Source organism: Nostoc sp. 'Peltigera membranacea cyanobiont' 232 (assembly GCF_002245985.1).
In the GTDB taxonomy this organism is placed as follows: domain Bacteria; phylum Cyanobacteriota; class Cyanobacteriia; order Cyanobacteriales; family Nostocaceae; genus Nostoc.
In genome coordinates, this window is record NZ_NOLK01000007.1 from 1 (window position 1) to 57,671 (window position 57,671).

Annotated in this window: 32 protein-coding genes, 29 tRNA genes and 2 pseudogenes (1 of these 63 running past the window's edge); 46 read left to right on the top strand and 17 right to left on the bottom strand. The window is 42.9% G+C overall.

Annotation, left to right across the window (positions count from 1 at the left end):
• The 9 genes from CDG79_RS03780 to CDG79_RS03820 form a co-directional block, all read right to left on the bottom strand.
• Window positions 1–1,312, bottom strand: a 1,312-nt coding sequence (locus CDG79_RS03780; protein WP_143855411.1) for a type I polyketide synthase, incomplete at its 3' end; no start/stop codon positions are given.
• Window positions 1,313–1,314: 2 nt separating this feature from the next.
• On the bottom strand, window positions 1,315–11,250 hold the full coding sequence (locus CDG79_RS03785) for a non-ribosomal peptide synthetase (protein WP_094340879.1): 9,936 nt from the start codon (window positions 11,248–11,250) through the stop codon (window positions 1,315–1,317).
• A gap of 2 nt (window positions 11,251–11,252) precedes the next feature.
• The gene (locus tag CDG79_RS03790; protein WP_094340881.1) at window positions 11,253–19,064 is read right to left on the bottom strand and encodes a non-ribosomal peptide synthetase; all 7,812 of its coding nucleotides are present in this window, start codon (window positions 19,062–19,064) and stop codon (window positions 11,253–11,255) included.
• 79 nt (window positions 19,065–19,143) lie between these two features.
• Window positions 19,144–19,395: an acyl carrier protein gene (locus tag CDG79_RS03795; protein ID WP_094340882.1), complete on the bottom strand. Its 252-nt coding sequence runs from the start codon at window positions 19,393–19,395 to the stop codon at window positions 19,144–19,146.
• Window positions 19,392–20,933, bottom strand: a complete 1,542-nt coding sequence (locus CDG79_RS03800) for a class I adenylate-forming enzyme family protein (protein ID WP_094340884.1) — start codon at window positions 20,931–20,933, stop codon at window positions 19,392–19,394. The genes CDG79_RS03795 and CDG79_RS03800 overlap by 4 nt, the downstream gene beginning before the upstream one ends.
• A gap of 50 nt (window positions 20,934–20,983) precedes the next feature.
• Window positions 20,984–21,523, bottom strand: a complete 540-nt coding sequence (locus CDG79_RS03805; RefSeq protein ID WP_094340887.1) for a chorismate--pyruvate lyase family protein — start codon at window positions 21,521–21,523, stop codon at window positions 20,984–20,986.
• A gap of 454 nt (window positions 21,524–21,977) precedes the next feature.
• Window positions 21,978–23,480, bottom strand: a complete 1,503-nt coding sequence (locus tag CDG79_RS03810; protein ID WP_189524873.1) for an MBL fold metallo-hydrolase — start codon at window positions 23,478–23,480, stop codon at window positions 21,978–21,980.
• Window positions 23,481–23,538: 58 nt separating this feature from the next.
• Window positions 23,539–25,887, bottom strand: coding sequence for a lantibiotic dehydratase (locus CDG79_RS03815; RefSeq protein ID WP_094340892.1), 2,349 nt, complete (start codon window positions 25,885–25,887; stop codon window positions 23,539–23,541).
• Window positions 25,887–27,644, bottom strand: a complete 1,758-nt coding sequence (locus CDG79_RS03820) for an MBL fold metallo-hydrolase (protein ID WP_094340895.1) — start codon at window positions 27,642–27,644, stop codon at window positions 25,887–25,889. The genes CDG79_RS03815 and CDG79_RS03820 overlap by 1 nt, the downstream gene beginning before the upstream one ends.
• 185 nt (window positions 27,645–27,829) lie before the next feature.
• Between CDG79_RS03820 and CDG79_RS03825 the strand changes: the two genes are divergently transcribed.
• The 4 genes from CDG79_RS03825 (at window position 27,830) to CDG79_RS03840 (ending at window position 32,770) form a co-directional block, all read left to right on the top strand.
• Window positions 27,830–29,347, top strand: coding sequence for a tryptophan 7-halogenase (locus CDG79_RS03825; protein WP_189524874.1), 1,518 nt, complete (start codon window positions 27,830–27,832; stop codon window positions 29,345–29,347).
• On the top strand, window positions 29,332–32,016 hold the full coding sequence (locus tag CDG79_RS03830; protein WP_189524875.1) for a tryptophan 7-halogenase: 2,685 nt from the start codon (window positions 29,332–29,334) through the stop codon (window positions 32,014–32,016). Before CDG79_RS03825 ends, CDG79_RS03830 begins: the two co-directional genes overlap by 16 nt.
• A 294-nt stretch (window positions 32,017–32,310) precedes the next feature.
• On the top strand, window positions 32,311–32,535 hold the full coding sequence (locus CDG79_RS03835; RefSeq protein WP_094329817.1) for a type II toxin-antitoxin system HicB family antitoxin: 225 nt from the start codon (window positions 32,311–32,313) through the stop codon (window positions 32,533–32,535).
• Complete coding sequence (locus CDG79_RS03840; RefSeq protein WP_094329805.1) at window positions 32,528–32,770, top strand: type II toxin-antitoxin system HicA family toxin; 243 nt, start codon at window positions 32,528–32,530, stop codon at window positions 32,768–32,770. The genes CDG79_RS03835 and CDG79_RS03840 overlap by 8 nt, the downstream gene beginning before the upstream one ends.
• 304 nt (window positions 32,771–33,074) lie before the next feature.
• Here CDG79_RS03840 and CDG79_RS03845 read toward each other — a convergent pair whose 3' ends face one another.
• Window positions 33,075–35,525: an ATP-binding protein gene (locus CDG79_RS03845; RefSeq protein WP_094340904.1), complete on the bottom strand. Its 2,451-nt coding sequence runs from the start codon at window positions 35,523–35,525 to the stop codon at window positions 33,075–33,077.
• Between the two features lie 339 nt (window positions 35,526–35,864).
• On the opposite strand from CDG79_RS03845, the pseudogene CDG79_RS43370 reads away from it, so the two are divergent.
• The 6 genes and pseudogenes from CDG79_RS43370 to petJ all read left to right on the top strand — a co-directional run.
• A pseudogene (locus CDG79_RS43370) lies at window positions 35,865–36,002 on the top strand (sugar ABC transporter permease); the annotation flags it as partial.
• Window positions 35,947–36,447 (top strand): annotated as a pseudogene (locus CDG79_RS03850) (carbohydrate ABC transporter permease); the annotation flags it as partial. The pseudogenes CDG79_RS43370 and CDG79_RS03850, both read left to right, overlap by 56 nt.
• Before the next feature lie 127 nt (window positions 36,448–36,574).
• Window positions 36,575–36,790, top strand: coding sequence for a hypothetical protein (locus CDG79_RS03855; RefSeq protein WP_094329803.1), 216 nt, complete (start codon window positions 36,575–36,577; stop codon window positions 36,788–36,790).
• 132 nt (window positions 36,791–36,922) lie between these two features.
• Window positions 36,923–37,414, top strand: a complete 492-nt coding sequence (gene psbV, locus CDG79_RS03860) for a photosystem II cytochrome c-550 (RefSeq protein WP_094329802.1) — start codon at window positions 36,923–36,925, stop codon at window positions 37,412–37,414.
• Between the two features lie 206 nt (window positions 37,415–37,620).
• Window positions 37,621–38,040 (top strand): plastocyanin, encoded by a 420-nt coding sequence (gene petE, locus CDG79_RS03865; RefSeq protein ID WP_094340907.1) that lies wholly within the window; start codon window positions 37,621–37,623, stop codon window positions 38,038–38,040.
• Between the two features lie 244 nt (window positions 38,041–38,284).
• Window positions 38,285–38,629: a cytochrome c6 PetJ gene (gene petJ / locus CDG79_RS03870; RefSeq protein WP_094340910.1), complete on the top strand. Its 345-nt coding sequence runs from the start codon at window positions 38,285–38,287 to the stop codon at window positions 38,627–38,629.
• Between the two features lie 252 nt (window positions 38,630–38,881).
• On the opposite strand, the gene CDG79_RS03875 is transcribed toward petJ, so the two are convergent.
• Window positions 38,882–40,384 (bottom strand): hypothetical protein, encoded by a 1,503-nt coding sequence (locus CDG79_RS03875; RefSeq protein ID WP_094340912.1) that lies wholly within the window; start codon window positions 40,382–40,384, stop codon window positions 38,882–38,884.
• 619 nt (window positions 40,385–41,003) lie between these two features.
• On the opposite strand from CDG79_RS03875, the gene CDG79_RS03880 reads away from it, so the two are divergent.
• Together CDG79_RS03880 and CDG79_RS03885 are read left to right on the top strand one after the other, a co-directional pair.
• Window positions 41,004–41,699: an esterase/lipase family protein gene (locus tag CDG79_RS03880; protein WP_094340914.1), complete on the top strand. Its 696-nt coding sequence runs from the start codon at window positions 41,004–41,006 to the stop codon at window positions 41,697–41,699.
• A gap of 427 nt (window positions 41,700–42,126) precedes the next feature.
• Window positions 42,127–42,786 (top strand): cytochrome b N-terminal domain-containing protein, encoded by a 660-nt coding sequence (locus tag CDG79_RS03885; protein ID WP_094340917.1) that lies wholly within the window; start codon window positions 42,127–42,129, stop codon window positions 42,784–42,786.
• Between the two features lie 227 nt (window positions 42,787–43,013).
• On the opposite strand, the gene CDG79_RS03890 is transcribed toward CDG79_RS03885, so the two are convergent.
• Complete coding sequence (locus CDG79_RS03890) at window positions 43,014–44,933, bottom strand: cation:proton antiporter (protein ID WP_094340919.1); 1,920 nt, start codon at window positions 44,931–44,933, stop codon at window positions 43,014–43,016.
• Between the two features lie 329 nt (window positions 44,934–45,262).
• Here CDG79_RS03890 and CDG79_RS03895 point away from each other — a divergent pair.
• A tRNA-Glu gene (locus tag CDG79_RS03895) sits at window positions 45,263–45,335 on the top strand.
• 81 nt (window positions 45,336–45,416) lie between these two features.
• Here the strand turns inward: CDG79_RS03895 and CDG79_RS03900 are convergent.
• The 3 genes from CDG79_RS03900 to CDG79_RS03910 form a co-directional block, all read right to left on the bottom strand.
• On the bottom strand, window positions 45,417–46,031 hold the full coding sequence (locus tag CDG79_RS03900) for an SRPBCC family protein (RefSeq protein ID WP_189524876.1): 615 nt from the start codon (window positions 46,029–46,031) through the stop codon (window positions 45,417–45,419).
• Window positions 46,032–46,039: 8 nt separating this feature from the next.
• Window positions 46,040–48,061 carry a sensor histidine kinase gene (locus tag CDG79_RS03905; protein WP_094340925.1) on the bottom strand — a complete coding sequence of 674 codons (2,022 nt, stop codon included), beginning with the start codon at window positions 48,059–48,061 and terminating at the stop codon, window positions 46,040–46,042.
• A gap of 882 nt (window positions 48,062–48,943) precedes the next feature.
• On the bottom strand, window positions 48,944–49,279 hold the full coding sequence (locus tag CDG79_RS03910) for a hypothetical protein (protein ID WP_012409307.1): 336 nt from the start codon (window positions 49,277–49,279) through the stop codon (window positions 48,944–48,946).
• A 436-nt stretch (window positions 49,280–49,715) separates the two neighbouring features.
• On the opposite strand from CDG79_RS03910, the gene CDG79_RS03920 reads away from it, so the two are divergent.
• Window positions 49,716–50,222 (top strand): HNH endonuclease, encoded by a 507-nt coding sequence (locus CDG79_RS03920; protein WP_094341025.1) that lies wholly within the window; start codon window positions 49,716–49,718, stop codon window positions 50,220–50,222.
• A gap of 16 nt (window positions 50,223–50,238) precedes the next feature.
• Window positions 50,239–50,628, top strand: a complete 390-nt coding sequence (locus CDG79_RS03925; RefSeq protein ID WP_094340928.1) for an alr0857 family protein — start codon at window positions 50,239–50,241, stop codon at window positions 50,626–50,628.
• A 61-nt stretch (window positions 50,629–50,689) separates the two neighbouring features.
• Here CDG79_RS03925 and CDG79_RS03930 read toward each other — a convergent pair whose 3' ends face one another.
• Window positions 50,690–51,529, bottom strand: a complete 840-nt coding sequence (locus CDG79_RS03930; protein ID WP_094340931.1) for a polysaccharide deacetylase family protein — start codon at window positions 51,527–51,529, stop codon at window positions 50,690–50,692.
• A 196-nt stretch (window positions 51,530–51,725) separates the two neighbouring features.
• On the opposite strand from CDG79_RS03930, the gene CDG79_RS03935 reads away from it, so the two are divergent.
• The 30 genes from CDG79_RS03935 (at window position 51,726) to CDG79_RS41970 (ending at window position 55,412) form a co-directional block, all read left to right on the top strand.
• Entirely contained in the window at window positions 51,726–51,920 is a 195-nt protein-coding gene (locus CDG79_RS03935) for a hypothetical protein (protein WP_094340934.1), read from the top strand.
• 121 nt (window positions 51,921–52,041) lie between these two features.
• A tRNA-Asp gene (locus CDG79_RS03940) sits at window positions 52,042–52,115 on the top strand.
• Between the two features lie 4 nt (window positions 52,116–52,119).
• Window positions 52,120–52,196: transfer RNA gene (locus tag CDG79_RS03945), tRNA-Glu, on the top strand.
• A gap of 3 nt (window positions 52,197–52,199) precedes the next feature.
• Window positions 52,200–52,273, top strand: a tRNA-Cys gene (locus tag CDG79_RS03950).
• A gap of 10 nt (window positions 52,274–52,283) precedes the next feature.
• Window positions 52,284–52,358, top strand: a tRNA-Ile gene (locus tag CDG79_RS03955).
• Window positions 52,359–52,361: 3 nt separating this feature from the next.
• Window positions 52,362–52,433: transfer RNA gene (locus CDG79_RS03960), tRNA-Trp, on the top strand.
• Between the two features lie 58 nt (window positions 52,434–52,491).
• Window positions 52,492–52,562 (top strand) — tRNA-Glu (locus tag CDG79_RS41955).
• 8 nt (window positions 52,563–52,570) lie between these two features.
• Window positions 52,571–52,653, top strand: a tRNA-Tyr gene (locus tag CDG79_RS03965).
• Window positions 52,654–52,657: 4 nt separating this feature from the next.
• A tRNA-Ser gene (locus CDG79_RS03970) sits at window positions 52,658–52,745 on the top strand.
• A 4-nt stretch (window positions 52,746–52,749) separates the two neighbouring features.
• Window positions 52,750–52,824: transfer RNA gene (locus tag CDG79_RS03975), tRNA-Arg, on the top strand.
• A 25-nt stretch (window positions 52,825–52,849) separates the two neighbouring features.
• Window positions 52,850–52,924: transfer RNA gene (locus CDG79_RS03980), tRNA-Phe, on the top strand.
• A gap of 6 nt (window positions 52,925–52,930) precedes the next feature.
• A tRNA-Asn gene (locus CDG79_RS03985) sits at window positions 52,931–53,005 on the top strand.
• 149 nt (window positions 53,006–53,154) lie between these two features.
• Window positions 53,155–53,227, top strand: a tRNA-Gln gene (locus CDG79_RS03990).
• A 3-nt stretch (window positions 53,228–53,230) separates the two neighbouring features.
• A tRNA-Gln gene (locus CDG79_RS03995) sits at window positions 53,231–53,306 on the top strand.
• A gap of 6 nt (window positions 53,307–53,312) precedes the next feature.
• Window positions 53,313–53,415: transfer RNA gene (locus CDG79_RS41960), tRNA-Leu, on the top strand.
• Between the two features lie 6 nt (window positions 53,416–53,421).
• Window positions 53,422–53,499 (top strand) — tRNA-Leu (locus CDG79_RS04000).
• Window positions 53,500–53,572: transfer RNA gene (locus tag CDG79_RS04005), tRNA-Pro, on the top strand.
• Between the two features lie 3 nt (window positions 53,573–53,575).
• Window positions 53,576–53,649: transfer RNA gene (locus CDG79_RS04010), tRNA-Leu, on the top strand.
• Window positions 53,650–53,803: 154 nt separating this feature from the next.
• A tRNA-Leu gene (locus CDG79_RS04015) sits at window positions 53,804–53,876 on the top strand.
• Window positions 53,877–53,886: 10 nt separating this feature from the next.
• Window positions 53,887–53,963, top strand: a tRNA-Met gene (locus CDG79_RS04020).
• Between the two features lie 8 nt (window positions 53,964–53,971).
• Window positions 53,972–54,044, top strand: a tRNA-Thr gene (locus CDG79_RS04025).
• A 4-nt stretch (window positions 54,045–54,048) separates the two neighbouring features.
• Window positions 54,049–54,120: transfer RNA gene (locus CDG79_RS04030), tRNA-Gly, on the top strand.
• 9 nt (window positions 54,121–54,129) lie between these two features.
• Window positions 54,130–54,201 (top strand) — tRNA-Gly (locus tag CDG79_RS04035).
• Window positions 54,202–54,206: 5 nt separating this feature from the next.
• Window positions 54,207–54,282 (top strand) — tRNA-Val (locus CDG79_RS04040).
• Window positions 54,283–54,308: 26 nt separating this feature from the next.
• A complete protein-coding gene (locus tag CDG79_RS04045) occupies window positions 54,309–54,572 on the top strand; it encodes a hypothetical protein (RefSeq protein WP_094340937.1) in 264 nt (87 codons plus the stop codon).
• A 112-nt stretch (window positions 54,573–54,684) separates the two neighbouring features.
• Window positions 54,685–54,758: transfer RNA gene (locus CDG79_RS04050), tRNA-Arg, on the top strand.
• An 83-nt stretch (window positions 54,759–54,841) separates the two neighbouring features.
• Window positions 54,842–54,915 (top strand) — tRNA-Ala (locus tag CDG79_RS04055).
• 5 nt (window positions 54,916–54,920) lie between these two features.
• A tRNA-His gene (locus CDG79_RS04060) sits at window positions 54,921–54,996 on the top strand.
• Between the two features lie 6 nt (window positions 54,997–55,002).
• A tRNA-OTHER gene (locus CDG79_RS41965) sits at window positions 55,003–55,085 on the top strand.
• 256 nt (window positions 55,086–55,341) lie between these two features.
• Window positions 55,342–55,412, top strand: a tRNA-Lys gene (locus CDG79_RS41970).
• 101 nt (window positions 55,413–55,513) lie between these two features.
• Here CDG79_RS41970 and nagZ read toward each other — a convergent pair.
• Window positions 55,514–56,602 (bottom strand): beta-N-acetylhexosaminidase, encoded by a 1,089-nt coding sequence (gene nagZ, locus CDG79_RS04065; protein WP_094340940.1) that lies wholly within the window; start codon window positions 56,600–56,602, stop codon window positions 55,514–55,516.
• A 361-nt stretch (window positions 56,603–56,963) separates the two neighbouring features.
• On the opposite strand from nagZ, the gene pds reads away from it, so the two are divergent.
• On the top strand, window positions 56,964–57,671 hold the 5' portion of the coding sequence (pds, locus tag CDG79_RS04070; RefSeq protein WP_094340942.1) for a 15-cis-phytoene desaturase. It continues 732 nt past the right edge of the window; only the first 708 of its 1,440 coding nucleotides appear in the window; the start codon lies at window positions 56,964–56,966; its stop codon lies off the right edge, out of view.

Here is a 57,671-nt window from a genome sequence, read left to right on the forward strand (position 1 = left end):
TTACATGAGCATTAGTCCCTCCCATACCAAAAGAACTAACTCCAGCACGGCGAGGGGTATTATTTGTTTTCCATTCAGTCAGGGTTGTATTCACATAAAAAGGACTGTTGGCAAAATCAATTTTGGGATTAGGTGTCTGGTAGTGCAAACTAGGAGGCAGCATTTTATGTTGCAGTGCTAATACAGTTTTAATCAAACCTGCAACGCCTGCTGCTGTATCCAAATGTCCCAAATTGGTTTTTAAGGAACCAATAGCGCAGAAACCTTTTTTATCTGTAGTTTGATTAAAAGCTTGAGTTAAAGCGGCAATTTCAATCGGGTCGCCTAAAGGTGTAGCTGTACCATGAGCTTCGATGTAGGAAATTGTTTCGGCATCTACACCAGCTAAAGCTTGAGCTTCGCCAATCACGGCTGCTTGACCGCTAACACTAGGAGCAGTGTAACCGACTTTCATTGCGCCATCGTTATTGATTGCCGAGCCTTTAATAATTGCATGGATGTAGTCGCGATCGCTAATTGCATCCTTTAATCTTTTCAAGACCACAATCCCAGCACCGCTACCGGCAATTGTTCCTTGTGCTTTAGCATCAAAAGTACGGCAGTGTCCATCAGGAGAGAGAATCATTCCCTCTTGATGTAAATACCCTATTTTCTGAGGAATACTGAGAGTAACACCACCAGCTAAAGCTATGTCACATTCACCATTTAAGAGACTTTGACAAGCTACATGAACAGCAACTAAAGAAGTAGAACACGCTGTTTGCACATTTACTGCGGGGCCAGTCAAGTTTAGTTTATATGCAACTCTTGTCGGTAAAAAATCTTTATCGTTGGAGATTCCTAATTGGATAGGGTCAATTGTTGCTAATAATTGATGATTAGGGTAGAGATTATTCAGCAAATACCTACTCATCCCTACACCACCATAAACCCCGATTAAACCATTGTAGGTTTGCGGGTCATAACCAGCTTTTTCTACAGCTTCCCAAGCCAACTCTAAAAATAGGCGTTGTTGTGGATCTATTAACTCAGCTTCTTTGGCGCTATAGGCAAAGAAATTTGCATCAAACAATTCAATGTCTGATAGTACAGAACTAGCTTTTACATAATTAGGATGATTCAGCAAATCTAGGGAAACGCCAGAATTTATTAATTCTTCATCCGTTAGCCAAGAGATAGATTCTACACCATCTCGCAAGTTATGCCAAAAGGATTCAATATCTTTTGCGCCTGAAAATCTCCCCGCAACAGCAATTATTGCTATTTCAGAATTGTTAAACTCATGATTTTTATCCACTGAATCTATTGTCATTTTTACCTTTTTCTCTGAGAACGATATTGTTGTCTTGATTCTAGCTGTTGATTTTTTAAATATTTAATTTCACTATGAGATTGAGAACGATGGTTATTTGGTTTGATTGGATCTTCTTGGTTGATTTTAGTAATTAAATATTGGCTTAAGCTATGTATAGTTGGGTAATTAAACATATCAACTATTGACAGTTCCAAACCAAATTCTTCTTGCAATTGCTGATTAATTTTTACTAGTAGCAACGAATGACCTCCTAGCTCAAAGAAATTATTATAAATTCCTACCTTTTCTACTACTAATGCTTTTTGCCAAATGCCAGCAATGATTCTTTCTACTTCTGTATTTGGCATGACATAATCTGACAGTTCCCGTTGTAAATCGGGATCGGGCAGAGCGCGACGGTCTATTTTGCCGTTGGGTGTCAGGGGGAAGGACTCTAGTATTACAAAAGCAGTTGGCAACATATACCCAGGCAGTTTATTAGAAAGGAACTGCCGCAGTTCGCCCGTTGTGAGTGTCACATCTTTTTGCGGCACTACATAAGCAACTAAACGCTTATTACCTGGAGTTTCTTCACGAGCAATGACACAACATATCTGCACATCAGCATGTTGGCTCAGTAATGCTTCAATTTCACCTAATTCGATGCGGAAGCCGCGAATTTTTACCTGATTGTCAATACGTCCCAGGTATTCAATATTGCCATCGGGTAAATAACGTGCTAAGTCTCCGGTTTTATACAGGCGTTCAGAATTAAAGGATTGCCCTTCTGTATCCCCTCTGCTCCCCTGCTCCCCTGCCCCTCTGCTTCTTCGGAAGGGATTGCTGATAAATTTTTCAGTCGTTAGTTCTGGACGGTTGAGATAACCTCTTGCCAACCCAACACCACCGATATGTAACTCTCCTGGCACACCCACAGGCACTGGTTGTAAATTTTCGTCTAAGATGTAAACTTGCGTATTAGCGATCGCTCTACCAATAGATATTTTCTCGTCATCTTGAGTGCATTTTGCGTTCGCCTTTGGCGTGGCTTTGCCAATCGTGGCACAGACAGTAGCTTCTGTTGGCCCGTAGGCGTTGAAGAAGTTTCTGCCAGCAGACCATTGCCTGATTAATTCAGGCGGACAAGCTTCTCCGGCGACAATGATTGTTTGCAATGCCGGAAGTTCTGACCCAAGCATAACTGCTAACACCGATGGTGGTAGTGTGATATGGGTAATGGAGCGATCGCGTAATTGCTTAATTAATGGTTTCCCTGGCAATAGAGAGTCTTTTGTTCCCAAGTACAGCGTTGCACCCGATCTCAGAGCCATGATGACTTCCCAAATAGAAGCATCAAAACTGAAGGAGGCAAATTGGAGAATGCGACTATCCGAAGTCAAGCCAAAAGTCTGAATCTGAGCTTGAGCTAAGTTGCATAGTCCCTTATGCTCAACCATGACACCTTTAGGTCTACCTGTAGATCCTGACGTGTAAATCACATTAGCTAGATGAAAAGCTTTGACTCCAGTTGTTGGGTTCTCTTGATTGTTTGGGGCAATTTGTTCCCAGGTTTCATCTAAAAAGACTTGTTTTGCTTGATATTCAGGAAGTCTTTGAATCAGTCGCTGTTGAGTCAGCAGCACTGAAACTTGAGCATCTTCTAGCATGAAGTGCAAGCGTTCAGTAGGATACTCTGGATCGAGTGGTAGGTATGCTCCCCCTGCCTTGAGAATCCCCAAAAGTCCGACCACCATATCTAAAGAACGTTCTACACAAATACCCACCAGCGCATCTGGTTTTACACCCAATGAGCGTAAGTAATGAGCCAATTGGTTAGCACGACAATTTAATTGGTGGTAAGTCAGTTGTTGATTTTCAAACACCACAGCTACAGCATCGGGTGTCAGCTTAACCTGCTCCTCAAACAACTGATGAATACACTTATCAGAAGGATAATCTGCCTGAGTATCGTTCCATTCAACGAGTAACTGCCGTTGCTCAACTTCTGTCAGCAGGGGCAATTGTGAGATTTGCTGCTGCGGGTTAGTAACAATGCCTTCAAGCAATGTCACAAAATGACTACTCATCCGCTTAATTGTGCTGGCATCAAACAAGTCAGTGTTGTATTCCCAAACACCCACCAGCCCAGTCTCGGTGTTCTGCATGATTAAAGTTAAATCAAACTTTGCCGTTGTGCCTTCTGTCATTAATGGAGTGACAGTTAATCCAGTCAACTCTACTTCAGACATGGGCGCATTCTGGAGGAAAAACATCACCTGAAACAGTGGTGTATGACTGAGATCCCGTTCTGGCTGCAATGCTTCCACCAGCATTTCAAAAGGCAAATTTTGATGGGTATATGCGGACAACGCCACTTCTCGAACACGAGTCAGTAATTCGCTAAAACTGGGATTGCCTGACAAATCGGTACGCATGACTAAAGTGTTGACAAAAAAGCCAATTAACCCTTCAATTTCACTGCGATCGCGGTTAGCAATTGGCGAACCCACCAATATATCTTCTTGTCCTGTATAGCGGTAAAGTAGCGTATCAAACGCTGCCAACAACGCCATAAACAAAGTCACCCCTTGTTTTTGACTTAGTTGTGTCAAGCCATTAGTTAGCTCTTTTGAGAGTGCAAACTCTTGATATGCCCCAGAGAAAGTCTGCACAAATGGCCTGGGTCGGTCTGTGGGTAAGGATAATAAAGCTGGTGCGTTTGCTAGTTGTTGTTGCCAATAACTCAGTTGGCTGTGTAAGACATCTCCTTGCAACCAGTTTCGCTGCCAAATTGCAAAATCTGCGTACTGAATTGGCAGTGACGCTAACGATGGGGATTGACCTTGAGAATAAGCATTGTACAGCGCTGCTAGTTCTTGAACAAATACACCCATTGACCAGCCATCAAAGACAATATGGTGCATACACACTAATAAGGCGTTTTCTGTCTCGGACAACACTATTAATGTTGCCCTGACCAGTGCTTGTTTTACCAAGTCATAAGGTTGAATAGCTTGTTGTTGCGCTAATTGCTGCAAAGCAATTTCTTGTTCGGCTGTGGATAAATGCTGCAAGTCAACAACACAGACAGTCCAATTCGTCTCTGTTTGAATAATTTGCGTTGGTTTTCCATCAACTGTGATGAAGTTGGTGTGTAAGGCTTCGTGGCGATGAATAATTTCTTGTAAGCTTTGTTCTAAGGCTGCAACTTCAAGAGTTCCCACTAGACGCAAAGCTAAGGGGATGTTGTAGAAGGCGCTGTTCGGGTTTAACTTGTCTAAAAACCATAGCCGTGTTTGGGCATAAGACAGTGGTAATTCTGCATCCCTTGCCCTTGGTAAAATAGCTGATGCTGTTAGTTCTAAGCCCTGTTGCTGCAACCGTTGAATATTTTGGGACAAGTCAGCAACTGTGGGTGCAGCAAATAAGCTACGCAATGGTAGTTCTATTTTTAAGCTGGTACGCACGCGGGAGACTAGTTGCGTTGCTAGTAGCGAGTGTCCTCCAAGTTCAAAGAAGTTATCGTATATGCCAACTTGCTCTACTTTTAGGACTTGCGCCCAAATTAGTGACAGAATTTCTTCAATTGGGTTACGTGGGGCAACATATTTGTCCAATAATTGGCTGTGTAAATCAGGTATGGGTAAAGCGCGGCGGTCTAGTTTCCCGTTGGGGGTAAGCGGTAGAGCTTCTAGGATGACTATTGCGCTTGGCACCATATACTCTGGTAACTTTTCCTTCAAGAAGCGACGCAGAACGCTTACTGTGAGTGTCCGATCTTTTTGGGGCACAATATAGGCGACAAGGCGTTTGTTTCCAGGAATGTCTTCGCGGGCGATGACACAAGCTGCCTGCACATCAAGTTGGCTCAGTACTGCTTCAATTTCACCCAACTCAATGCGGAAACCGCGAATTTTAACTTGATTGTCTATACGCCCTAATGATTCGATGTTCCCGTCAGGTAAATAGCGTGCTAAATCCCCAGTTTTATATAATTTACTCCCTCCTGTTTCATCAAACGGGTTGGAGATAAATTTCTGTTGTGTTAACTCTGGTCGGTTAATGTAGCCTCGCGCCAAAGAGACACCACCAATGTGCAATTCTCCTGGTACACCAATGGGTACTAGCTGTAGATCCTTATCCAGAATGTAAATTTGTGTGTTAGCAATGGGTTGCCCAATGGGAGGAAGTAGCGGCCAAGTCTCCACCGAATCGGCCAAAGTAAAACTGGTGGCTAAATGACTCTCTGATGGCCCATAGTGATTGTGCAAACTACAATCACTTAGTTTGCTTAACCATTGAGAAATAGCGGGAGTAATCTGCAACTGTTCCCCAGCAGTAATGATTTCCCTCAAATGACTATTAACTAATTCACTACTTACAGCGACTTCAGCTAGTTGCTGTAAACCAACAAAGGGGAGAAACATTCTCTCAATTGCTTTTTGTTGGAGAAAACCTAACAAAGCTGAGGCATCGCGGCGTAATTCTTCCCCAATTAAGAATAATGTGCCTCCAGAACACCAGGTAGTGAATATTTCTTGGAAGGAGACATCAAAGCTAATAGAAGCAAATTGCAGGGTTTTTGCTCCACGAGAAATTTTCAGATTTTCCCGATGCCACAGAATCAGATTGCTAAGGGCAAGTTGATTCATGGCTATACCCTTGGGTTGACCTGTAGAACCCGAAGTATAAATTATATAAGCTAAGTTATTCGCTTGTACGCCTGAGATAATATTGTCCTGACTGCACTGAGAAATCAATTCAGCGTCAGTATCTAAACAAACAAGTCTTGCTTGATGCTGAGGTAGTCTGTCAAGGAGTGACTGCTGGGTTAGCAACACTGAAATTTGAGCATCTTCTAAAATAAAGCTCAATCGCTCAGTCGGATACTCTGGGTCAATTGGCACATAAGCCCCACCAGCTTTGAGAATTCCCAGTAGTCCTACGATCATCTCTAAAGAACGCTCTACACATAACCCGACCAAGATATCTGGTTTTATACCGAAAGACCGCAAGTATTGCGCTAACTGGTTAGCACGACAATTTAATTCATAGTAAGTAAGTTGTTGATTTTCAAACTCCACTGCCACAGCATGGGGTGTCAGATCCACCTGCTCTTCAAACAAATCATGGATGCACCGATCGCAGGGATACTCAGTTTGAGTATCATTCCACTCGACAAGTAACTTTTGCTGTTCCGATTGTGTCAGCAGTGGCAATTGTGAGATTTGCTGTTCTGGATTAGCAATAATACCTGCAAGCAATGTCACAAAATGACCAGTCATTCGCTCAATGGTACTAGCATCAAACAAATCAGTGTTGTATTCCCATACCCCTACAAGTCCAGTCGCAGTGTTCTGCATGATTAAAGTTAAATCAAACCTGGCATTTGCGCCTTTTATTGAGAATGGACTGACAGTTAGCCCAGTCATCTTTACTTGAGACATGGGCGCATTCTGGAGGGCAAACATTACCTGAAACAGTGGTGTATGGCTAAGATCCCGTTCTGGCTGCAATACTTCCACCAACATTTCAAAAGGCAAATGCTGATGAGAGTATGCCTCCATCGCCATTTCACGGACACGAGTCAATAATTCGCTAAAACTGGGGTTGCCTGCCAAGTTAGAACGCATAACTAAAGTATTGACAAAAAAGCCAATTAACCCTTCAATTTCACTGCGATCGCGGTTAGCAATTGGCGACCCCACTAAAATGTCTTCTGTGCCAGTGTAGCGATAAAGTAGCGTATCAAACGCTGCCAACAGTGTCATAAACAAGGTGACTCCTTGCTGCTGACTCAGTTGTGCCAGTTCACCAGTTAGCTTCTGTGACAGTGCAAACTCTTGATATGCTCCGTTGTCAGTCTGCACAGCAGGTCTGGAGCGGTCTGTGGGTAGGGACAATAAAGCTGGTGCGTTTGCTAGTTGTTGTTGCCAGTAACTCAGTTGACTTTGTAATACATCCCCTTGCAACCAGTTTCGCTGCCATAAGGCGAAATCTGCATACTGAATTGGTAGTGGTGCTAATGGTGACGGCTGACCTTGAGAATAAGCAGTGTACAGGGCTTCTAACTCCTGAACAAACACACCCATTGACCAACCGTCAGAGACAATATGGTGGATGCACAGTAATAAAACGTGTTCTGTCTCGGACAGCATTACTAATGTTGCCCTGACTAATGGTTCATCAGCCAGATCAAACGGTTGAATAGCTTGTTGTTTCCCTAATTGCTGTGTGGCGATTTCTTGTTCGCTGCTTGGCAGATGTTGCAACTCAACAACAGAGACTGTCCAATTCGTCTGTTTTTTAATTATTTGAGAAGGCTTTCCATCAACTGCGATGAAGTTGGTATGTAAGACTTCGTGGCGATGAATAATTTCTTGTAAGCTTTGTTCCAAGGCAGTTTGATGGAGCGTTCCAACAATACGCAAAGCTATGGGTATATTGTAAAAAGCGCTATTTGGGTTTAACTGGTCTAAAAGCCACAAGCGCTGTTGAGCATAAGACAGTGGTAACTCTGCATTCTCTGCCCTTGGTACGATAGGTGCTGTAGAAAATTCTAAGTCTTGTTGCTGCGATCGCCCAATTGATTGCGCTAATTCAGCTACTGTTGCTGTAGCAAACAACTCACGCAATGGTAATTCTACTTTGAAAATGTTGCGGATGCGTGAAAGCAGTTGCGTTGCTAGTAGTGAGTGTCCCCCCAGTTCAAAAAAGTTATTATAAATGCCCACTTGTTCTACTTTCAGTACTTGCGCCCAAATTTGTACCAGCATTTCCTCAATCGGTGTACGCGGGGCTACATATTTTTCTAGCAGTGTGCTGTCTAAGTCTGGTTTTGGTAGGGCGCGGCGATCTACCTTGCCGTTGGGAGTCAGTGGTAAGGATTCCAGCAACACAAAAGCACTGGGTATCATGTACTCTGGTAGCTGTGCTTTGAGGAATTGTTGCAGTTCGCTGATTGTGGGTGTACAGTCCTGATGTGCTACCACGTAAGCGACTAAGCGTTGATCGCCAGGGGTATCTTCGCGGGCAATGACACAGGATGCTTGTACATCAACATATTGGCTCAATATTGCTTCAATTTCGCCTAACTCTATGCGGAAACCGCGTATTTTTACTTGGCTGTCGATACGTCCTAAGTATTCAATGTTGCCATCAGGTAAATAGCGTGCTAAATCTCCTGTTTTGTAAAGGCGAGAATCGGGGTCAGTGCTAAAGGGGTGAGAGATGAATTTCTCTTGTGTCAATTCAGGACGGTTAAGGTAGCCTTTTGCTAACCCCAAACCACCGATATGCAATTCTCCGGCTACACCTACAGGAACTGGTTTTAAGTCCGAGTCTAAAATGTAGATTTGCGTGTTTGCTATAGGTCGCCCAATGGGTACTGTCCTGAGATTGCTATGTGGTTTGCATTGCCAGTATGTGACATCAATTGCCGCTTCTGTTGGCCCGTAAAGATTGTGCAATTCGCAGTCTAACCGAGTAAAAAAGCGTTCTTGAAGTTCTAAAGGCAGAGCTTCACCACTACAAATAACTCGTTTCAAGCTACTGCAATTTTTGAGACTTTGTTCCTCTAAGAAAACCTGGAGCATAGAAGGGACAAAATGTAGTGTAGTAACCTGCTGCTCTAAAATTAGATTGACCAAGTAAGCACTATCTTTATGTCCACTTGGTTTAGCTACAACTAAACGCGCTCCAGTTATTAACGGCCACAAGAATTCCCAAACAGACACATCAAAGCTAAAAGGGGTTTTTTGTAAAATGCAATCTACTGCTGTTAATTGATAAGCTTGTTGCATCCACAACAGGCGATTGCAAATCCCCAAGTGGGTGTTCATTGCTCCTTTGGGCTTTCCGGTAGAACCGGAAGTGTAAATTAGATAAGCCAAGTTACTATCTTGCAAAGTAGTAATTGGATTATCCTGACTTGATTGAGAAATAGATTGCCAATCAGTATCTAAACATACAACCTCCGCTTGATGCTGAGGCAACTTTTCCAGGAGTTGCTGTTGGGTGAGCAGCACTGGAACTTGAGCATCTTCTAACATAAAGCTCAAACGCTCAGTTGGATACTCTGGGTCAAGCGGCACATAAGCACCACCCGCCTTGAGAATCCCTAACAGCCCCACAACCATTTCTAGCGATCGCTCTACACACAACCCAACTAATACATCGGCTCCTACACCTAATGAGCGCAAGTAATGCGCCAACTGATTAGCTTGAGTGTTTAACTGCTGATAAGTCAGTTGTTGATTGCCAAACACTACTGCTACAGCATCAGGGGTATGCTCTACCTGCTCCTCAAATAACTGGTGGATGCACTTATCAGAGGAATAGTCTACTTGAGTGTTGTTCCACTCTACTAAAAGTTGATGACGTTCTGCGATCGCTAACAGTGGTAATTCTGCAATCCGCGCTTTGGGATTGGCAACAATTGCTTGTAGTAAAGTTTGAAAATTTTGGGCGATGCGAGTAATTGTAGCCGCATCAAATAAATCAGCATTGTAAGACCATACGCCCTCTAGACCTCCTGAAGCTTCCCAGTAGTTCGCTTCCAGGTCAAACCTGACCATTTCATCAACTGGCAAGAATATTTTCTCAATAGTTAAACCTGGCAAATCCCAAAAAGACTGTGAGGCATTCTGGAGGGAAAACATCACCTGCACCAGGGGATTACGGCTTAAATCTCGGTCTGGTTGTAACTTTTCCACCAACATCTCAAAGGGCAAGTCCTGATGGGCATAAGCTGACAAAGTTGTTTGCCGCACTTGCGCTAAGAAGTCAGCAAAGCTGGGGTTGCCAGAGAGATCGCCCCTTAATGCTAGGGTATTAGCAAAAAATCCCATTAGCTGCTCGACGCTCTTGTGGTTGCGGTTAGCGATGGGGGAGCCAACAACAAAATCTGCCTGACTACTGTAACGAGAGAGCAAGACCAAAAAAGCTGCTAGTACAGTCATAAACAAGGTTGTGTCTGACTCTTGGCTCAGTTGCTTGAGGCGTTGCGTGAGGTGGCGATCGAGTTGAAAATGCTCAACTCCACCCCGGAAGGTTTGAACCGGGGGACGAGGCCGATCCGTAGGTAGTTCTAGTACGCCAGGGACACCTGCTAACTGTTGTTGCCAGTAATTGAGTTGGCGTTCCAGGACAACGCCTGTTAGCCACTGGTGTTGCCAAACTGCAAAGTCAGCATACTGGATGGACAGTTGGGCTAGTGGGTAGGGCAATCTTTGAGCGAAAGCTGTATATAGCTGAGATAACTCACAGAAGAAGATGTTCAAAGACCAACCATCGTAGATAATGTGGTGCATCTTCAACAGCAGTACATACTCTTGCTGGCTCAGTTGGAGTAAACTGAATTGTACTAATGGCCCAACAGCTAGATCGAAAGGCTGAGATGTAAGGGACTGAGCCATTTGCCGAATCCGGTCAGTTTGATCCTGGGCTGACAATCCCTGCAAGTTATGGATTGGTAAAGTTAAGGCAGTGGGGGGAGCAATTAGCTGGAAGGGTTTTCCGTCTACAGTCGGAAAAGTGGTTCTTAATATCTCGTGGCGGCAAATGAGTTCATTTAGACTCTCTGAGAGTGCAACTACATTCAGCGCCCCATTTAGTCTTTGAACATCCAGCAGATTATAAGAACGACTGTCTGGTGACAAATGGTGCAAAAACCAGAGTCGCTGTTGAGCAAAAGACAGTGGTAGCTCACCGTCCCGTGGCACTCTTTGAATGGGCAACTGATGAGAGGTTTTAACGTGCTTCGCTTGCTGTAAAAACAGTATAATTTCTGCTTTCCGCCCAGCTATTTCCTGACGTAGCGATGGAGTTAATACCCCTTCAGGTGCGTGACAGCGCAAGCGAACCTCTTCCAGAGGCGCTCCGCTAACGCCATCTACCTCTAGTTCTATACTTAAGTTTGTCAGTTTACGAACAAATTCAAAGGTGCTGTTAGTCATGCTCAAAACTCCACTACCTCGCTACTGACTTCTTTAATTGATAAATTTTGTGTTACCAAATCCACTACTTCTATGTAGGCTGCTATGCCAGCGACTGTGGGAGACTCGAACATCATCTGTATAGATAGATCGAGTTCAAAAGCTGAGTTGATCTCTGACAGGACTTGGGTAGCTAGTAGGGAATGTCCTCCTAGTTCAAAGAAGTTATCTTTAACACCAATGCGTTCAACCCCTAAGACTTGACTCCAGATTTGAGCGATTTGAGCTTCAATAGGCGATCGCGGTAAAACAAAGCCAGTAGAAAGATTTCTCGTGGCTGTATCAGGTGTTGGCAAAGCGCGACGATCTACTTTGCCATTGGGTGTTAAGGGCAGGGCATTGAGGACAACAAAAGCTTGCGGTACCATGTAATCGGGTAGCTTTTGTTGGATATATTCACGTACCTGCGGCACTAGTTTCTGAACTAACTTGCCGTATAGGGGATTATTAGTGTAGTCAGTCCAGGGTTTGGTTGTGACGGCTGAAGTGTCCCAAAAAGCAATTGCCTCTTGTGCGTTAGATGTTTGCGTTGAACTATTGCGACAGAACACCACATCATAGCAACCATCCTGACTACTCTCCCACCAACTTAAGTGGACAGTGTAACCGAGTTGCTGTCCCAACTCGTAAAACTTTTCTGGATTGATCCCAGCAGTTGGTTGTTGTGCTAAGAACTGCCGCAGTTGGCTGACTGTTTCTACAGCCGGGGGATTTTCCAGCCATTGCCAAATCTGTAGTGCTTGCTGTACCCGTTGATTCGGGACGCGTCTGATTCCCAGGCGTTCTGGTTGCTCATGAAGCAGTTGATTTTGAATTTGTGTGAACGAGAGCTTATCTAGTTGCCAATTTAACCAAGCAACAGTATTTGCTTGAACATTAATACCGACATGGAGGGTAACATCGTAGCGGAATTGAGTTAGCTCATTTTGGGCGTAACCGCGTTTTGGCTGAATCTCCACCCAACCAATCTGGGGAAAACGTGTCTGAAGGGCAATGAAGAAACTGGGATCGATGACTAATTCTTCCTCGGCGGCCATACTCTGATGTACCTGTTGCTGCCACTGGTTAATAGTTTTATCCTCAGCAACTTGGGACAACTGCACAGCTGCATGGTATGGCTCCAGTAATGGCAAGCTGCGAACATCGCCCACGAAGATTGTACCTTGTTGAGTAATTGTAGACATCGCTCCTTCAATAACCTGCAACAGATACTCAATACTGGGAAAATACTGCACGATTGAGTTCAAAATAACAGTGTCGAATTCTCCTTGGGGGATACCTTCAAAGTTATCTGCCATTTGGTGCAGCAACCGCACATCTTCTAGACCCTCAACAGTGCTGCATATCTGCTTAACGTGCTGTATGGCGGCGATGGAATAATCAGTACCCCAATACTGTTGAGAGTACTTGGCAAGACGAGATAGCAGTAACCCTGTTCCGCAACCAATTTCTAATATATGCTGGGGAAAGTTAGCTTTAATGCGGCTGACTGTACTCTCAACCCACTCTTGCATTTCCTGGTCTGGGATGGGTTGCTTGGTATACGAACTGTTCCAACCAGCAATATTAAATGTTAGATCGTCTGTAGTTTGATTTTGGCTGTAGAGTTGTTCATAAAGCGTTTGCCAATCACTCACATACTCACTTTGCCATTGAGAAACCTGTTGCGGTAATGTTTGACGATGAAGTGCAGGTACTAAGTAAGCTACCAAACGTTTATCGCCAGGTGTGTCTTCTCTTACAAGCACAACACTCTCTTGCAGTAAGGGGTGTTGACTCAAAACGGTTTCAATTTCTCCTAGTTCGATGCGAAAACCGCGAATTTTCACCTGATAATCAATCCGACCGAGAAACTCAATATTCCCATCACTCAGGTAGCGTACCTTATCTCCAGTTTTGTAGAGGCGATCTCCAGGCTGAGAACTAAAGGGATTGGGAATTAATTTCTCTTGTGTTAACTCTGGTCGGTTGAGGTATTCTCTTGCTAGACCATCTCCGCCAATGTATAGTTCTCCCGGAACGCCAATTCCTACTGGCTGTAGTTGGGAATCTAATACATAGATTTGTGTGTTGGCAATCGGTCGTCCGATGGGAATGGTTGTAGCGGATTCTGGGACATCCTGCACTAAGTACCAGGAAGTAAATGTTGTATTCTCTGTCGGGCCATAAACATGGAGGAGTCGCTGCGGCGCACCATTGTTCAGTACTTCTTTCACCCATTTAGGATCGACAGCTTCGCCTCCAAATAGGAGATGACGTAATGAATTGAAAGCAGAGGGGACTTCCTGAGCAATTTGATTGAACAAGGCAGTTGTCAAGAATAATACGCTGATTCTTTGCGATCGCAAAAAATCAGCAAAATCTCTGGGCGAAAGTGCCAATTCTTTGCTCACCCCTACCAACCGCGCCCCATTCAGTAACGCTCCCCAAATTTCAAAGGTAGCTGCGTCAAAGGCGTAATTTGCAGCTTGGGCAATGACATCTGTTGATTCCATGTTGATGTAGTTTGTGTTTATTACCAAGCGGTTTACGGCTCGGTGATTGACAGCCACTCCTTTGGGTTTCCCTGTTGAACCGGAAGTGTAGATGACATAAGCCAGATTATCGGCTTTCACCTTCGTTTTGGGGGTTTGTTGGCTTTCAAGAGCGATCGCATCTGCATCAGTATCAAAATAAACAACACGCGCTTGATGTTGGGGAATTACATCGGTTAATTTCTGTGTTGTCAACAGCACCGATATCTGAGTGTCTTCTATGATAAAAGCTAAACGCTCTTGGGGATATTCAATATCCAAAGGCACATACGCCGCACCTGCCTTAAGAATTGCCAACAACCCGACAACCATAGATACAGAACGTTCCACACAAATACCCACCAGCACACCTGGTTTTACGCCCAGTTTTTGCAGATAATGTGCTAATTGATTTGCTTGTGCATTCAATTCCTGATAAGTTAACTTTTGCTCTCCAAAAACCACAGCGATCGCATCAGGAGTCTGTTCGGCTTGCGCTGCAAACAAATCATGGATACATTGGTTACTTGGATAATCCGTTTGGGTGGCGTTCCACTCTACTAACAATTGCTGCTTTTCTTGTGCTGTTAGTAAGGGCAATTGGCTGACTGGTTGTTCTAGATTAGTGACGATCGCCGCTAACAAATTCTGGAAATGTTTCATCATGCGAGCGATCGTTGCCGCATCAAATAAATCGCTGCTGTAATAGCAAAATCCCTCAAGACCTTCAGGGATTTCCCAAAAGTGAACTTCTAGGTCAAACCGCACTGCTTCAAGTCCCCAAGGCATTTTCTCGACCGTTAAACCAGGCAAATCCCAAGGGTTACTTGGCGCATTCTGAAGGGCAAACATCACTTGCAGCAGTGGGTTACGATCCAGGTTTCGCTCCAGTTGCAACTCTTCAACTAACATCTCGAAGGGCAAATCTTGATGGTCGTAAGCGTTTTGAGTTATCTGCTGCACCTGTTCCAGCAAAGCTTTCAAGGTCAGTTCTGAGGACAAATCGAATCTCAGCGCCAGAGTATTGACAAAAAAACCAATTAACCCTTCTATTTCTTTGCGGTTGCGATTTGCGATCGGGGAGCCAATTACAAGATCCGTTTGACCACTGTAGCGAGACATTAACACAACAAAACCCGTCAGCAGTGTCATAAACAGAGTCGTTCCAGACTCTAGGCTGAGTTGTCTAAGTTGCTGTGTTAGTTTGCCATCTAGTTGAAACCGCTCTATACCTCCCCGAAAAGTTTGGATAGATGGGCGGGGGCGGTCTGTAGGCAATTCCAACAAAGGTGGTGCTGCTGCTAACTGTTGTTTCCAGTAACTTAACTGAGGTTCCAATACCTGAGTTGTCAGCCATTGGCGCTGCCATAAGGTAAAGTCGGCATACTGTACAGATAACTCTGGTAATTGCACCGCGCTACCTGCGGTAATGGCTCGATAATGGGCAGATAATTCACGGTTCAAAACGCCTATTGACCAACCATCAGCAGCAATATGGTGAATGGCTATCAGTAGTACATACTCGTCAGCCGCAACTTGCCACATCTTGACCCGCAAGACAGGATCTTTAGTCAGATCGAATGGTTTGTAGGCTTCTTTTATCGCTAGTTGCTCTACTTGTTTGGTAGGGTCTACCACATTCTGTAGATTCACCACTGGTAAAGTTATGATTATATCAGGGGCTATTACCTGTACTGGCTTATCATCCTTGATCTCAAAACGAGTCCGCAGAACTTCATGCCGTTGCACCATCTCCCCAACTGCTTGTTCCAAAGCTTTGATATTGAGATTCCCCACCAAACGCATAGCAAAAGGCATTGTGTAAGCACCACTTTCGCCTTCTAAGTGATGGAGAAACCACAGGCGCTCTTGTGCCCAAGATAAAGGTATGTCTTGTCTTGTGGTAACGGGAAAAATTGCCGGAAGAATCAAACTCGAACCAGTTTGAAGAAGTTCACCTAAGATAACTTCACTTAACTGAGCAATGGTTGGTGACTCAAATAAAGAACGCAACGGTAACAAAGTCCCAAAGGCTTCTGGCAAGCGGGAAATTACTTGAGTCGCTAGTAGGGAATGTCCCCCTAGTTCAAAGAAATTATTGTAAATGCCTACTTTCTCTAACCTCAGCACTTGACACCAAATCAGTGCTAACGTTTCCTCAATTGGGTTGCGGGGTGCAACAAATTTATCTGCTATTTCACTGAGTAAATCTGGTGCAGGTAAGGCACGGCGGTCTACCTTACCGTTGGGAGTTAGGGGTAGAGCTTCTAGAATTACAAAAGTACTAGGAACCATGTAATCTGGCAACTTGGCTTTCAGGAATTGCCGCAGTTCGCTGATTGTCGGTATCACTTCTTTTTGCGGCACTATGTAAGCGACTAACTGCTTCTGTCCAGGGCGATCTTCGCGGACAATGACGCTAGATACTTGCACATCGCCGTGTTGATTCAGTACTGTTTCAATTTCTCCCAACTCGATACGGAAGCCCCGAATTTTTACCTGATTGTCGATGCGTCCCAGGTATTCGATGTTGCCATCTGGCAGATAACGTGCTAAATCGGCGGTTTTATATAATTTACTCCCTCCGTTCAGTGAGCGGAGCCGAACCGCCGCTTTCTCAAAAGGATTAGAGATAAATTTCTCTTGTGTCAACTCAGGAAGGTTGAGATAGCCTCGCGCCAAAGAGACACCACCAATGTACAATTCTCCTGGTACGCCGACGGGTACAAGCTGTAGATACTTATCCAGGATGTAGATTTGTGTGTTAGCAATAGGGCGGCCAATGGGAGGAAGTAATGGCCAAGTGTTGACTGAAGAATTAGTTAGACTAAAAGTAGTAACTACATGACTCTCTGATGGCCCATAATGATTGTGCAAAGTACAATCATTTAATTTGCTTAACCATTGAGAAATAGCGGGAGTAATCTGCAACTGTTCCCCAGCAGTAATAATTTCTCGTAGATTACTCGTAACTGATGCACTCGCAACAGCTACTTCAGCTAGTTGCTGTAAGGCAACAAAGGGAACAAATAATCTCTCAATAGCTTTTTCTTCAAGAAAACCTAACAAAGCTAGGGCATCTAGGCGCAAGTCCTCTCCAATTAAGAACAATGTACCTCCCGAAAACCAGGTAGAGAAGATTTCTTGGAAGGAGACATCAAAGCTGATAGGAGCAAATTGCAGCGTTTTTGCTCCAGTAGAAATTGGATTATTTTGCAGTTGCCACAAGATTAGATTACCAAGAGCAAGCTGATTCAATGCTACACCTTTAGGTTGACCTGTAGAACCAGAAGTGTAAATCACATAAGCCAAGTTATTCGCTTGTACGCCAGAGATAAGATTATCCTGACTTGACTGGGAAATGAGCGGCCAGTGAGCATCCAAACAGACAAGCTGTGCTTGATGCTCAGGTAGTCTTTTAAGTAGTTGCTGTTGAGTTAACAGTATGGAAACAGCCGCATCTTGTAGCATGAAGCTTAAACGCTCTTGGGGATACTCTGGGTCAATTGGCACATAAGCACCACCTGCCTTGAGAATGCCCAAAATACCCACTACCATTTCTAGCGATCGCTCTACACAAATACCCACTAGCGTATCTGGTTTTACACCCAATGAACGCAAGTAATGTGCCAACTGATTAGCACGACAATTTAATTGGTCATAAGTCAGTTGTTGGTCTTCAAATACAACTGCTACTGCATCAGGTGTACGCTCTACCTGCTCTTCAAACAACTGATGGATACATTTATCAAAGGGATAATCCGCCTGAGTATCGTTCCACTCCACGAATAACTGCTGTTGCTCAACTTTTGTCAGTAAAGGTAATTGCGAAATCCGCTCTTCTGGGTTAGCAACAACCCCTTCCAGCAAGGTCACAAAATGCCCCACCATCCGGGTAATTGTAGCTGGGTCAAATAAATCAGAGTTGTACTCTAAACTGCCACTCAGTCCTTGCTCATTCTCCGTTATCGATAAAGTTAAATCATACTTAGCTGTGGAGTTTTCTATTTCTATGCGAGTTAGAGATAAACCAGGTAATTCCAATTTTCCAGGCGGCGTATTCTGTAAAATGAACATTACCTGAAATAATGGAGAGTAGCAGAGGTTTCTTTCTGGCTGCAAAGCTTCTACTACTTTTTCAAACGGCACATCTTGGTGAGAGTATGCTTCCATTGCTACTTGGCGTACTCTTTGCAGTAATTCCCAAAAGCTGGGATTCCCAGAAACGTCAGTCCGCAACACTAAAAGATTGACAAAAAAGCCGATTAGAGATTCTATTTCACTACGGTTACGGTTGGCTATTGGGGAACCGATGAGAATATCTTGCTGATTACTGTAGCGCGATAGCAAGATGACAAAGCTAGTCAGCAAAGTCATAAATAAGGTTGCGCCTGACTTTTCGCTCAAGCTTTTGAGTTTTTGAGTCAGATGATAATCTAGCTGAAAGTGCTTGATACCACCACGGTTTGTCTGTATGGGTGGGCGCACTCGGTCGGTAGGAAGTTCCAGCAGAGGAGGCGATCCTGCTAGTTGTTGCTTCCAGTAGTTCAGTTGAGTGTCCATGACTTGACCTTGCAGCCATTGTCTTTGCCAAACAGCAAAGTCTGCGTACTGGATGGGCAATTCAGGTAGGGGAGAGGACTTATCAGTGGAAAAAGCTATGTACAAGGCTGTCAGTTCGCGCCACAAAATACCTTCAGACCAACCATCAAAGGCAATGTGGTGAACACTCAGGAGTAGCACATATTCATTTTCATCCAGATGCACTAAGGAAGACCGTAACAGCGATCGCTGCTCTAGATCAAAGGGTTGTTCAACTTCGTTTTTAACCAGTTGCAAAACTTGAGTTTCCCTTTCTCTTTCAGGAAGTTCCTGAAGATCCACTACAGATAACGTCAATTTGAGGCTGGGAGCAATTACTTGAACAGGCTTGTTTTGGAAAGCTAAAAACGTAGTCCGCAATGTTTCGTGGCGTTGGATAATCTCATTGAGACTATTCTCTAATGCAGAAATGTTGAGTAAACCCTGAAGGCGAAAAGCCAAGGAGACATTATAAGTAGAGCTATCTTGCTGTAACTGGTAAAGGAACCATAACCTTTCTTGAGAAAAAGACAAAGGCAAGTGTTCATTCCGAGATACAGGTATCAAAGCTGGAGCTTGATTTTGTAATTCGAGAATGTTTGCGATCGCTTGCCAGATATTTTTCCCGGTTTTTACTGACTTATTTGGTTCTAATGGATTTGTTTCAGCAGAATAGCTCATTGTAGTCTTCTTTTTTCAGGTCTTTTAGGGATATTCTGAAGTCTTTCAGTCTTTTCAAAAAAACTGTCTCTAAAAATTATTAGCCTTGCTTTTCATTGATTAGCCTCACAAGAGTTTGTACGCTTTGAAAATTTTCTGCATTAATATCATTAACTGCAAATTTAATACCAAAATTATTCTGTAATTTAAGCACAAGTGTCATAGCGTTTACAGAATCCAGCCCTATACTAAAAAGATTGCTAGAGTCTGACAAATCTTCACTATTAATATTTGGTAAAATACTTAAAACAACATTTTTGATTTCTTTTTCAATTAAACTGATGTTTTTCATGATTTTATAGTTTCTGATAAATTATCAATTAAGCTTTTTCTTAATATCTTGCCTAATGGACTTTTGGGAATCTCGTCACGAAATTCGATAATTTTCGGTACTTTAAAATCAGCCAATTTGTCTTTACAGTAAGATAGAATATCCTTCTCTTCACAAATACCTTGGTTTTGAGGTACGATAACTGCCTTTATAATTTCTCCTGCATATAAGCCTTTGATGCCCACAACAACTGCTTCTTTAACCTGACTATGAGTTAATAGGATATTTTCTATTTCTAGTGGATCAACTTTGTGACCTCCTGTATCAATGAAGATTTGCGTTCTACCAGTAATGTAAACACGTCCAAATTCATCTTTTTTACCTAAATCACCAGTAAAAAACGAACCATCTTTAAATACCTGTTGATTTACTTCTAATTGATTATGATATCCTCTAGTTAATGCTTGACTTTTAATGACTATCTCTCCAATACTTCCAATTGGTAGTTCTTTCCCCGCATCATCAATAATTTTAATGTCAATATTTTTTAAAGGACAACCTACAGAATTATAGGTGTTTTTTAGGTCTTCATCTAGATTAATCGCAATAGAACCAGCTTCTGTACAACCATAAAGTTGTCTCGGAGGAATGCCAAATCTCTGAATAAACTTATCAAAAATCTCTTTTGATAAAAAGTTACCGGCAGAAAAGCATAGTTTCAGTGTGGAAACATCAACTTGAGTATCATCTGGTGTTTCAGCTAGAGTATTAAAAATATAAGGAACAGCAGGTAAAATAGTAATTTTCTCTTTTTCGATAAGTTCTAATACCCTCGAACGTCTAAAAACAAATGGCACCTCAATGGCTTTGCCTTGATGTGAAACTTGTTCTAAAATCACTAGGGTTGCACCATTATGTATAGTAGCTAACAAGCAATTTCCTAATCCATGTGCATGATAAAGTGGCACTATACATAAAATATTATCTTCTGGAGATATATTAGTAGTTTCAGTAAAGTTTATAACTTCTTGATATAAATTATTTTGGGTTCTACATACTCTTTTCGGTCTGCCCGTAGAACCAGAGGAATATTGATAAAGTACATCACCTTTAAAAATAGAGGTGCTTTCCGTAATTATTGATTTATCGACTTCTTTGGTAAATGGATAAGTATCATCAAGGACAATTAATTCTATTCTTTTGTCTATTTTTGAGATAATTTTATGACTAATATCTGCCCCATTACTATTGGTAATAATTGCTCTTGTATTGCTGTCAATAATGTAGTGGCTGAGTTCTTCTTCTTTGAGAAGAGGATTAATTGGCAAAACTATAGCATTCAGTTTAGCAGTCGCGTAAAAGGCGATCGCAAATTCTGGACTATTAGGCAAATTTAATGCTATACAGTCACCTCGATCAATACTAAACGTGCTTAAATAGTTACTTAAATGTGTGATATTAGCATAAAACTCTTGATAGCTAATCCTCAATGTGTCATAAGCGATCGCAGTTTTATCGGGATATTTTTTGATAACCTCAATAAGACTTTTTTCTAACATTCTTACCTCAATAATTAAAGGAATACAAATCTATTTTAGAAATTAAAGTATTAAAACTTTTTAAGAAAGTAGCTTTCTGGAAACTTTTCAGTAATCATTATTATCGGTTTTTTATTAGAAAAAACTCGATAAGTCCGAGAAAGTATTTTGTCTTCTCTTGCTATATTAAAATAATCAGATAAGTCATCAGATGTTTCTATCGCTGAATCGATTATTTCTTTAAATGTCTCAACTTTATGTTCTAACCAAAGCCTACCAATTGGTTCTTGAGATTCAGTTAGTTTGGTTCTCAACCTGTTATCTAATCTTTCATGTACAATTATGGATTCGGCATAAATAAAATTATTTAGACTAATCTTGCCTTGTAATAATACTTTTCTTTCAATTACTTGATTACCAATATCCAAATCTAAAGCTGGAATAGATTTTGTAATCTTAACTATTTCTTCTGATAATTTAACTAACTGAATTTTTTCCAACAGATAAGCTTCTAATATTTCTGTTAACGTGCCATCAGTTGTTAGTAAAATTCTTTGGAATGGACTCAGATTAAGCGGTTCAATATGCTTGCTTATCAATACTTTTTGCATAGTCTAAACTATATATAGGTTACTTACTATTTTGTGTTGTTAGAGGATATATTAAACATTTTTTCAATTTTAATAAGTTTATTACTTTTTACCTAATATGATGAGCTTTAATATATAAATTATCTCAGGTTTATCAAAAAAATACAATAGCAGTTAAGAGAGTTAAGTGGATATTTCAGACAGTTAAGTGGGCATTTCAGACAGTTAAGACAGTTAAGTGGACAGTTAAGACAGTTAAGACAGTTAAGCTGATAATAAAAATATTTAAAATAGTTAATGAATAATAATTACTAACTGCTTGTAGCTAGCGATCGCATCAGTTTGCAAGTCTGGGATAGAAGGTAACGATCGCCATGTACTTAAGAGACTATTGGCAAAGCCGAGACAAAAATTGCTGAAGAAAATTCACCCATATTGGGCCTCCAAGCGGGCAATTGAAAGGTTAATTCGTTCTTTAGCTCAAGAGTTGCTCCCCTACCGACTTAAAATATGGCCAAGATTGGTTTTGAACTACTTGCGTATCCTCTTGAGCAAACGCAAGAGCATCTCCAGGGCGAAGCAAGCAAATCGATACAGGAGAAGCGATCGCTCCATCTTTGCGGGTTCCAGAGCGCACAGTTGCTACCTGGCAAACATGCTCTGGGGTTGGATCGACTGCCATGATGTGTGCTTGCGATCCATCAAGGCAAGGGCCAAGACCACGCTGCCAATACCAAGGAGCGCCACCATCGGAGTACGGTACAATTCGTTTGGCATTCCAGATTTCCGCTACATCAATTAAATCATCGGCATCGCACATCATCTTTTGGCGGACTTGCCAGCTTTTCTCTGGTACAAAAGGAAGATAGCGAGCGACTGATGAAAAGAGATATTGAATCGGATACAGTCCAAAACCTCGATATCCTCCAAATAAAGTATCAAGGGAACCATAACGCTCTAAGGCTGCGGCTGCCAGTTTTTTGACATCTCCCAAGCAGTCAGTCCCTGAGTCTGCTGTGAGAGCAATACGGCGATCGCAATATTCAACGAGGTAAGTGTTACCCTCATTGCGAATCTCTGGGTGCAGTGCCTCAGCAACCGTTGGCTGTTCCCCGTAAAAAGGCATGGCAATAATTCGCATCCCACCAATTTGGGTTTCATCGAACCAGCGCAGTGTGTGAATATTCTTGAACCCAAGCTGATGCAGCCGTAATGCCATATCGATCGCCAATACAGATTCTCGCTTGACTTCAGGAAGGAAGATTGGCGTGTTTGCACCAAGTCGCAGCAAGGTTCCTAAATCAAAATGATCGGGGTGAGAATGGGTAATGAATACAGCATCGGGTTGTCCCATTTCCTCTAAGCTGAGGGGTTGGTAGTTTGGTGGATAAACCTCAGACTTGGGCAACAAAAATGGATCGAAGAGAAGACTAGAGTTGCCATCACTGAGCCGCAGGGTTGAGTGACCAACAAAGGTAGCATGGCCAAGTTCTGGCTTGACGGATAGTTCATTGAAGTCAACCAGTGCGCCATAGTCACTCAACACGTTCCATAACTCGCGGGCAATGGTTGCAGTCGGAGTTGTACTTCCTTGTTGCCATTCTCCTAAATACAAAGCTAAATCGGATAGGAGATGGGATGATAGTTCGAGAATGACAATACTTTCACCAGTATTACGTTCCAACTGAAGCGCAACAGGTTTAACGGCTTTGGTATCGGGATAAAGCCAATCTTCCAAAAGCACACCAGGACGCTGATACAAATCTGCAAGACCACCAGGAACCATTGTCGCTGCCAGTAATTCCCGCGAATGAGCCACCACATCTGCCAGCCCATATCGATGGCGGTGTGCTGTGATGTTGGCGCAGTAGCGACGGATGATAGTGTCGCATTGTCCGGTTATAGCACTACCAAACTGGGTTTCGTCTTGGTAGATGAGTTGGAATCCAATGGTGCTGCTTAATCTTCGACGTATCATATAAGGGACTTCCAAATAAAAAAATACCCAAAAAACTGACGAAAAAACTCTCTCCTCCTCATTCCTCTGTGTCTCTGTGGTTCGTTTCATTTGGGTAATTTATTTCTTGGAAGTCCCTAAAGCCATTTCCTGTACGCAACGACCACCCATGTTCTGTGCGGGCAAAGGGTAAGGCCAGTTCTGCCATGTAATGCTGTCCTTTTGGGTCAACTAGCCAAGGTTGATTGACTAACTCTTCTACAATTAGCCATCGGGTTTGTTTTTGCAGGTCTTTTTTGAAAAACGACTCAAGAGACAAAGGGCTATCTCGATGCAGAATCAGTGAATGCTTGCCCTCTATTTGCAGATTGAGCAACATCGGCCAGCCATGTTCAGAAGCTAATTGCTGCCACCTTGCGAATAACTCTATTGCAGATAACGTGGCGAGTTCTGCTAAGATTTGCCCACTCAAAACTGTCCTCCGAGGACGTAATGTCGCTTCTTTTGGCAGTTGAACGCGAGGAGTGAAACGAGGTGCAGTCAGTTCAATCTGCATCGGTAGGGTGGCAGCACGAAAGATCGCCGTCGGATTATCTTGAAAGGTAGTCCAAAGTAATTGTTCAGAGATAGGGTCGCGGGCATTAACCGCAGCCAAGGAGAACCAAAACACTGCTACTGGGTTGGGGAGCGATCGCAATTTTAAAAAAGGCAGTTGTGTTTTTGGGTCTAGAAAGATTTCTGCATCGGCGAGGGATGGAGTATCTTGACTCGCTCCCCATAACTCAATGGGAAGAAGGTTGAAATGGGGACGAGCCAGTACATTTGGATTTGACTCAAAGGGACTTTTTAGTTCTGCGATTTGAATTTGATGTTGGCTTGCCAAACAGTCAAGCTTTTCTTGAAACCAAGAATGCAATAAATTATTTTCATTCAATAAGTCTTTAAACCGAGCAAAGATTCGCACCGGATCGTCACTAATCCCGTGAACTACCAGTTGGAAAGACTCAAATAGACCCGCGAACAAGCAACCGAAAGGAGCCGTAGACAACGACTTTGGCGAATTGCTGCTGGTTTCGAGAACGACTACCTCATTATTTTGCGACAGCGATCGCTCCCACGCCTCTAACCGGGTGACAACTTCAGGATGGCTATGAGCGGTTCTCATTTCGGAAATCAGGGTGGATTTGAGATCCCCTAGTGCAACACCCGTCGCAAATTCTTGTTTCAGTCGCTCACGAAACGCCATCCGCATTGCCGAGGCTGGACTTGCATCATTAATCCAGCAGCGCTCATAATCTGCAAGTGTTTGCAACAAAACGTTTTGCTGCACCTCATCAATGGCAATCCGAAACGGTAGCCCCAAATCGCAGTGCAACACTGGCTCGGATAGCTGGGCGAGGGTAACATCAAAGGCTTGGGCAAGTTCTTGAATACAAGTCTTTGCTTGTTGCAGAGAATCTGCAAGTGCATCCAGAGATATTACCTCAAGTTTTGCCGCGAGAGGATCGCAAAGACAATGCAGTTTTTGGATAGAACTATTCCAGAGACACCGATCTGACTCAATTAGCTTGTCTGCCACCACTGTTAAGCCTTCCCAAGGACTTTCAAAGCGATGGGGTAGGTCGAGTCCGCCTAAAAGCACACCGCCATCAATGAAGATATTCAAAATATCCTGTATTCCTGCTGCATGGTTCCAGCGAGGTGAGGCTGCTACTGTTTTGGCTAGTTCGTCTAATGTCCCCAGATCCAGTTTGGTCAGTTCTGCCAATAAAATGTCCACAACTTCTTGGAATTCAATCTCACGCTGCTCGACTAACCCCTGTGGAGTGCGACCCCAAAAGAGCCAGGAACCATCTGCTTGTCGTCTCAAGGTGGGATTTAATCGCCAAGTTGTATTTTCACGATAAATTGAACGTTGAGCTAGCGATCGCAATATCGTTTGAAAAGGACGCAGATCGGGTGTAAATGAATACTCAGCCGCAGCCGAATCGTGCCGCACTGTCTTGGCAAACTCGACTAAACTCACACCAGCCCATAAGCCATAAGGTGTTGTCCGTCCCGCAGCCCGCGCTAGATAACGATACAGTGCCGTCTCCAGATGCCGAATTTTTTTAGTGCGTTTTCCCTGTCTTTGTGGCAGCCCCCGCTGTACCTCCGTGACGAGTGACGGATTAGACAACAGCAACGCTTTCATAAACCATGAATCTGCTGCGGTCATCTGCCAAAGGCGATCGCGCTCGTCTTCATGCACCTGCTGATAAGCTGTTGTATATTCCTTCCAGGTATGAGCATCCTTTGTCCGGCTGGCTGCCAACGCTAGGCTGGCAAGTTCCTGATTTCCAAAACTCTGAATACTCTCAATTGGCCAAGCAGCAGCCCGCAAGATACCAACAGGGGCAAGCTCAAATTGCTTTCTGGGATGATTCATCAATCGTTGGTATCCCGTCGTGGGCGGGCATATCTAGCTGTAGCTACGCGGCGATGATTGGTGAGCAGTGGCTCAATCACCCTAGTGTAATGTTGCTCCAGTTTCAAGACTGCGGTGAAATCTCGCATCACGGCTGAGTATCCCTCAAGACTCAAACCTGCTTCCTTTAACCATTGCTCTGTATCTTGGCTATCGAGTAAATCAAACTGCTCTCGAAAGGAATCGGACATTGTTTGAATTTCCATCTCAGAAATCTTCAGCCCCAAGCGCTCTGCTTCTTGAACTGCCAAATAAGCCAGTAGAACTTTTTTGTTCATCACTTCTTCGTTCTCCCCTAAACGGGTGAGAATCTGAATATCATTGGCACTTTCTGGTGATGGTGCTTTCTCAGACTCAGCATCAGCCGGAACGAGAGAAGTTTCGCTAGTCCCAAAATGACGAAGATAGTAAGTCAGTGGGTCTGAGGGGAAATCTTCGGGTGTCTTTGGCCACTTTGGACACTCAAAACGACCATTGCGTACAGAAATGACCTTTTCATAACTACGAGCCTCACCCGCCAGCCAAAAAATTAGCCCCGGCATTTTGCCCGTCATCACATCGTCAAGAGCTTGTCCGGCAATGTGGGTAAAGAAGTTTGCTTCTGGATGCTCGCCTGGGAAGACAGAAAAATCCTCTGAACGAAAATCAATGGCATAGTTTAGCCGTTCTCCATCTCCAGCATGAACCACCAACTGCCAAACAACCTCCTCGGCAGGGAAATTAGTCCAACTGCTGTGAGTCTGTTTGACCTGATGTTTGAGCCACGAAACCAACGTCCCTGCCAGGAATACATCTAGCTTTTGTTGGAAGGTACGCCGTTCTTCAGATGTAGACAATCCTGTGAGGGTGCTGATATCAATTGGTTCCCAGCGCAACCCAGGAGATGGCTTTTCTCTAACGAAATCAGCTAACTGTTCGTGTCGTTGTGGAGGTTGTCCAGCTTGAAGTTCAATCACATCACCAGGACGCACCGTTTTCGCTCGCTCTGGGGAACCAAGCCGACGTTGCAACAAGCGAACCGTTTCCTCTGAACTTAAGGGAAACGCATAGCGGTTAAACCAGGCGTGCCGACCACTAAAGCACAAACCGGAAGCGTAAGGGAACACCAAAGCCGGGTTGCAAGCACACGCCGCTTCCAGCCAGCTAACTACCCCTTGGCGATCGAATGTTGCTCCCATGCCGTGCAAATAGCCCATACTGGCACGTACTACTGGCTGATACTTGGTTGAAATTAAATCAATAGCGCCGTACTCTTGGGTAATTTTTTCTCCAATTTCCGCCGTCACTTCTGCATCTGCCATGTGCCAGAATGTGCCAGTTGCATCTCGCACTAACAGCCCAAACTCTGGTTCTTCATGGTCTGAAGGAGTCGGGAGCAAGTGAGTTTCTCCGAGGGCGATCGCTTGCCAAGGCTGACAGATTATGATTTTTGAGAATCCGATCTTTTGCAGTTGTTCGACCAATGCCGGTTCATCCGCAGTAATTACAGGCAGTTGGCGCGGCAGCTTCTTAAGGGTTTCTAAATGAAAGTGATCGAAATGTCCATGAGTCACCACCAAAGCTGTCAGGTTTGGTAGTTTGTCTAATTCAAATACCCGACCGGGATGGTAAGTAAGTGTACCGCCGACAAGTGTATCCGAGAAGCATGGATCGAGCAGGATGCGTTGATCGATAGTTTCAATGTATAAAGCAGCATGACCACAGATAGTGACACGCATGAGAATTGTTTCCGTTGTTGGTACTGTCAGAAAATCCTAGCCGATTTGAACAGTAGAAGGGGAAAATCTTTAAGGAAGTTAAGAAGCAAAGGATCGATTGCTAAGATTGGTAGCAAATAATTCCCAAATTCCATGAAGCTTGCATACTAGAGTACAGAACAATACTGATAGACAGTTTCATTCATGTGGAAAAAACAATACATAATGTCGTAGTTTTGGGTGGAGGTGGAGGTAGTGCTGGTTTTCTCTCTGCCTTAGCGTTGAAGGTGAAAATGCCCTGGTTGAACGTGGTTGTAGTGCATTCCACGAACATTCCCGTTATTGGAGTGGGTGAAGCGACTACCGCCTGGATACCTTGGTTTCTACATAAGTACCTAGAATTAAATCGAGAGCAATTTTATGAAGAAACACAACCTATTTGGAAACTAGGAATTAAGTTTATTTGGGGAGATTCTACTCAGTCTCACTTCAACTATCCTTTCGTGACTCATCTGGCAGATAAACTCAGTGTTCTGAGTAAAAGTACTGCCTACTATTGTCTTGATTCAACTACAGAATCCAGTATTTATTCACTGTTGATGGAGCAGAATAAGTCGCCTTGCTTCCAAAGAGAGAATGGCGATTTTGTTGTTGATGAACGCTTTGGATACCATATTGAAAATACAAGTTTCGTTGCTTACTTAGAAAGAAGAGCGGCAGAACTTGACATCAAGATTATTGATAAAGCTGTTGTAAATATTGAAGTTGCAGAAAATGGCTACGTTCGCCAACTGAAATTTACTGATGAAACAACATTGGCTGGCGATCTATTTGTTGATTGTTCTGGTTTTCGCTCCACCTTGCTAGGAGAAACTCTGCAAGAACCCTTTTGCAGTTTTTCTAGCAGCTTATTTTGCGATTCTGCTGTCACAGGCAGATGGATGCGAGATGATGCAATCCAGCCCTTTACAACCGCTCAAACTATGCAGAGTGGGTGGTGTTGGCAAATTGATTTGCAGGATAAAGTTAACCGTGGCTATGTATATTCATCTGGTTTTATCAGTGATGATGATGCTCTACAAGAGATGAAATGTCAGAATCCCTTGATGGGCGATGAGCATAATCTTATTAGGTTCAAATCAGGGCGACATCAACGATTTTGGGTGAAAAATGTGGTCGCCGTTGGCAACGCATCGGGTTTTGTCGAACCGCTAGAATCAACAGGATTACACATGATTGGCGAAACCATTAAATGTGTGTGTGATGTGTTGATTGATTCAGACCAGCAACCAAGCCCAGGATTAATTAATCTAGCGAATCTAGCGAATCGAGCGATCGCCCAAAAGTGGGATGATATTCGTGACTTTTTATCGATTCACTTTAAATTCAATCGCCGAGTAGAATCAAAATTCTGGCGGCACTGCTGGCATAAAACTGATATTGGTGATGCCGAAACAGTAGTAGACTTTTTCCAAAACAATGGCCCATCGCCAATTGGTCAAATTCTACTCCGAAAAAATAGTGTTTTTGGATATAACGGCTATCTGAATCTACTTATGGGTCAACAGGTTCCCACAAAGTATCAAAGCGACAATGATACCTTGGATTTAGATAATTGGCGACAAGTCAAAAACCATTTCATCAAGAATTGTGCTAACGCCTTACCAATTCAGGAGGCGATTCAGGTTGTTAAAGAAAGAAAATGTCAATGGCTGACTTCATAGATCCCATTCCCCAGGTGCCTCGAATTAATCCTAATGCCCATTTAATCCTCAGTGAAGCCGATGAGGTTTGTAGTTGGGTGGGCGGCGAAGCGTTCGTCCTCGAAGGCATTCAGCCCAACATTATCCGCAAACTGTTGGCGCTGATTGATGGAGTTCGTCCGCTTGAAAGAATTTATGCTGAACTTGCAGATTCTGGCGATCGCAATTACTTAAACGAGATCGTCTTGGCTTTAAGTAAGCTGGATATTATTGAAGAGGTAGTAACTGAAGCCTCACCCCAAAATCATCGCTGGGAGTTGCCCATAGTCTCTAAGCAGTTAGGTCAAAAGGCGATCGCTTTACTAGGCAATCACCAATTACTTAATACTCTCGCTAAAACCTTTGCTGCCGCAGGTTTTGATAATCGTCGCGCTTTTTACCTGAAGAATTTTGCATCCTGTCAAACGCCTGAGTTTCGCGCCCTTGGGCAAGAACGGATACTCGTCAACGGCACTTCAAAATATCTGTCATCGCTAGCGCCGACAGTATACCAAGATAGTCTAGACTCTGTTAGTATTTCTGGCTTATCTCAACTCTTTAAAGAATTTGACTTTGTTATTTGTGCTTTGGAAGGTATACCATTTCAGGCACTGTTGGATGTCAACAAGTCGGCCCTAGCCAGTGGCACTCCATGTTTATTTGTCACGGCTTCCCAGGAAACAGCACTCATCGGCCCAACAGTTATTCGAGGTGCAACCGCTTGTTTTGGCTGTCGAATCATCACTTTAGAAGGGTTGCCACCTGTATTTGAAGATATTTGGCCGCAACTTTCAACCCCAATCGTTGCCAAGGCGGATAGCGGAATTTTATCCTCTGTAGCCCAGGCTTGTCTTGAAGAAGCTATTTCCCTTCTGGGCCCGACCTTAACACCAATTCGGGCAACCAGCGTTTTGAAAATTACAGAGGAGGGCGATGCCTACGGCGGGCTATGCCTACGCACCATTAAGCGGCTTCTCCCTAGTAGTGAGTGCCAAGAGTGTACCCCCCGACTAGATGAACCGTTGGGAGTTATTGAACGAAGTGCGATCGCTGCTGCTGCTGAAGAAATTGGGCGGATCTGGCCAAACTCACCCAAGGCAGCAATCCCCCCAGCATCTGATGCTTACCAAACTGTGGGCATTTTGGGGGGCGGCACAGCTGGTTATCTCGCGGCTTTAGCCTTTCGTGCTTTCAGACCAGACATCAAGGTGACTTTGCTAGAATCGAGTGCCATACCGGTGATTGGTGTGGGCGAGGCGACTACTCCAGAACTCGTTAAGTTTCTCCATAGTCCCCGCTTTTTAGGGCTAGATATCGTTGATTTCTATGAGAGAGTTCGTCCGACGTGGAAGTTGGGGATAAAGTTTCAGTGGGGACTACCCGATGATTATGAATTTACATTTCCATTTCAGCGCGGACGCTTGCTAGAATCTCTCCTTTATGATTCAACGCTGAACAATCAGTCATTGGGGGCAATGCTGATGAGTGCCGATCGCGCTCCCATTTTCGATCGCGGCGATGGTACTCCCTTGTCTCTACTTCACCAGATTCGCTGGGCGTATCACCTCGATAATCGGCGGTTTGTTCGTTACCTCCGAGAAGAAGCGATCGCTGCCGGCATAGAACATATCGATGTAAAAATTTCTGATGCCCAGATATCTGCCGATGGTGAAACCATTACCCATTTAATTACCGAGGATGGGCGGCAACTAACTTACGATTTATATATTGATTGTTCGGGTTTCCGCTCGTTGTTGCTAGAGCAGAAACTTGGCTCAAAATTCGTGAGTTACCAAGATACCCTCAGCACCGATCGAGCGATCGCTGCTACCGTCCCCCATAATGGTACAGTTAAACCTTACACCCTAGCCGAAACCATGAATAATGGCTGGTGTTGGAATATTCCCTTTGAGGATGCCGATCATCGAGGTTACGTATTTTCTTCAGCATTTTGTAGTGATGACCAAGCTTTAGAGGAAATGCGTGCTAAAAATCCGGGGATGGGCGATCCTTGGGTGGTGAAGTTTCGTTCCGGGCGACATGAGGATTTTTGGAAAGGCAACGTTGTGGCGATCGGTAATTCCTATGCTTTTGTTGAACCGTTAGAATCCACAGCCATCCACACCATCGTTTTGGAATTAGAACTTTTACTTACCAACTTTCCCGCATCAAAGCGAGATGAGGGGATCAAATCCGTACTTAACCGCAAGATGAGCGATCGTTGGGATGCCCTGCGCTGGTTTCTCGGAATTCATTACAAGTTCAATCACCGTCTATCTACTCCCTTTTGGCAAGCAGCCAATAGGGATACAGATATCTCTGGCGCAATAGAGCGATTAGCGTTATTTAGTGAGCGGGCCCCCCTCTCTTACCGAAATTCCCTGTTTTATCCACTACATCCTCCAGACTTTTTCTCTGACGATCACTCTTATGACACACTTTTAGCTGGGCAACAAGTACCCGCCCGCTTTATGGAACCCGTCGAAGATCCAGCCACTTGGCAACGCCAAATGGCGATTCTCAAAGGTCTAGCCAGCACTGCAATGCCCCAACATGAAGCCCTCTCCTGCTTGCGCGAGAAACGGCAAGATTTGCTTTACGACTTTGCCAAGCGCCGAGATAGTTGGTTACACACCTGGCTTCCTGCCTAGTGAATTACTGTTCCTATCCCTAATTACGAAGAATTACGGATTGGTACTTTACGCTCTATTATTCGCCAATCAGGATTAGCTCGTGCTTTATTTGAGGTTAATTAAGCCGAAAAGGTACTATGGAGTGGTACATCACCACTGGGTGTATAAATAATTTCACCGCGAGTGGCATTTTGTTGAGTGGTTCCTGACTGCTGTGCTATCTACAACCCTCGGTTTCTCGTTGTCGCGCTTCCTAACGAGAGGGGGATGAGAGGTGATAATATTTATTGAATGAGCAAAGGTAACTTTGATATGTCGTATAAAGTTAGCATTGTTATTGAAAAAGATGAATATGGATATTATGCTTACTGCCCTGAATTACCTGGTTGTCAATCTCAAGGTGATTCCCTAGAAGAAGTACAGGCAAATATTAAAGAAGCAGTTGAGCTTTATATAGAAACCTTGTCAAATTCAGAAAAACAGGCGCTTCATAACAAGGAGATATTCACCATAACCTTGGAGGTAAAAGTTGCCTAAGTTGCCACGTTTGACTGCAACAGAAGCTGAAAAACTATTATTAAATGCAGGCTTTATTCAAATTAGAAGTAAAGGAAGTCACAGGATTTATTTTCGAGAAGAAGTGAGAGTAGTAATTCCTTTTCATTCAGGAAAAGTATTGCACCCAAAAATAGTTAAACAGGTTCTACAAGCTATTGATATTTCAGAGAATGAAGCGACAGTAGAAGAAGTAGTACCTGAGACTGATGATTAAGAATACTACCCTGCCAAGCAAAGTGACGTGTGCGAAAAAATGGGTTTTATTGATGAACAATACTCGCTTCTCGACTTATTTAAACATCCAAGGCGGACGAAAGCCTGTGTAGCCGCGAATCCCATGAGCCAAGGCTTAAATTGACTTAAGTTGACACCTATGGCGATCGCTACTACTCCTAGGCTTGTTAGCAGCAGTTTTCGAGGATTAAAATATCGCATATTCCTAGAGTTATTTTCCAACACTGCCAAAAGTAGCGATGTCTACGACGGGCTACGCCTACGCCATTTTTATTGAGCTATTGCTAATACAAAGCCCATTCTAATTTCAGAGTTTCTAACTTAGGATTCTTTACACTCATTCTCTTACACTCTTCCATAAATTCTTTGACTTGTTCCTCGTTAAGACTTAAACCGCCATCTTGCAGATTATTGATATAAGTAATGACATCTGAAGTTGTTAAAGCCGAACTTATTTCTTCGAGAAGAATAGCATTTCTAACTTCCCGACAAACCAACTCAATATCTGATGAAGTAAATCTTACACTTTTTTCTGCCAGGATTTCAAAGTTAACTAGCTGATTTATATCAATTTTTGACAGATAGTGTTTGAATAAATCTATTCTTTCTACTTGAGCAGGTGGGAAAACAGGAATCTTCCAATCAAATCTACCAGAACGTTTTAAAGCACTATCAATCCCACTCAAATAATTAGTAGCAGCAATGACAATTACATCACTATTTTGAAGATTGTTTAGTTCTATAAGTAATTGGTTAATAGTTGCTTTTTGGTCTGTATGTGCGTTGTCTTCATTACGATTAAACCCAATACTGTCTAACTCATCAATGAATAAAACTGAAGGAGCTTTTTTCTTAGCTTGAGCAAAGATATCTCGAATATTTTTTTGACTTTGACCTATCCAAACACTGATAATATCAGCAGGAGAGAACTTAAAGAAATATCTCCCAGACTCATTAGCAAAGGCATTTGCTAGTAGGGTTTTACCGCATCCCGGTAATCCATAGAAAAGAATTCCCCCAATTGAACCCTTGTGTCCCTTAGATTGAAGCTTCAGGAGTCTAGTCAGTTTTTCTTTTTCTTCGTTTAAACCTTTTACTTGGCTAAAGTCAAGCTTAAATTCTTTGACGCGGTTAGTAACTGGATATGCTTGTACTAAACTAGGTTTTTTAGCCCTATACGCAAAAGATGGATAGTCGATTGAATCAAATGATACTGGGACTAATTGGTGTTTTTCATAATCAGGAGCCATGATTACAACCTGGAAGCGATCGCCATAATATCCAGACAACTTATATTCTAATATTTCCTTAGCTTTTTTTAGTTGGTAATAGTTGCGTGCAATCTCAAAACCGGGAATTACCAGCCAAAGACTTTCTAGTTTATTTGGCCATACTTTTGATTTTCTCAAAACTCTTTTCAGGGGATATAAAAAGAGATTATTGTCCTGAAATTCTTGATATTTAAGAGTTTCTATTTCAACCGCTACCTGATTTTTTACATAGACTTCTATGATTTCGCTTTGGTACTCTTCATCCTCTTCTGATGTATCTTCATCTGTTGTTTCCTCATCCCTGGAAGTCAACTCAACTTCACAGCCGATATTAGACAATTCATATCCTAGACTTTCTAAGGTTTTAATAGCAAAATACTTGAGATAGATATATTCTTTACTTTCCTGTTGCCACTTCAGACTGTAAAAATGTTCTGGTTTTATCTTCAGCAATAACTGTGATTCTGCCTGTATCTGAGCTTTTTGTAAATCTAGAAAATAGTCTCGCAAAGATACATCATCTTCCTGGATTTCATAATGTGGAAGTTCCAACAGTAGACGGAAATGGGCATATACTTCCTCTTTATGTTCAATAGAGACTTCATTTGGATATTTACACCTGAGAGTAAAAGTAAAAGGAATTTTGCTAGCAACTCTATCTACCAAGTATCCTAAAGCATCTTCTTGCTGATGAGCTTGGATTTCTAATACCGATGGGCAATGAAATAAAATAAAAAACTGTTCAGAATTATATTTATTGGCATATAGAGATATCTGTTCAAACTGCCGATCGAATTTTTCAGAATCAAGCAACTCTAAACCAGTGTTGCCAAGTATAATACTGGTCATAGTTGAGCGATAAAACTGAAAAATACTAGCATCAGAGAGAGGATTTTCTTGCTCATCTTCACAATCTTTATCTTCTGAGACAATACTTGTAGGAATTTTCCTAGTGGCAGTTTTAGGTATAGTATTATAACCACCATATTGAGATTTTCTAATTAATTCATAATTAAAGATTTTGACAACAATATCAGAGAAGAAATCTTCTACTTGTGGAATCAAAAAAATCCCTACTGGCTGGTGGGAATCCAAACATGCTTGGAATCGTTCATATTCTTGTTCGGAGCCAAAATCAAACAAGTAGTAGAAAAAATCATGTTTGACTGAAATCGCCTCTTGTCGTTTGACTGAAATTGATTCAGATTCAGTTACTTGATTAGTTGGAGCTATACCTTTAATAGAAATAGCTATCTTTGTATCTAAGGGAATATGCAAATCCAAAGGAGGATTTGCACAAAGTCCCAATTCATCAAGAGCAGCATTAAAATCATCTATGAATGATTGACTTCTCCTCTGGTAGCCAAACTGTTCTATGATAGTTTTAACCCGTAGGCTTTTTTGAGTTTTACCAGTTCTCTGAAGTTTACTTTTAATCGAACGTAAGTAGGCTGTATACGACATTTTGTGTCCTCTTGCTTGAATAGGCTTAACTAGCATCCCCAAGGAAGCTAAATATATAGTTCCCTAAATTACATAAGCAGCTAACTCATACAACCGATATCTCGTAAATAGCCATTTTAGGTCTACGCTTTCAAACTTATTTAATCAAGTTAAATCTTTTTTGACAGGAGTACGATAAATAATCATACACAACCCATCCCTACAGCCGGGTTAGTGCAGGATTAAACGGAGGTTCAGTAATATTTGAAATCAACAGGCGACGGAGTAACCCCAGGTGGAACATCACAGAAGACTTGGCTGGGTATATGTTGATGATGCCCACCATACTAGTTTTGGGGACTCCTTAAGCCTGTAACCTTCTTTGTGGTAACAGTGGGGGTGATTGGGACTTTTCAACTTTTTGACCAGTCTTACATCTTTTCTGGCGGTACTGGCGGGCCAAATAACGCTACCTTATTGGCAGTATCCGACATTTTTGATTTTGAAAGCGATCGGCTGGCTAAATTCTTACCAAGGCATGATTGTTCTTAGCATGGTCAATGCCACTTTCATCTTCAAGATGCGGCAATTTTTTGTTAATTTTCTTAAAGAACTAGAAGAAGCCGCTCAACTAGATGGCTTAAATACCTTTGGAATTTTCCGATATATTGTCTTGCCTTTGGCAAAATCGGTGCTAGCAGCACAGACTGTTTTTGTGTTCATGGGAAGTTGGAATAATTTTTTACTGCCTATAGTTATCCTATTTGACCCAGAAATGTTTACCCTCCCTTTGGCGCTGAACACCTTCAAAGGTCAATACATCAGCTATTGGAACTACATTATGGCAGCTTCTATGGTTTTTACCCTGCCAGCTTTAGGTATTTACGTCTTTTTTAATCGTTACTTTATTCAAAGCGTCATTTTTACCGGAAGAAAAGGTTAAACCCCATTCCCAATGCCCCATTCCCCATTCCCCATTCCCCAAACAGTATTTTGGGCAACAAATTGCACTCCTAACGTGATATTGGTATTACAGCGACTCAATCTCTATCTATCAGTTAACAAGCATTATGGGTTTTGCAGACCTATCGATCGCAGAGATAGCAGCTGACTACAGCATACCTGTAGAAAAAGTGTTTTCTCTGTGCAACCAACTGGGAATCGCCTACAAACACCAAAAGACCCGTTTGGCGTTAGAAGATGCAAAGGCAATTATTTCCCAAATATCGTTTGAAACACACCCAAAAGGTACTAGCGACTTATTGGGTGATGACGAGGACACCTGAAGGGTGATCTTGGGCTTTAGCTAATCATTGATAGCTAATGACAAAAAACAATGAGTCATTAGTAATTAGCAGCTTGGAGATTGAGAATCGCTTTATTAGCTGTGTTGAGCGTAAAAATTTTTAAGGGGAAACATGTTTAGAAGACTAATTGGCGTTGTTGTGGTCACTGTTTTACTCTCGTTTCAGTTGCTTGTCGGTAGCGCGACAGCAGTGGAACTAGACAAAGCTACCCGAACAGTGCCATTAAATACTGAAGGTGAAGTTACCGTACTTAGCCTTAAACAAGTCAAAGAAGGCAAACGTTTATTTAATTACGCTTGCGCCCAATGTCATGCTGGGGGAGTTACCAAAACAAACCAAAATGTGGGCCTCGCTCCAGAGGATCTCGCACTGGCAACACCCAACCGTAATAACGTTGAAGGCTTGGTGGATTACCTGAAAAATCCCACCACTTACGACGGGGAAGAAGAGATTTCCGAAATCCACCCCAGTATCAAAAGTGCAGATATTTTCACAGCAATGCGAAATCTGACTGATGATGACTTGGAGGCGATCGCCGGTCATATTCTCATACAACCCAAAATCGTTGGCACTAAGTGGGGAGGCGGAAAAATCTATTACTAAATCCCGGAATTAGGATTGGGGATTGGGTATTGGGAAGAATTCAGTCCCCAGTCCCCAGTCCCTCATATTACTGATTCCACAGCTTTTTGCAATAAATTGCTCTCCATATCTTAAAAAAAAATTGTATCTATGACAGATTGTCATATTTGGTGTTGATTTTATTTAAAATGAGAAAGGAAAAAAAAATTGTTTGTTAGGAGAGAGCCATGAAATTTATTTCAGCAAGCTTGCGACGCTTTAGTTTAGCCGTGTTGACAATCCTTTTAGTTGTTAGCAGCTTTGCAGTTTTTACTCCCAGCGCTTCTGCTGAAACCTACCAGGTGAAATTGGGTACTGATAAAGGAATGCTAGCATTTGAACCGAAAAAGTTGACCATTAAACCAGGTGACACAATTGAATGGGTGAACAATAAAGTTCCTCCCCACAACGTTGTGTTTGATGCAGCCAAAAACCCCGGTAAGGATGCCGCTTTAGCAAAATCTCTGTCTCATAAGCAGTTGCTGATGAGTGCTGGTAAAAAGGAAACAACCACTTTCCCCGCAGACGCACCTGCTGGTGACTACACCTTCTACTGCGAACCTCACCGTGGTGCTGGCATGGTTGGTACAATCACTGTCCAAAGCTAGAAACGTTCTCATTGAAACAAGACCCTTTTTCTGTGAAATTACCTCATAGCAACACGCTACACTCCTAGAGTGACGCACACAATGCATAAATGGCGGTAACGAGTCCTACCCCACCCCTAAGACGCTAAACAACCCGTAGCGATTGAGGGATGAACTCGTTACCGCCAATCTCGATCAAATTTGACTAAATCAGGGATTAATCGCGTTTATACTCTTCCTGGAGGCTTGTTGCGAGGAAATTCTCTTGAGAATACTTTTATTAATTTTAATGTTAGCGATCGCTCTATTCAAATTGACATTCATTAGTCCAGCACTAGCTGCCGAAACATCCAACGGCGCTAAAATTTTCGAGGCTAACTGCGCTTCTTGCCATATAGGTGGCGGCAATATCCTTATTAGCCAGAAAACCTTGAAAAAGGAAGCATTGTCAAAGTACCTAGAAAATTATAATAGCGACTCTATTGAGGCGATTATCCACCAAGTGCAAAATGGTAAAAATGCCATGCCTGCCTTTAAAGAAAAGTTAAGTGCTGAAGAGATTCTGGAGGTAGCTGCTTACGTTTTTCAGAATGCAGAACAAGGCTGGTAAAGTTAGCCATCAAGGGTTATCAATCGAATGGAATATAGACCACTCTTAGGGGCACAGAAATACTCATACGTGTAAACTTAGAGCCAAGGCGCATGGAATTCGCAGCTAAAAACCTAAGTCCGCCTCTGCGGACTTAGGAAAAATTGAAGATTGGAAACCTACCTCAGTAGGTTTTGTTTTTGTAGATGCGGTTTATAACCGCCCTTGTAAAGTTAAGTTAACTTTTTTGAATCCAAAATCACCAGTAGGTAATTATTTTTCTGGATTAGATTTTTCTCTCTTTTCCTTCACTTGGCGCAACCGTTCTACTAATTTTTGATCCGATTGGGCAGAGGGTGTAGACTCAATCTGATTGACTTTCGGCAGTATTAAGGGTTGCGAAGTAGTAGCTGCTGATGAAGGCGCGATCTGGTTATTTATGATTGGGAGTTCAGATAATGGTTTGGGAGTAGCTGTTGGTGAGAACTGAGGCTGGTTGCCATTGACTCCCGGTGCAGCTAATGGTTGAAGAGTACCTTTTGAAGAAGGCGTAGGCTGATTACTTCTGATTAGCAGATCGGGAAATGGTTTAGAAGTGCCTGCTGGTGAGGGGGTAAGCTTATTATTGATTCCTGGTGCAGATAGTTGAGTAGTCCCAGTGTTGTTTTGGAAACTTAGGTTAAATGGGTAGGAACTAATCTGTTTATCTCCCTTGGGGGATTGCTTATTGAAGTATTCCCTTGCTTTTAATTGCAATTCAGGGGAAATTAGCTTGTCTTGAAACTTGATATCTAAGACCTTACCATCACGATCCACTACTAATACCCCCAAAACAGCGCCTTCAAGATTCGGCTTATCCGTAGGTAATGTTTGGCGAATGACTGGTTTTTGTTCAACGTTGGGGTATTCTTGCTGAACTTCTTTTCTCAGGTTTGCGTAGGAATCTAGCTGTGCAATTGCCAAATCAGTTCTTTTTCGAGATAAATTGGGTTCTTGTGATGTGCTTCCCCTCATTAGGGTTAAGCTATCCCCAGGTCTTGGAGCTTGTTTTAGAGAACTTATTAGCGAGTTTTGAGCAATTCTAGACCCATTATTACCTGACTGGATCGTTTGTGGAGTGGTATTTACCTGTGCTGCTGTAATGGGGTTAGTGTCAGAGAGGTTCGGAGATTGAGCATTTTGCAGAATATCATTAGGTATTTGCTGCGACTGCAATACTGGCAATGGCAATCTATTTACATCGAACGGCTTAGATACCTGGTATTTGGTATCACTGACATTCACACGAGGAACTGATGGAGAAAATTTGGGGGTGGTATTAAATTTAGAATTGTCAAATTTAGAGCCATCAAACCGCAAATTATCACTAGGAATCATCCGCAAAGTCTGCCTTGTAGGCACGGAGGAGACTCGATAGTTATTCGATGATTGGGGTAGCGGAGGCAGTACTAGCTGACTGCTAGATGGCGGTGCTGCCAATGGAGGCAATGTGGTTTGGGGGCTAAAGTTAGATGCAGAAAGTGGCGCTATTGGAGGAAGTTGTTGTAAACCAATTTGGGGGGTGCTTTGTGGCAAACGGCTTTGATCGGCTTGGCTCAATTCCAAAAGTCCAACGGTTTTGGATGATGCTGTATCTTTGGGTTTGCTAGAATCCATAGGCATCAATGGCACAATCATGGCGATCGCACCGTGGATGCCAAGAGAAGCTATAGCCGCTATCCCAATTGGCTGGCTTAAAACTTCTGGTATATTTTTAAACACGGAGACGTAAGACATAGCTGTTATCGTTCACTCGGCTCAGTTGCAGTTGACTAGCGATTTTCTCTTTCCGAACTATATTGCAAAATATCGCAATATACGCGTCCCTCTAAGGAAATAATAATTTCCTCTCATGGCAATCAAAACGCCAAAATTGCCATTTATTCAGGTTTGTAGTTGTTTAATGAGACTGGATCATATCTTCAAATTTGAGCTTGCTAAAGAGGTATTTGAAAAATTACTACTTTTGGTTTTTTATTTTTGTGACGCACACAATTAAAATTAATATCTGGGATCTTTATTAAAGTTTAAGTCAAGGTACAAGTCTGAGTACATCAAAACATCTGCTCAAGTTGCCTTGTTTTTCTCCGCTTTTCCATTCAACTAGGCTTGTGTAACAGATGGCACATTTGCTTGTCTGAGCTAGTCCCTATGTGAAAATACTACCATATCGGCAGCCTCAAAACTGTTGCAAGTTGTACAATTTTATTGACATTTTAGTTCTAAACCCCACCAAAGCTATTTAGGCTTTTCTGATAAGGAGTTCAGTTGTGCGATCGCAATTATAGCTTTTGAATTCTGACTACTTCTTCGTCAAAAAGTTTCAAACCCTCAATCATTGCATCAAAAACTCAAAATGCCGTTACCGACAGTTATTGTACCGGGATATCTAGAAAGCGCGAGCGCTTACCGCCAACTAGAACAATCCTTACAACAGTTAGATTTTCCTACAGTTACAGTACCACTGCGACGGCGCGACTGGCTACCCACTATTGGCGGAAGACCAGTAACACCAATTTTACAAAAACTCGACCTGACAATCAAGCATACATTGCAGCAATATAATGCTACTCAAGTTAACTTAATTGGTCACTCCGCCGGAGGTTGGATATCCCGCATCTACATGGGAGAAAAGCCATATTGGATAAACAGTAACGCTAAACCCTCCCTCTGGAAAGCGCATCCTTTAGTTGCTACTCTCATCACCTTGGGTACACCCCATATTAGCCAAGAACGCTGGACACGCTCCAATCTAGATTTTGTCACTAATAACTACCCAGGAGCTTTTTACAAAAACGTTCGTTACATTTGTGTGGCTGGAAAAACTATCTTTGGACAAAGGCGGCGCGGTAGCTGGTTAGCTTACAGTAGTTACCAATTAACCTGTGGTAAAGGCAACACTTGGGGAGATGGAATCACACCGATTGAAGCCGCTCATTTGGAAGGTGCAGAAAATCTGGTAATTGAAGGTGTGAGACATTCTCCTAGAAGTCCTGGAATTTGGTATGGCTCACCAGAACCCTTAAAAGCTTGGGTGCAATATTTGATTTAATCTAATATCTTTCGTTATTTCCAATAATTGTTTAGCAATGAATTACTAGGCTAAGAGCTAAAGTCGTCTTTAGACCACAGGATTTACGGACTGAAAACCTCAAACCTAGATCGCTCCTTTAAAAAGGCTACGGTGTACACACAAGTCTTCTAACATTATGTGAGGTTCAAAATATTTAACTTAATGCATAATAATACATAAAAAAATCAAATATTGGCAGACAACAAAACTTCTTTTTTACTTTCCAAATACACGAGATAACTTATGAAAGATTTAATAAAAACAGTTGCAAGGCTAATGGTTGTACTTACCCGCTCGAAAATATTATAAAAATTTATTTTTCTTTGAGAAGTGCAACATCTATTAATATTTCTTAGTTAAAATGAGAAAAGAATAAATACCTAGTTAAGAACAGGAGGGGTGAGCCATGCAAAGCACCCAGTTCGATAAGATTATGCGACGAATAGCGACGATATTATCAGTCGTGATACTTTCTCTGTGCTTAATTTATGTCTCTACAGGAGTTTTGCTGTCTTTTTACTATGAACCGACAGCAGGGGGTGCTTATAACTCCTTAAAGATGATTAATACACAAGTGCCATACGGCTGGTTGTTTTGGAGAGCGCATGAAGTTGCTGGTAACGCAGTAATTGCGATCGCTCTGATTCAAATTGTGGTGATGTTTTTAGGTCGCCAATTCCGCAAGAGTTGGCTGACTGCTTGGGTTAGCGGGATTTTGTTGACATTAAGTGCGATCGGGCTGGACTGGACAGCGATGATCCTAGATTGGACTCAGGAAGGATACTGGCGTTTTAACATTGAATTAGGAACCATCGAAGCCATTCCTTTTATTGGTGGGCAGCTGCGCGACATCCTAACTGGGGGTGGAGCAATTAATACAGTTACTGTCGAACACCTTTACACAATACACAGTTATCTGATTTTGGTGGCGACCCTAATTCTTGCCATAGTTCATTTAGCTGCTTTACTGTGGCAGGAATGGGAAATGTCTCAAGAAGGGCCAAGACCAGAAATTGATAATTTGCCACAACCATCAGAAGGCGAATTTGTTCCTACCCAAAGCTGAGTGCTGTTAGCGGATAGCTAACAGTATGAATTCTGTACGAGTGGCGGATAGCGACGCGAAAAGCGAGTCATCGAGTGTCTGAATAAACGGGTTTAAAACCCCCACCGAATTGAAAATTTGGTGGTCTTAAATCAGTGGTGGGTCTGAATTCCCCACTGATTTATTCTGACTCGTGAATTCTGACTTCTGAATTCTTCTTCAAATCTTCTTCCTCCTGCCACCCTGCCTCATCCCCCAGAAGCTTCAGTAGCGGAAAGTTGAGACAATTGGACTAGGGACAGGTCTTCAACCTCTGGTAACTTTTCTAGAGAGAGAGGAGTGGATTGGGTAGCACCAGATAAGCGTTTTAAAAGGCTAGGTCTGGGGTCATGCAATAGGTAAATAATGCGATCGCCAATTTCCCAATCTTGGTTAACTGGCATTACCTGTAAGCGTTCTTCTCGTTCTACCAGTAGCGGTATCAACACCCCAGTCCGAATCTTTTCTTGAATGCGATCGCACTGACTAGAAAATTCCAACTCATTTAGCGTAGTTGTGCCCAGCTTGACTCGCCCATCATTTAAATATTCATTCCAAGTCTTAATCGCTAAGTCTGGGATAAAAGCTTGATTAACTTTACTACTAACCGAAATACTCGCTTGCGGATCGCGGGGGAAAACAGCTAAAACACGCGGCGGCTTAAATTCCTCGGCTGCTCGTTGAGCCAAAACAAAATTCACCTCGCCATTACTTGTCATCGCCAAAAAAGTCCCCATCGAAGCAAGTCCCGCCTCTTCCAAAACAGCAGCATCTAGTCCACTACTGGCAATCACCCGCAGATTTTGCGCCTCAGCTTGCACAAGACATTCGGGGTCAGTATCAATCATGACCACATTTTCTCCCCGTTCTTGAAAGAACCGGGCAATCAAAAGACTCAATGGATTACAACCCACAATCACTACCCCAGTTACGTCCTTGGAGGTGATTTGCAGCCATTTAGCAACCCAGCCAGCTGTTAGCCCTTGGCAGACAACAGTCATAATAATTGTCAGGAAGACTAAAGCTTTGATGGAATCACCACCGTTAATGCCACGCTGGGTTAGGGAAATTGCAAAAAATGAAGCTACAGAAGCGGCAACAATTCCTCTAGGAGCAACCCAGCTTAAAAATAGTTTCTGTCGCCAATTTAGATCGCTGTTCCAGGTACACAAGAGGATATTAATCGGACGAACGACAAACATTAATACCAAAACAGTGAATAAACTACCCCAACCCAAAGCAAACACACTGGCAATGGATAAATCGGCGGCTAATAAGATAAATAGCACTGAGACGCTGAGAATTGTCAGTTGACCCTTAAAGCTCCTTAACAGCCGTTCTTCTGGAACCGAGGAGTTAGCAAAGACTGCTCCGGCAACAACTGTTGTCATGACTCCCGATTCACTGCGGATAATTTGCGATAAGGCAAACAGACCCCAAAGTATCGCCAACACCACTAAGTTTTTTAGCTCGAATGAGAGAAAACTAGCGCGTTTGAAAATCAAGCTCATCAGATAACCGCCAGCACCACCAATTGCCGCACCAACAACCAGGCGTATAAGTAAACCAACGATCGCATTAATTGGATCGGCATCACCGTTCAAAATAGTATCGAGGACAACGAAGGCGAGGATCGCTCCTACAGGGTCAATTAAAACTCCTTCCCCTTCCAAAAGTGTTGCTACTTGCCGATCTACATTGATTTGTTTAAGCAAGGGGCCAACGACGGTTGGGCCTGTCACCACAATGATAGAAGCATAGAGAAAAGCTATATTCCAAGGAAATTCACCCAGCCAATGGGCAGCCATACTCCCACCAAGCAGTGTAATCAGCGTTCCTTGAGTGACGAGCAATTGTAAGCTGACTGAAACTCTGCCTAACTCTCGCAGATCCAAATTAAGTCCGCCTTCAAACAAAATTATTGCAGTTGCTAGGGCGACAATAACTTCCAATCCAGTACCTAGCACATGGGGATGCAACAACCCTATGCCATCAGAGCCGAACAATATGCCTAACAGCAATAACAAGACAATGCTGGGTATGCGAAAGTATGCAGCCAGCACTTGAGCGCTAATGCCTGCAAAAACAGCGATCGCCATCTGTAAGGTAATTTCAAAAGATGCTTCCATGTTGGAGATTTTGAGCGATTTATTTCAAAATCTTTGGTAAAAAATCGTAGAGATTTAACTCTACAGGGTACAACATCATACCCTTTGTCCCTGACAGAATGTACCGTTTTTTCTATCTGAACTTCTCTCTAAATTCCCAGCGCCAGAGGCTGACCTACCCTGTGGTTTCCCACAGGAGTATCTACGAAATTCTTTTTGTGTTTTCAATCTCTTTGTATCCTCTTCAAGCTTTTACCTCCACCCAGTTTAGCTGCCACAAACTTTTTTTCGCAAAAGCTGTTGACAACAGCCGGAAAATTAGTTAATTTATAAAAGGTCATGAGTCCGATGCCCCCATCGTCTAGAGGCCTAGGACACCTCCCTTTCACGGAGGTAACGGGGATTCGAATTCCCCTGGGGGTACTGAAAAAGTAAGAAGCGTATCTTTTTACGAGTTGATAAATGAAAACGGTCATTCAGAGATAATTCTGAATGACCGTTTAGTTATACATACGGTTCTTTGCTAGCTAACTCTTCTACACGTTGGTGAATAGCTACAAGATTTAACCGTAAGTCTTTACTCAGGCGGTTTTCAATGATTCCTACTGGCATAGTGAGCTTCGGCCAAACTTGAATTGTGTAGCAAAGATTTGTTCCTACATACTCACCAAGGGAATAAGGCTCTAAACACCAGCTACCAGAAAAGCCTTTAAAATCTCCTTCTACCATCCGAAAATTAATTTCTTTGGGGAAGCATTCTTCCAAATCCAGAACCACCCGCGCCGAAAAGTTGAAATTAAGTAAGCGCTGGGAGCCTACTTGCTCCAGTCTAATTCCACCATTGGGATGCTCAATTAGACGACTTTTAGCGAGGTTGGGTAGAAAATCAGGCAAGGCTTCATAATCTGTCAGAACCTTCCAAATATGTTCCACTGGTTGGGGGATTTGAACTTTGGCGCTGATTTGTCGCTGTCGCTCTGCTATTTTCTGAATTTGAACTTCAACCTTAGCTGCCAAAGCGACTATATCAGCATCAGCAGTTAAATCCCCTTCGAGGTTGGTGTCATCGTTAGGAGACTGGAAATCAGGGTTCTCTGTTGCGTTCTGTTCTTTAATCACGTTCAGAATTATGGTTTGCTTTCGTCAGAAAATTGGGGCAGAGTCAGGGTAAAGCAAATTTCGCTTTGTTCAGAATCCGATATTGGGAGACTCTCAACTGCGATCGCTCCATTCAAATGCTGCACTAAAGACTTGACTAGAGCAAGTCCCAAGCCAGTCCCTGGAGTCCAACGCCCTTTTCCACGACGGAACTTGTCAAAGATATAAGTTGCTTCTTCCTCGGAGATGGCATGTCCTGTATTCGTCACCTTTATGATAACTCGATCGATTTGTCGATCGAGTTGGTGAACAGCTTCCAAATGGACGGTGGTATCATGTTGTGAATATTTACAGGCATTAGTTAACAACTCTTGCAGGATACGGTCAAAACTCTCCAGTTCAGTTTGCAGTTTTAGCGATTTCTCTGGTAAATCTACAGAAATCTTTAATCCCTTCTCTGCGAGTTTTTTCTCAAAAGATGCTGCTATGGCCTGGGTTCTAGTATTTAAATCTATAGATTCTAATTGTGGAGCTTCGTGAGGCGACTCTAGTTTCTGGAGTGTCAACAAGTCATTAATCAAGTTGATTTCCTTTGTGCATTCCTGCTCTAGGATATCCATGTATCTAACTTGACGTTCTGGTGCGATTCCTGGCAAACGTAAGTTCCGAATGGACATTAGCATGTTTGTCAAAGGATAACGCAAGCGATCGCTCATGTTGCTCAAAAATTCATCTTTGAGTTCATTGAGTTTTTGCAGCTGCTCAACATACTGCCGTGTTTTTTCTTGCATTTTTCTCTGGAGTTCCAGACTACTCTGGAGTTTCGCCGTCCGCTCATCTACCAAAGTTTGCACTTGGCGCAATGTCTGTGACTGAATTATGGCGTTACTGACTTGAGCGCACACCATTTCTACAAGTTCTAATTCTGGTGTTTGCCAAGTGCGAGTAGTAGCTTGCTGTAGCACCAAAAATCCTAAGATTTTACCTTGATTTTCTAAAGGCACTAATAAAACCGCAGGCAATTGCTCTATTGCAAATAATGGAGCAGCTGCCGAGGTATCATTTTGCTCTGTATAGTTATCGAAGATGACTGGTTTTCCAGAATCTATGAAGGGACGCTGGCATAAACTACATTCTGAAACCAAGAAAGACTGATCTACTAAAGTATCTGGTTTAGTAGTCCGGGAAATTTGTGCTGCCTTAGCCCATTCACCAACCACTCTAGCTTTCGCTTTCGGAACTTGTTTTTTACCTTGAGTCCTAAATAATGGATCGGTATATTTTAGTAGTATAAGTAAACCTCGATCTGCCTGTAGAGATTCGGCAGTAGAGGCAATAACTAACTGGAGCATTTGATTAAGCTCCAAGTTGCTCCGATTCAGTAATGTTAACTGCTTGATCAAGCTCTGATACTGATCGCCTTTTTGCAGATACTGTTGTTGATGAGTAATTAGTTTAGCTTGTGCCACTTGAGAAAAAGCGATCGCACAAGCAGACTCTACCTCTTTGAGTAGTTGTTTTTCTGATTCACTCCAATCATAGGGTTGGAATTTAATCAGATTAATCACCCCATTATTATTTTCACCAAACCTGGTGGGAATTGCCAAAACCGCTTTTATGGGTAGCGGTAAATACTGACAGCCAATTACCAGACTATTCTGAACGATCGAAATGTCTTCAATAGTCAATGGTTCAGCAGCACATTGTAGCACTGGCGAGTGCATAAGCAACTGTTCCATCGAAAACATCTCTTCTGGATGTGGCAACCCTAGATACTCATCAGCACACCAATTAATAGTAGTCATTTCATCGGATGTATCACCCGTTACTGAAACCAAACAGCAACAATCTACCTGAAAAGCAGATCCTAGCAATTGGGCAATATCTTGCAACATCAATGCTGTAGCGGAGGTATTGGCAATGACTTGATTAATCTTTTGTACCAACTGGCGGGCAGTTTCTTCCTGATGCTGCATCAGCTTGACTTGGTAAGTTTGTAGTCGATCTACGTCATCTACGTATTGTGGCGGCGACCATAAAGGCTTTTTCATTCTTGGCACGCCCTTGGATAATAAACCCATTGTTTTTGCACCCAACCCCTTGGCATATTCTTCACCGTTAGTTGTGTTGCTACACCTTGATAATTGACAAATTTTATATGAATACTTTCTCTCACCTGTTATAGCCCTTTTCTTTGGCAGATGGCCAAGTTGCTGCTATATAAAGCAAATTGCTACATGGGTAATGAGATACTTAGGATACTCTAAAATGACTTAGCCTGATTATTTTTAGCTGCTTTATCTTCTTTAAATTTAGATAATTAACTAACTTCGACTCAGAATATCCTGTCTGTAAGTATACATAAACCGTAATTTCTCTGGAATCTCAGGGTAATTCCCCATTCATAACGGTAATAACACTGAATATATTTTAAGGAAGTTGTAAAATTTTGTTTTTATTTTAATCCTTTAGCCAGCTATCCTTTGATCTGTATTGCTCTCAATCCAATATAACTAAGCCGGAGCATCAAACCAATTTTTGATTTTGGATTGAAAGAGAATGCTGCCTTAGTTACAGGACGAAGTTTGGGGCATGAACTAAAAAATCTAAAATTCGTAGTAAAACCAAATTTCCTTTTATAAGCTACAAATCTTAACAAAAAGTTCTACTCATTGGAGAAGATAAAGCTTAATTCTGAATGCAGCCCAATTATTCAGTAATAAGACTTACGCACTGAAAACTTGAAACCTCGTTTGCGTAGCCCACTCCCCCTAACAAACGACAATTGCTCCACTCAGAGATATTCAAGTGGAGCAATTGACTTCCCTTAAAAAGCGGGGATCTGAAAGAGCCAACTTTTTAAGGGGGTTGGGGGAACTCTTGTGCGTAAGTCCTAAATAAAATAACTAGGCTGCATTGCCTGAATATCAAGACTATCCAGCCAAACTCTCGACACTCAGAGGAACCATATCGCCATTCCTCGTTAGTCCTAACAACATCGGTTCTTGGGGTTGAATTAGTTGACCTGTGAGTACACAGCGTTCTTCCTGTTGAGCTGTGGCAGCTATGCTAGCTCGAATGTCCGCTCGCGAAAATCGAGGCTTCCATTCACCTGATTTTTGCTGGACATAATTCCACAGGATATCTCGAATCAGAGCTTGATATCCCTGATTCCCAGCTATTTCTTTGAGCTTATCTTTGAGTTCGCGCTCTAAGCGGATGCTGGTAACTTCCATATCGGTGGTTGGGGTGCGGGCGATCGTATGCATCACTATTTCTCCTTAAAACTATAGACAGGATAGTAATACAAGTGTAGTATGTTTAAAGGAATGTTCAATAGGTGAAATTTTCTGTGAAATCCATTTGCCCCATCTCTACTTCAATTTTGTGCCCTACCAATTGCCGAGCCAGTTGGGAATCAGCTGCTATGGGAGTGGAGTATTTATTTATGGGCGATGGTGGCCAAAATTATGGGCAAATCACAGAGGGTAATTATGATTTCAGACATCTCAGCATAAGTGGCTTGATTGCAAAACCACAACTAGATGAAGAAAGCGGGGGGTACAGGCAAAGGAATACTGTACCGATATGAGACCAGAAAATTTTCCGGTCAATTCTAACCCCCGCTTCACCCAAACAGGAAGCGGGGGTTTTTTTATAAGGAGTGAAGCTGTGACGATATCTCCAATGCGCGGCGCGAACGCAATGCAAGTGTTAGAGCAATCTGTGGTGGTGTTTTCTCAAAATTACTTGCCACTGTGTCAGATCAATATCAAGCGGGCGATTGTGCTGTTAGTAACCAACAAAGCTCAACCGTTAGGTTTGACCACAGAAGGCGGATGGCGAGTTCACTCACCCAACTTGGTAGTTGATGTACCAAAACACATTCGCTTAACGATCGCTTCTAATGAGCGGATGTGGAAAGTTCCGCCAGTGAATCGAAAGGAAGTGTTGCGGCGAGATCGTTACAGTTGCCAATATTGCGGTACTGGCAAACATCTAACGCTAGATCATGTCATGCCGCGTTCTAAAGGCGGTTCTCACACTTGGGATAACGTAGTCGCAGCTTGTGAGAGATGTAACTCCCGTAAAGGCGATCGCACCCTGTTTGAATCTGGTATGCAATTACGTACCAAACCAAAAGCGCCAATTCACCCCGCGATTTCTTTTGCCGAACAGTTTTGGATAGATATGCAAGGAAGCCTGGAATAGCAGGAGAGCATAAGGAATGCTGAAATTAACTTACACTGAAAACAGTTTTGATTTGGAACGTGTCACTCTGTCGCTAGAAGAATGGGTAGCGCAGCGAGTGATTTTGGCCCTGCGAGTTGGGCAAAGTTTGTGCATTGAACCCAGTACCGCTTCCTTTTTGCTTCCTGTTGATTTACCAGGAGTAGAAGTGCTTGAGGTTGAGGTAAAAAGAGGTGACAGAGAAATCATTGCCCTCTGTGCTTGCGATACCCAATATCTGGAAGTCACTCTGCAAGGTTCTTGGCTATCAGATAGTTCTAAGGATGTTGTAGGGGTGTTTTTCACCACGATGAGCGATCGCGCTGAGTTCTTTTTGCACAAACTTTGGCAAGAAGCTCAAGCTTGTGCTTCTGTGATGACCGAATAAACGAATTTGGATTTTGGATTGTTCCAAAATCCAAAATCTAAAATTCCGTGAGGATAATTTCTCACTGTGCCATTTTTAGCAATTCGGGAATCGTCACAAATCGGTAGCCTTGCTTTTTGAGTCCACTAATGATTTGTGGCAAAGCTTCAACAGTTCTGTGGCGATCGCCACCGCCGTCATGCATCAAAACAATAGAACCTGGTTTCGCGCCTTTCAAGACATTATTTACAAATGCTTGCGGTTTGGCGTGAGGATCGGTATCAGCTGAAGTTAGCGACCACATAATAACAGCATCTTTCTGGCTTTTCGCATAAGCGGCTAATCCGTTATTTAAAAAGCCTCCAGGAGGACGAAACAGAGCAGTTTTCACCCCTGTAATTTTGTATATCAGGTCAGATGTGCGATCGATTTCACTTTTAGCTGTGGCTTCATCCATCCGCCGATACCAATGATGCCAAGTATGGTTGCCAATGGCGTGTCCCTCGGCTACCTCTTGCTTTGCTAGGTCAGGATTTGCTTGTAAGGCTTGTCCTACCCAAAAGAATGTCACTTTAACATCATTTTGCTTGAGAATATCTAGCATTTGTAAGGTTGTTTTTGGCCAGGGGCCATCATCAATGCTCAGGGCAATAACCTTTTCGTTGCTGCTGAGTGGAACCTTATAAACTGTTTTTCCTTGAAATTTAGCTGGGACTGTAAATGTAGGGTTTTCTACTTTTACTGATGGCGGTAGTTGATCTTTTGCAGGAGGATCTTGAACTTGTGCAGTATGGCTTTTGCTCACTGGCTGGTTTAACCCTGATTGTGGGGAAGTGCCTGGAGCAATACTACAAGCTGTAATCGTAGAGGCGATCGCGACAAAACTGATTATCTTTTGTCGCTTGAGGTAGTTGTCTGTCACGTCAGGCTTTTAAAAAACTCACCCAATCATAAGCTGTTGTTTGACTTTTAAGAGGTGTGAGCAAGTTCAAATCTAAGTGCAGAAGCTTTTTTAGACAATTTCAAAAAAACTTTCTCAAACCCCTTGACACCTCTTGTAGTATTTTGTAGTATATTTGTAGTGAGGCGAAAGACAAAGCTTCGCAAGGGTCAAAGTCATGTTCTACATACAACTCAAACAGAGGCGCTGGCATCAACCAGAGTCCCCAGTCAAGAAAGCCGCTTCTACTTGTAAAACATCTGAAGTAGAGGCAATCAACCAAAAAAGTTTTAAGTTTGCACTCAGCAAAACCACAGAATACATCCGTAATACACAACAGGCTTGCTACCTAGAGTTGCGGTTGTTTTCCTAACAGTTTCTAACAGTAAAAAGTAAACTTTCTGAACCTTGAAAACTGAATAAGAAATGGGCAAGTTCACCAACAAAAACATGTGCCTAAAAACCTAAAATTTTAGGCACAGATTCCCAAAAATCGGGGTGTAGCTCAACTGGCTAGAGCGTTCCGTTGTCTGCGGAAATGTTGCGGGTTCAAATCCCGTCACCCTGGTTGAAGTCCTGTAGGCGAATAGTTTAAGCCGTCAGTTTCTCAAACTGAAGATTGCGAGTACGAATCTCGTCAGGACTCCCAAATGGTCAGGTAGCCAAGTGGTTGAAGGCGTTGGTCTGCAAAACCGATTAGCGCGGGTTCAAATCCCGCCCTGACCTCTGGTGCGATCGCAGTGTAGCTTAATGGTAAAGCCCCTGGCTCATAACCTGGTATATGCGGGTTCAAGTCCCGCCACTGCCACCAAATGCAGGGATGGTGTAACGGCAACACCTCGTGACTCCAAATCCGATGTTCTAGGTTCAAATCCTAGTCCCTGTGTCAGACAATTTTGGATTTTAGGTTTTAAATTTTTTAATCTAAAATTCTGCAAATTATGCCCTCGTGGACGAATGGTTAAGTCAGTGTTCTTTCAAAACACAGATGCGAGTTCAATTCTCGTCGAGGGAATGATTTATGGGTCGGTGGCCGAGTCTGGCTGAAGGCGACAGTCTGTAAAACTGTTCTTTTTTGCGCGCAGGTTCAAATCCTGCTCGACCCACTATGGAGAGGTGGCTGAGTGGCTCAAAGCGTCCTCCTGCTAAGAGGAAACGGGTAGTTAACCCGTCGCAGGTTCAAATCCTGTCCTCTCCGTTTTGAGAGTGTGGTGTAACTGGATAACATCTCAGTCTACGAAACTGAAGACGTGAGGGTTCAAATCCCTCCACTCTCGCTCTTTAGATGATCTCTTCTCCTATCCCTCGGTAGCTCAGTTGGTAGTTAGCGCCTGTCTGAAGAACAGGAGGTCGTCGGTTCGATTCCGACCTGGGGGGCTTCGTTGCCTCATAGCTCAATGGTAGAGCAAGCGGCTGTTAACCGCGCGGTTGTAGGTTCGAGTCCTACTGAGGCAGCCATTCATCATAATTCGTAATTACTAATTCGTAATTCGTAATTAAATAAAGGTTTATACTCACGTTTTTTTAAACAGATTGTATGTTTTGTAACGGTGTTTAAATCCCCCTCACAAAACATAACTACGAATTACGAACTACGAATTATTTAATGCCGGGTGGACGAATTGGTAAGTCGCATCGCTCTGAACGATGAGGTTGCAGGTTCAAACCCTGCCCTGGCAATAAAGCCCTGTGGTGTAATTGGCAACATCGCGCCCTTTGAAGGCGAAGATTCCAGGTTCGAGTCCTGGCGGGGCTGCCAAACTTAGCTCTTGTAGCCCAATAGGAAGAGGCTGCCGTCTCAAAAACGGTATGTTGTGGGTACCCTGCGGGAAGCCGCTCCGCGTCTACGATTCCCACCAAGAGTACCAAAATTTGCTCCTGTAGCCCAATTGGAAGAGGTGGCAGACTTAAAATCTGTTTAGTTGTGGGTTCGACTCCCACCAGGAGTACCACGGGATGTAATTCAGTGGCCAGAAGCCATGCTTTGGGAGCATGGAGTCGCAGGTTCAAATCCTGCCATCCCGATATGCCCCTGTGACGGAACTGGCATACGTGCTGGAATCAGAGTCCAGATTTTGCAGGTTCAAATCCTGTCAGGGGTACAAATGCTCTCGTGGCGGAACAGAAGACGCACGCTTACCAAGGATCTAGTTTTTTGCAGGTTCAAATCCTGTCGGGAGTACCAAAATATCTGGGTGTAGCGCAGGAGTTTCGGGAACTCCAGGTACCAGGTTCAATCCCTGTCACTCAGACTTTGCCCTTGTAGCCCAACGGAAGAGGCGCTTCGCTTAGAACGAAGAGGTTACTGGTTCAAATCCAGTCAGGGGTATTGGTGAATATGCGGGGATAGAGCAACGGTGGCTCGTCAGGCTCATAACCTGAACATCGGCAGGTTCGACTCCTGCCCCCGTCACCAAAATTTAGGCTGGTGTAGCTCAATTGGCAGAGCAACTGATTTGTAATCAGTAGGTTGCAGGTTCAATTCCTGTTACCAGCTTGATGCGGGTGTGATGTAATCGGTAGCATGAGACGCTTCCACCGTCTTCGTGCGAGTTCAAATCTCGCCGTCCGCTCTGAAACTTGCGGGTGTGATGTAATCGGTAGCATCTGAGTACGCCATACTCAGTGCGTGGGTTCAAGTCCCTCCACTCGCTTGCGTAGTCCTGTAGCTCAATTGGTAGAGTGTCTTCTTTACAAGAAGAATGTCGCAGGTTCGATTCCTGCCAGGACTACCAAATATAGAGGTAGGTTCTCAGATCCTATGGTTATTAAGAATGGTCTAAAAATGGACGATAGCTTACATAATCTACATTTAATAGCAGGAAAATATTACGGTGAAGAAAAAACTTGCTCTAACAAGATAGATTACAAATCTTTGGAAACAGCAGAAAAAGCTGGATTAAAAATGACAAAGAAAACTAGTAAAAACCTAGAAGCTTATCCTTGTTACTTTTGCAAGGGATGGCATATAGGAAGGAAACTAACTCAAGAGGAAATTGAATTTTTCTCAGACAAATCTTTGTAATGAAAAGTCTTGTAACTGAGTGGGTAAACATCTGGGTTACAAGCAAGGGATTATGGTTACTGTTCAATAACCTACTGCCTGTTTATAAATTCTACCAAGACTACCAAATCTTGGGAGTGTAGCTCAATGGAATAGAGCTTCGAGCTTCTACCTCGAAAGTTGTGGGTTTAAGTCCTACCACTCCCGCCTAAAAAAGTAAAAAGAGCAAAGTAAAAAGTAAAAAGAAAGAGAAATAATTATTCATTCTTTTAACTTTTAACTTGTTTGATGGGGTCATAGCTCAAATGGATAGAGCGCCTGCCTTGCAAGCAGGAGGTTATGGGTTCAATTCCCATTGATTCCACTGATGGTATCTGAAGCCAAAGTGGTCGAGGCGCTGGTTTGTGGAACCAGTCATAGCGGGTTCAAGTCCCGTCAGACACCCCTCAATGGAAGATGCCGCTGAATGGACGGCAACTGGTCTTGAAAACCAGGGTATGGGCAACTGTAGGGGTTCGATTCCTCCATCTTCCACTTATCCACCTGGAGCCGAAAAGCGAGGCGCTGTGCTGATAACACAGAAATAGGAGGGGCAGTACCTCCCAGGTGGATTTATATCTAGTGGTCTGTCAAACCCATTTTGATTGACGGTTGGAGAGACGCGATAAATCGCCGTCTCTACAGAAAATTTATTCGTCAATTATTTCTTGACAGACTACTGGTGTTGGTGTTATGAGGCTTGCGATGTAAAAAATATCCGATCGCACCAACTCATTTCTTAAATTAACTAGGGTGGTTGGCATACCGGCTGTGCAGCGAGCTTTTAACTCGCAGAAATAGGTTCGACCCCTATACCACCCACTAAACAATTAAAAATTTAAAATTAAGAATTAAAAATTAATAAATGCAATTTTAGCTAGACTTTTGGCAATTGCTAATATGCAATTTGAATGCACGTTGGGTTATGAATAGGAACTAGCGATCGCTAGTTGAGCATGTTGCAATAGTATATCTTTATCCAAAATTTCTACGGGATATTGCGGTGTTATTGCCAGTAGTTTATCGATTCTTTCTCTGGCTGCTTCAACTACTGATTCGTCTAAGCTACCCTTGCTGAGGGATTGGACGAAATCTTCAGCAATTTGATAAGTTCTTTCAAGAGATGATGAATTAATATTGCGCGAGACAATAAACAGGTCGCAACCTGCATGAAGCGATCGCGCTACAGTACCAGCTTTCATAAACATATCTGAAATCGCTTTCATATCCAAGTCATCAGATACAACTACTCCTTTAAAGCCAAGTTCCTCTCTGAGTATGGTTTTGAGGATAGCCTGGGAAAGGGTTGCTGGCACATCAGGATCTATTCTGGGAAATAATATATGGACAGTCATAATCAAAGGGATCTGTACTTCAATTAAAGCTCTGAAAGGTATGAGTTCTCGAAGTCGCAGGTCTTCTAAAGTTAGATTGAGTATTGGTAGCTCAACGTGAGAGTCTTTGCTGGTATCTCCATGTCCGGGGAAATGTTTGGCGCATCCCAAAATTCCTGACTCTTGAAGTCCAAAGTAGTAGTCACGGGCATATTTTGTGGCGATTTCGGGAGTGTTACCAAAGGCGCGAGGGCCAATCACAGGATTGTTGGGATGGGAAAAAACATCTGCTACAGGTGCCCAAGATAAGTTGATGCCCAATGATTTTAGTTCTAATGCTGTGGCTTTTGCTACTTCGCGGGCGTGCGATCGCAGCAACAACGCATGAGGAAATCGCGTAATCGGCATCGGTGTGCGAATGACACGACCTCCTTCATGATCCAGAGTTATAAACATCGAATCACGTTCAGCATATTCTCGTATCTGGCTGTTTAAATCCTTAAAGCTTTCCAACCAAACCTGATATGGAGTACCATCCAAAAAGTTTTTAGCAAAAAATATGACCCCAATCGGCTTTAATTCACTGAGTGCGCGTTTATCGTCATCGCTTAATGTCGTGCCAGAAATCCCCAGAATCAGGTGATGTCCAAAGCGTTTTAACTCCTGCGATCCACTCATAATTTTTTACCTAACTGAGTTTTTTAATAGCAGTCTATAACCAGTACAATAGATATTTTCTCAGATTAGATACACAGATTTCAAAAGAAATCAACTACTTTTGATATTAGATATTTTAAGTCAAAGGAATTACTTTTATTTCCCGAAATTTTCTCCACGTAAATTTAGATAAAATATTCGCCAAAACCTATTGCTAATAATGGTATTGGTAATTTTGTTAGGCAGGTGTATGTAGGGAAAATTCCCTTGGGCAAAAGTTTTTTGGGGAAGCGATCGCACAAGAACTGCCAAATGTAACGGATTGCAACGTATAATGAGAACGATAAAACCATTAAGAAATATTGAAGGGCATTAAGGTTAAATGCGAGTAGCGATCGCGGGTGCTGGTCTAGCAGGACTTTCCTGCGCGAAATATCTCACGGACGCAGGTCATACTCCCATTGTCTTGGAAAGCCGGGACGTACTGGGTGGTCTGGTTGCGGCGTGGAAAGACTCTGACGGCGACTGGTACGAAACCGGTTTACACGCCTTCTTTGGGGCATATCCGAATATGCTCCAATTGCTTAAGGAGTTGGGCATTGAAGATAGACTCCAGTGGAAAGAGCATACACTCATTTTCAATCAACCAGACAAACCTGGGACACTCTCACGTTTTGATGTTCCAGATATTCCATCTCCTTTCAACGTCATTGCATCGATTCTCCGCAACAAAGACATGTTGACTTGGGAGCAAAAGATTCGATTTGCAGTTGGCCTACTTCCCGCAGTGGTTCGGGGTCAAAAGTATGTTGAAGAGATGGATAAATACAGCTTCTTAGATTGGTTGAAAAGGCAAGGTGTAGACGAGCGGGTAACTAGTGACGTTTTTATCGCTGCATGTAAAGCCCTCACCTTTATCAATCCTGATGAAGTTTCAGCAACGATTCTCTTAACTGCACTGAATCGCTTTCTGCAAGAACGATATGGCTCAAAGATTGCATTTTTGGATGGTTCTCCCACAGAACGTCTATGCAGCCCGATCGTAGATTACATCACAGAGCGCGGTGGAGAGGTGCGGTTAAATGTCCCT

Excerpts from the sequence above, each read along its gene's own strand:
- nagZ (WP_094340940.1), bottom strand. The coding sequence starts at position 56,602 with ATGAGTGGATCGCAGGAGTTAAAACGCTTTGGACATCACCTGATTCTG.
- CDG79_RS03830 (WP_189524875.1), top strand. The coding sequence starts at position 29,332 with ATGGCTGACTTCATAGATCCCATTCCCCAGGTGCCTCGAATTAATCCT.
- CDG79_RS03910 (WP_012409307.1), bottom strand. The coding sequence starts at position 49,279 with ATGCATACGATCGCCCGCACCCCAACCACCGATATGGAAGTTACCAGC.
- CDG79_RS03880 (WP_094340914.1), top strand. The coding sequence starts at position 41,004 with ATGCCGTTACCGACAGTTATTGTACCGGGATATCTAGAAAGCGCGAGC.
- CDG79_RS03875 (WP_094340912.1), bottom strand. The coding sequence starts at position 40,384 with ATGTCTTACGTCTCCGTGTTTAAAAATATACCAGAAGTTTTAAGCCAG.
- CDG79_RS03925 (WP_094340928.1), top strand. The coding sequence starts at position 50,239 with ATGCTGAAATTAACTTACACTGAAAACAGTTTTGATTTGGAACGTGTC.
- CDG79_RS03815 (WP_094340892.1), bottom strand. The coding sequence starts at position 25,887 with ATGAATCATCCCAGAAAGCAATTTGAGCTTGCCCCTGTTGGTATCTTG.
- CDG79_RS03785 (WP_094340879.1), bottom strand. The coding sequence starts at position 11,250 with ATGACTAACAGCACCTTTGAATTTGTTCGTAAACTGACAAACTTAAGT.
- CDG79_RS03795 (WP_094340882.1), bottom strand. The coding sequence starts at position 19,395 with ATGAAAAACATCAGTTTAATTGAAAAAGAAATCAAAAATGTTGTTTTA.
- CDG79_RS03800 (WP_094340884.1), bottom strand. The coding sequence starts at position 20,933 with ATGTTAGAAAAAAGTCTTATTGAGGTTATCAAAAAATATCCCGATAAA.
- CDG79_RS03790 (WP_094340881.1), bottom strand. The coding sequence starts at position 19,064 with ATGAGCTATTCTGCTGAAACAAATCCATTAGAACCAAATAAGTCAGTA.
- CDG79_RS03885 (WP_094340917.1), top strand. The coding sequence starts at position 42,127 with ATGCAAAGCACCCAGTTCGATAAGATTATGCGACGAATAGCGACGATA.
- CDG79_RS03890 (WP_094340919.1), bottom strand. The coding sequence starts at position 44,933 with ATGGAAGCATCTTTTGAAATTACCTTACAGATGGCGATCGCTGTTTTT.
- petE (WP_094340907.1), top strand. The coding sequence starts at position 37,621 with ATGAAATTTATTTCAGCAAGCTTGCGACGCTTTAGTTTAGCCGTGTTG.
- CDG79_RS03845 (WP_094340904.1), bottom strand. The coding sequence starts at position 35,525 with ATGTCGTATACAGCCTACTTACGTTCGATTAAAAGTAAACTTCAGAGA.
- CDG79_RS03835 (WP_094329817.1), top strand. The coding sequence starts at position 32,311 with ATGTCGTATAAAGTTAGCATTGTTATTGAAAAAGATGAATATGGATAT.
- psbV (WP_094329802.1), top strand. The coding sequence starts at position 36,923 with ATGTTTAGAAGACTAATTGGCGTTGTTGTGGTCACTGTTTTACTCTCG.
- CDG79_RS03810 (WP_189524873.1), bottom strand. The coding sequence starts at position 23,480 with ATGATACGTCGAAGATTAAGCAGCACCATTGGATTCCAACTCATCTAC.
- CDG79_RS03820 (WP_094340895.1), bottom strand. The coding sequence starts at position 27,644 with ATGCGTGTCACTATCTGTGGTCATGCTGCTTTATACATTGAAACTATC.
- CDG79_RS04045 (WP_094340937.1), top strand. The coding sequence starts at position 54,309 with ATGGTTATTAAGAATGGTCTAAAAATGGACGATAGCTTACATAATCTA.
- CDG79_RS03805 (WP_094340887.1), bottom strand. The coding sequence starts at position 21,523 with ATGCAAAAAGTATTGATAAGCAAGCATATTGAACCGCTTAATCTGAGT.
- CDG79_RS03855 (WP_094329803.1), top strand. The coding sequence starts at position 36,575 with ATGGGTTTTGCAGACCTATCGATCGCAGAGATAGCAGCTGACTACAGC.
- CDG79_RS03935 (WP_094340934.1), top strand. The coding sequence starts at position 51,726 with ATGTTCTACATACAACTCAAACAGAGGCGCTGGCATCAACCAGAGTCC.
- CDG79_RS03905 (WP_094340925.1), bottom strand. The coding sequence starts at position 48,061 with ATGAAAAAGCCTTTATGGTCGCCGCCACAATACGTAGATGACGTAGAT.
- CDG79_RS03920 (WP_094341025.1), top strand. The coding sequence starts at position 49,716 with ATGCAAGTGTTAGAGCAATCTGTGGTGGTGTTTTCTCAAAATTACTTG.